The sequence below is a fragment of the Pseudomonas sp. P5_B3 genome (assembly GCF_056400405.1).
Window position 1 is genome coordinate 1 of record NZ_JBFULI010000020.1, and the last position, 57,671, is coordinate 57,671.

Consider the following 57,671-nt stretch of genomic DNA (forward strand, 5'->3'; position numbering starts at 1 on the left):
AGCACCAGAAGTTCTTCTTCGAGCATTTCCTGCATAAAGGCCAGGAAGCGGCGAAGACCTGTGCGGATACGTTGCTGAAGATCCGTTCGCTGCGTCGCACCGAGCCGCGTGCGCTAGCCGTATAATCACCGCAAAACCTGTAGGAGCGAGCCTGCTCGCGATGGCGGACTGTCAGTCGACATTTATKCTGACTGATACACCGCYATCGCGAGCAGGCTCGCTCCTACATGGGTTCTACGCTGAATTCAGGCCAGGTTTTCGTCGGTGGTCGGCACGACCAGGATGCCGGCACGCAAACCGTTCTTCACCTTGGGGTTCGGGAAGATGATCCGGGCGCCCTCCTCCTCGATGATCCAGCGGGTGTTGGCAATGTCTTCCGCCAGCAGATAACCCACTTCCAGCTCCGAAAAATTCTCGATGTCCGCCGGCAGGTTCAGGCGGAAGCTGTCGCTGTGCTTGATGATTTCCCGTGCCACGCTGTACAGCTGCAAACCGTCCAGTGCTTTGTCAGTCAATTCCGGCTCGGTGCCTTCGATGATCTGCTTGAGGCGCGCCTCCAGCAGCGAGACATTGACCCCGGCGTTCTGCCCGAATGGCCGCGCCTTGCCGAGTTCCAGGGTGAAAGCTTCGGCACCGAGCTTGTCGTAGGTGTAGGAGCTGAACACGATGGACGGCTTGTTCTGCAGCAAAACCGCTTCCATGCCGGCGGCGCGCAGGCGCGCCAGTTCCTGACGCGAATGCTGGCGGTCTTCTTTCCATGGGTACAAGGCAAACTGCTCGATTTTCGAGCCACGAATGGCCGTGTGCAGGTCGTAATGCAGGCGCTGACGATCAGGCAGACAGAAGAAACTCGCCGCCAACCGCTCCAGCTCACAAGCACGCAAGGCTTCGCAGCCACTGCTTTGTTCATGACGGCCATTGAACAGCCGATTGACGTCCTGCTCGACGAAACGCTCGCCCTTGCGAATCGCCTCGGGGTTGCCGAACAGGAACAGAATACGTGCGCGCGGCTTCAAGTCGCCGCGGGCAATGTCGTGCAACAGGCGATCGAGCAACTCGATCGGCGCTGTTTCATTGCCGTGGATCCCCGCCGACAGCAGCAGGTCCAGGCCATTGTCACGCGCTTCAGGTGGCCGGACTTCCAGCGCACCTTCGCTCAACCAGCGCATGCGCACGCCTTCGACAGTCAGTTGAGTCTTCTCCGCCGGTTCACGGCCGGCGAGGGTCAGTTCAAGCAGTTTGCCGAGGGCGAGCATAGAGCGGTTTCCTTAGTGGTCGTGGTTGCAATCCGGGCCGTGAACGTGATCCTCGTCGTCGCCGAGTTCAGCCGGTTCCATCTCCAGTTGCAGACTTACCAGATTAGTCGCCAATGGGCGCAACAGCAGGTTGGCGTATTCGGCGTCGCCTTCTTCGACGTCCACGCCGATCAACAGTTGGCCGCGGCCGTCCTGCTGGATCCACAGCTCTTTGCCTTGCCACATGACCGCGACGCGGGTGCAGGTAGTCTCCAGTTGCGTGCCGTCGGTGTCTTCAAGGATCAGCTGCAGGGTATCGCTCATGTCTTTACGCTCTCGTTTGAGATGAAGCAGCGCGCTGCCATACAGGGCGGCGCGCCGTCGATCAATTGATCTGGAATGGATAAACCGCGCCCAGTTTAAGGATTTGCGTCAGTTCATCCAGTGCCGTCCGGCACTCAAGCAGCAATTGCGGGTCCGCCAGATCGTTTTCGGTCATGCGGTCGCGGTAGTGCTTCTCGACCCATTCGGTCAGTGTGCCGTACAACGGCGCCGTCATGATAACCCCTTGATTGACGGCCGCCAGCTCGGTTTCGTTGAGTGCGACGCGCAACCGCAGGCAAGCCGGGCCACCGCCGTTCTGCATGCTCTGCTTGAGATCGAAGACTTTCACTTCGCGGATCAGGCCGCCGGAGCTGGTCAAACCCTGCAAGTATTGCCAGACACGCTCGTTGCCACGGCATTCTTCCGGAACGATCAACAGCATGGAGCCGTCAGGACGCGACAGCAGTTGGCTATTGAACAGGTAGGAACGAACCGCGTCTTCCACGCTGACCGCGGAACGCGGAACACAGACAGACTGAAATTTCCCACCGACTTTGGCGAGTTTGCTCTGCAATTCAGCGAGCATCTTCTCGGTCTCGAGGAACGCGTCCTCGTGATAGAACAGCACTTCGCCGTTGCCGACTGCGATCACGTCGTTGTGGAACACACCCTGATCAATCACCGACGGGTTCTGCTGGGCGTAGACCACGCCGTCATCGCTCAAGCCGTGCAAACGGGCAACGGCCTGGGATGCTTCGAGGGTCTGGCGCGCCGGGTACTTCTGCGGTGCCGGGTAGCGGGTGTCGAACGCGCTGCGGCCGAATACGAAGAACTCGACACCGGCTTCGCCGTATTCACGGCAGAAACGCGTGTGGTTGGCCGCGCCTTCGTCACCGAATTGCGCCACGGCCGGCAAGGCGGCGTGGTGGGCGAAGTGTTTCTGGTCAGCGAACATCGCCCCCAGCACGCGGCTGGTAGTCGGGTGTTCGATGCTGCGGTGGTATTTGCAATTGAGGTTGGCCGCGGTGAAATGCACGCGACCGTCAGCCGTGTCGGCGCTCGGGCTGACGGTGGCGGCGTTGGCCACCCACATGCTCGAGGCCGAGCAACTGGCCACCAGCAGCGGCATCGCCTCTTTGGCAGCGCGCTCGATCACTTGAGCGTCGGTGCCGCCAAAGCCCAGGCGACGCAGTGCGGCCACATCCGGGCGCTCTTGCGGTGCCAGTACGCCTTGCTGGAAACCCATTTCCATCAGCGCTTTCATTTTTGCCAGGCCTTGCAGCGCCGCTTCCTTGGGGTTGGAAGACTGCTGGCTGTTGCTCTGGGACGCGACGTTGCCGTAGGACAGGCCGCCGTAGTTGTGGGTCGGCCCCACTAGACCGTCAAAATTGACTTCATAGGATTTCATCGGCGAGGCTCCACGAGAATCTGTTGTTATAGGCTTCAGTAACTAGATTTGAGACCGAGGCGCGGCCATCGCGAGCAGGCTCGCTCCTACAGGGTTTGTGTCGTACACCAAATGTGTATCCACCACCGAACCTGTGGGAGCCAGCCTGCTGGCGATGGGCATCACGCCATCTTCACGCCAGGCGTCAGGGCGGCAGGCAATACCAGGCTCGGCGTTTCCAGCGAGGCCACCGGATACGCGCAGTAATCCGCCGCGTAGTAGGCACTGGCGCGGTGGTTGCCCGAGGCGCCGACGCCGCCGAACGGCGCGCTGCTCGCGGCACCGGTCAGCTGTTTGTTCCAGTTGACGATACCGGCGCGGCTTTCCAGCCAGAATTGCTGGTAACGCGCTTCGGAATCCGACAGCAGGCCGGCGGCCAGACCGTAGGCAGTGTCGTTGGCTTCAGCGATCGCCGCTGCAAAATCAACGTAGCGGATCACCTGCAGCAACGGGCCGAACAGTTCTTCGTCAGGACGATCGGCGACAGTGGTCACATCCAGGATGCCCGGGGTCAGCAAGGCCGAATGAGCCTGAGGCTGAGTCATTTCCAGCAGCGCCACGGCGCCGTTGGCCAGCAGATGTTCTTGCGCATCCATCAACGCTTTCGCAGCACCAAGGGAAACCACCGAGCCCATGAACGGCGCCGGTTGCTGATCGAAGGCACCGACTTCAATTGTCGAGCTGACCGCCACCAGACGCGCCAGCAGCGAGTCGCCCCAGGCACCTTGTGGCACCAGCAAGCGCCGGGCGCAGGTGCAGCGCTGGCCGGCGGAGATGAACGCCGACTGAATGATCGTGTACACCGCGGCATCGAGGTCCGCAACCTGATCGACCACCAGCGGGTTGTTACCGCCCATCTCCAGCGCCAGGATCTTGTCCGGACGACCGGCGAATTGCTGGTGCAGGTGATTGCCGGTGCGGCTGGAGCCGGTGAAGAACAGGCCGTCGATGCCCGGGTTCGCCGCCAGGGCGATACCGGTTTCGCGAGCGCCTTGCAGCAAATTCAATACGCCGGCCGGCAGACCGGCCTCGATCCAGCACTTGACCGTCAACTCGGCGACTTTCGGTGTCAGTTCGCTTGGCTTGAACAGCACGCTGTTACCGGCCAGCAGTGCCGGCACGATGTGGCCGTTCGGCAGGTGACCCGGGAAGTTGTAAGGACCGAACACTGCCACCACACCGTGGGGTTTATGGCGCAGCACAGCGGTGGCATCGCCCAACGGACCGCTCTTCTCGCCGGTACGTTCGCGGTAGCTCTGCACCGAGATGGCAATCTTGTTGACCATGCTGGTGACTTCAGTCGCCGCTTCCCACAGGGGTTTGCCGGTTTCTTCGCCGATGGTATGAGCCAGTTCGTCCGCGTGGGTCTTCAGGGCAGCAGCAAAGGCTTCCAGCACCGAAATGCGTTCTTCCAGGGTACGCCGCGCCCAGCCCGGGAACGCCTGACGCGCCGCGTGCACAGCCGACTCGACCTGAGCGGCGGTGGCACCGACGCCGGACCACAGCACCTGCTGGGTCACCGGGTTCAGCGACTCGAAGGCTTCGCCCTCACCTGCCAGCCATTCACCTGCGATGTAAAGCGACTTCATTATTTCGACTCCCGAGCTGCGGACAACGCCACGGCGCGCACTTGATCGCCAGCGTTGAGTTGAAGACGTTTGGCGGTCTTCGAATCGACCACCAGAGTGCCGGCGGCCAGACGTGCCGGAGCGGCAGTGATGCGGCAGTCTTCGCGCTTGCGGTTGTGAATGATGAATGGCGTGGCGTCGTCGCCTGGCGTGCCAACGGCCAGCACCAGCGCCTGGCTGTCGCGCACGGCGCGGATCTTGCCGGTTTCGCATTCGATCGCAGGACCTGCGTCGAAAATGTCGACGTAGCCCTGGTAGCTGAAGCCTTCGCTCTTGAGCATGGCCAGCGCCGGCTCGGTGTCCGGGTGCACCTGACCGATGACGTTGCGCGCATCCGGCGACAGGAAGCAGGTGTACAGCGGGAATTTCGGCATCAGTTCGGCGATGAACGCCTTGTTGCCGACGCCGGTCAGGTAGTCAGCCTGGCTGAACTCCATCTTGAAGAAGTGCCGGCCCAGGCTTTCCCAGAACGGCGAACGCCCGGCTTCGTCGGAAACACCGCGCATTTCGGCGATGATCTTGTTGCCGAACAGTTGCGGGAACTCGGCGATGAACAGCATCCGCGCCTTGGACAGCATGCGACCGTTGAGGCCACTGCGGTAATCGGCGTGCAGGAACAGCGAGCACAGCTCGGAGTTGCCGGTCAGGTCGTTGGCCAGGAACAGCGTCGGGATTTCACGATAGATGTTCAGCTCTTGCGAAGCGCTGACTGTCAGACCGACCCGGAAGTTGTACCAGGGCTCACGCAGGCCGACGGCGCCGGCAATGGCGGAAATACCCACCACGCGACCGTCATCATCTTCGAGCACGAACAGATAGTCCGCATCACCCCGCCCGGCTTCGCCGCGAAAGGTCTTCTCGGCCCAGCCGACCCGATGGGCCAGCCGCTCTTCGTTGGCCGGCAAGGTGGTCAGGCCGGTGCCGGTGCTGCGGGCCAGGTCGATCAGAGCGGGTAAATCGCTGCTGCGTACGGGACGAACGATCATGCTATCTCCTCAAACGGGCCGCTTGCGCCACCCGTGAAACTTCGCTGCTTTCTAGGCATCAATTGCGACGTTAAACCGCCACCAGGCGCACGCTGGCACCCTCGCCGACGCCCAGGGCTTCGGCCGCTTCCAGGTCCAGGGTCACCGGTTTACCCGGCGCGTAGTCAAGCTCGAGCATGACCGCGCGGTAGTCCTGCAACTGGGCATTGGCAACCAGATACTGGCGACCGACACCTTTGACCGGCTCACCGATCTTCACCGGCACCACACGGCTCTGGGCGATCGAACGGATCCCCGAGACACGGGCATGCAGGGTCGGGCCGCCGTCGAAGATGTCGATGTAGTGATCGGTCTCGAAGCCTTCGCGCATCAGGATGTCGAAGGTGATCTGCGCCCGCGGGTGCACCTGGCCCATGGCTTCTTGCGCGGAGTCCGGCAGCAGGGGCACGTAGATCGGGTAATGCGGCATCAGTTCGGCGAGGAACGTCCGGCTCTTCAGGCCGCACAGACGCTCGGCTTCAGCGTAGTTGAGGTCGAAAAAGTTGCGACCGATGGCGTCCCAGAATGGCGAGTCGCCATTTTCATCGCTGTAACCGACGATCTCGGTCACCACGGAATCGGCAAAACGCTCCGGGTGGCTGGCGACGAACAGCAGACGGCCACGGGAATTGAGCTCTGACCAAGGCGAGCCCACCAGATCCCGCTGCACGTAGAAACTGGTCAGCAAGCTGTTGCCGGTCAGGTCGTGGCACTGCGAGAGCACGTGGATCTTGTTGTGAATTTTCAGCTCGCGGGAAGCGTGCACGAAGGTTTCGTTGCGGAAGCTGTAGAACGGTTCGGAGTAACCGGCCGACGCCACGATGGCCGAGCAACCGACCAGCTTGCCGGTGGCAGAGTCTTCGAGGACGAAGAAATAGCTTTCCTCGCCGTTGAAGCTCACTTCGGCGGCGAACGAGGCTTCGCTTGCCGCGATCTTGTCGCTCAGGCGTTCAACGTCATCCGGCAAGGAAGTGACACCAATCGGGCTGTCCGCAGCCAGACGCTGTACCTCGCCCAGATCAGCCATTTGCGCGGGGCGCATCACCAGCATGGTGTCACTCCTTTTTCTAAAATTCTTTGAGGAAAATAGCCGGCCCCTTGTAGGAGCGAGCCTGCTCGCGATGGTGTGTCAGGCGACATCATTGTTGCTGATCCACCATCGCGAGCAGGCTCGCTCCTACAGAAAAGCAGGGCCGGAACAAAAATTGGGTTCGACGCCTGAAAGGTCAGGCGTCGAAGGGTCTATCAGGCTTGCGTCAGTTTTGCTGCGGCACGTTCGAAGCGGTCCAGGCCGGCATCGATATCGGCATCTTCCACCACCAGGCTTGGGGCGAAACGCACCACGTCCGGGCCGGCTTGCAGAACCATCAGGCCTTCTTGCTCAGCGGCGTTGAAGATGTCCTTGGCCTTGCCTTTCCAGGCATCGCTCAGCACACAGCCGATCAACAGGCCCATGCCGCGGACCTTGGTGAACAGCCCGTATTTCTCGCCGATCTGCTCAAGGCGGGCCTTGAACTTGTCGTGCTTGGCGTTGACGCCGGCCAGTACTTGCGGGGTGTTGATCACATCGATCACCGCTTCCGCGACAGCACACGCCAGCGGGTTGCCGCCGTAAGTGGTGCCGTGGGTGCCGACGACCAGGTGCTTGGCCAGGTCTTCGGTGGTCAGCATCGCCGCGATCGGGAAACCACCGCCCAGGCTCTTGGCGCTGGTCAGGATGTCCGGGATCACGCCGTAATGCTGGTAGGCGAACAGATGGCCGGTACGGCCCATGCCGGTTTGCACTTCGTCGAAAATCAGCAGCGCGTTGTGCGCGGTGCAGAGTTCGCGGGCACCTTGCAGGTATTCCAGTTCAGCCGGGATCACACCGCTTTCGCCCTGGATCGGCTCCAGCACCACGGCGCAAGTCTTGTCGGAAATGGCGGCTTTCAGCGCGGCCAGATCGTTGTACGGCACGTGGGTGATACCAGTGATTTTTGGACCGAAGCCATCGGAATACTTCGACTGGCCACCAACGTTCACGGTGAACAGAGTACGGCCGTGGAAGCTGTTGAGCGCGGCGATGATCTCGTACTTCTCGCTGCCGAATCGGTCATGACCGACACGACGAGCCAACTTGAAAGCGGCCTCGTTGGCTTCGGCGCCGGAGTTGCAGAAGAAGGCACGGTCGGCAAACGTGGCGTCGATCAGCTTATGGGCCAGGCGCAGGGCCGGCTCATTGGTGAACACGTTGGACACGTGCCACAGCTTGTTCGCCTGCTCGGTCAACGCGCCGACCAGCGCTGGATGCGCGTGGCCCAATACGTTTACGGCAATCCCGCCGGCGAAGTCGATCAGCTCGCGACCGGACTGGTCCCAGACGCGGGAACCGGCGCCACGCACAGGAATGAATGCGGCAGGCGCGTAGTTGGGAACCATTACCTGGTCGAAATCGGCGCGTTGTACCGCAGCGTGCTCAACGGACATCGGAGTCTCCTGAAAAGGAACACTCGCCTGAAACTGGCGAGCGATGAGGGGATTGTAAGGACAGTTTTCAGCCCGGCCTTGCCGCCAAGCGACAACTTCTTATAGCGCAAACCCCGGATTTTCCCGGGTTTACGGCAATGCGACATATAGGGTCGCAAAGGCGCAGTTTAACTGGCGCGGCGGTTTATAGGCAGTTAGCCGGTGCTGATAAAAATCTACCGCTCGCCCACCTTCCCCTGTAGGAGCGAGCTTGCTCGCGATGGTCGTTAACGATAACGCGTGTTTACTGGTTAAACGCGGCGCTCTTGAATCCATCGCGAGCAGGCTCGCTCCTACAGCCAACTAGCTACGTTCGGCCGGCACCGACGACAATTCGAACGGGCTACTGCTACGCCGCTGATTGCGATCTTCCCGCGGCGTGGCGCCGAAGAAATTGCGATAGGCGCTGGAGAAGTGCGGCCCCGAGGAGAAGCCACAGGACAGGCCGATCWGGATGATCGACTTGCTGGTTTGCATCAACATCTGCCGGGCCTTGTTCAGGCGCAGTTCCAGGTAGTACTGGCTCGGCACACGGTTGAGGTATTGCTTGAAGATGCGCTCCAGCTGTCGACGGGACACGCACACGTGCTGGGCGATTTCGTCGGTGGTCAGCGGCTCTTCAATGTTGGCTTCCATGAGCAACACGGCTTGTGTGAGCTTCGGATGGCTGGAACCGAGGCGGTTCTGCAACGGAATGCGCTGGCGTTCACCACCTTCGCGAATGCGCTCGACCACCAGCTCTTCGGACACCGCACCGGCCAGTTCCGCACCATGGTCGCGGGCCAGCACTGCCAGCAACAAGTCGAGCACCGACAGGCCGCCGCACGCCGTCAGGCGATCGCGATCCCAGTCGAACAGGTGACTGGTGGCGATGACTTTCGGAAAGCGCTCGGCGAAATCGTCCTGCCAGCGCCAATGCACGGCCGCGCGATAACCGTCGAGCAAGCCCAATTGCGCCAATGGATAAACACCGGCTGAAAGACCGCCGATCACACAGCCGGCACGCACCAGCTGTTTAAGCGCACTGCTGAGCGCTGGCGCCAGTGCGGTCGGTGGCTCATCAGCGAGCAGGAACAGCTTCTGGAAATTTTCGAGCTTGCCGGTCCACGCTTCACCCGGCAACTGCCATTCGCCTTCGGTCGGCGGTTCGGCCTGCAGGAATGACAGTTCGTAAACCACGTCCGGATGCACACGCTGGGCAACACGCAAGGCCTCCTCAGCCAGCGTAAGCGTCAGTGCTTTAGTGCTGGGCCAAATCAGGAAACCAATTCGATGGGCAGTCATGGTGGGCAATCCGAAGCGCAGAACAGTGATGAAGGCATGGGCCAATGCTAGCCCGTAAATGAACGCAAATCTCAAAACCAGCACAGCTCCCACAGGGGATCGGGGCCAGCCTCCAGGCTGCGAAGCATGCACTATCCCTGTGCACAACGGCAGTCCTGATTATTTCAAGCTGCCGGACAGGAATTGCTGCAAACGCTCCGATTGCGGGTTCACCAGCACTTCGCGCGGGTTGCCGCTTTCTTCGACCACGCCTTTGTGCAGGAACACCAACTGGTTCGACACTTCACGGGCAAAGCCCATTTCGTGGGTCACCACGACCATGGTCCGGCCTTCCTGAGCCAGGGCCTGCATGACTTTCAACACGTCGCCAACCAGCTCCGGGTCGAGGGCCGAGGTCGGTTCGTCGAACAGCATCACCTCGGGTTCCATCGCCAGCGCCCGGGCAATCGCCACGCGCTGTTGCTCGCCGCCGGACATGTGGCCTGGGTAAGCATCCTTGCGATGAGCCACGCCCACCTTGTTCAGGTAGTGCTCGGCTTTCTCGCGTGCTTCGGCCTTGGACATGCCAAGTACATGCACCGGCGCCTCCATGATGTTTTCCAGCGCGGTCATGTGCGACCACAGGTTGAAATGCTGGAACACCATCGACAGGCGCGAACGCATGCGTTGCAGCTGTTTCGGGTCGGCCGCCTTCAGCGCGCCGTCCTTATTCGCCACCAGCTTGAGCTCTTCGTTGTTGAGCAGGATCTTGCCCGCGTGCGGCTGCTCCAGCAGGTTGATGCAGCGCAGGAACGTACTTTTGCCGGAGCCACTGGAACCGATGATGCTGATCACATCGCCGGCTGCCGCTTTCAGGGACACGCCCTTGAGCACTTCGTGACTGCCATAGCGTTTATGCAGGTCTTGGACTTCAAGTTTGTACATGCTGTCGGTTCTCACAAAAACAGTCAGTCAGTGATATTCAATGCTTGCGCGGGGCCAGGTAGCCCAGCCAGCGGCGCTCGGCCATCTTGAACAGCTTCACCAGGATGAAGGTCAGGCACAGGTAGAACACACCGGCGGTGATGTACGCCTCGAACGGCAGGTAGAACTGGGCGTTGACCGTGCGCGCGGCACCGGTGATATCGATCAGGGTCACGATGGACGCCAGACTGGTGGTCTGCAGCATCATGATCACTTCGTTGCTGTACTGCGGCAGCGCGCGGCGCAGGGCCGACGGCAGCAGGATGCGCTTGTACATCTTGACCCGCGACATGCCCATGGCCTTGGCCGCTTCGATCTCGCCGTTCGGCGTGGCGCGCAGGCTGCCGGCGATGATTTCGGCGGTGTAGGCGCTGGTGTTGATCGCGAACGCCAGGCACGCACAAAACGTTGCGCTGGACAGCCACGGCCAGAGGAAGCTTTCACGCACCGCTTCGAACTGCGCCAGACCGTAGTAGATCAAAAACAGCTGCACCAGCATCGGCGTGCCGCGGATCACATAGGTGTAGAGCCAGGCCGACATGTTGACGGTCGCGTTCTTCGAGACGCGCATCAAGCCCAGCGGCAAGGCGCACAGCAGGCCGAAGAACAGCGACAGCGCGAGCAGTTTGAGGGTAGTCACCAGGCCGCCGAGGTACAGCGGCAAGGCCTGCCAAATGACGTTGTAGTCGAAGATCATAGATCAGCCGCCCTTACGCCTACCGAGTAGCGCTTCTCAAGGTGACGCAATGCCAGCAACGACACACTGGTGATCACCAGGTACATCGCCGCCACTGCGAGGAAGAAGGTGAAAGGCTCGCGGGTGGCATCCGCCGCCTGCTTGGCCTTGAACATCATGTCTTGCAGACCCACCACCGAAATCAGCGCGGTAGCCTTGGTCAATACCAGCCAGTTGTTGGTGAAACCCGGAATCGCCAGACGAATCATCTGCGGCACCAACACCCGGAAGAACACCTGGAAACTGCTCATGCCGTAGGCCATGCCGGCTTCGGCCTGACCTTTGGGGATCGCCATGAAGGCACCACGGAAGGTTTCCGACAGGTACGCACCGAAAATGAAGCCCAGGGTGCCGATACCGGCGGCCAACGGGTTCAGGTCGATGTACTCGTCAAAGCCGAGCAGCGGTGCGACGCGGTTGAGCAGATCCTGGCCGCCGTAGAAAATCAGCAGGATCAGCACCAGGTCGGGAATACCACGGATCACCGTGGAATACAGGTCGCCCAGCCAGGCCAGCCAGCGCACCGGCGACAGACGCAGTGCCACGCCGATCAGGCCCAGAACGATGGCCATGGCCATGGACGACAAGGCGAGCTGAAGCGTCAGCCAAGCGCCATCGAGGATGACAGCCCCGTAGCCTTTCAACATGATTCAGGTCCTCGAAAGTTGGGATGAAAAAATGGCGCAAACCTCAGAGATCCTGTTGCTTGCGCCATTTCAGACTTGTCGCCGGGACGTGTTACTTGCCGTAGATATCGAAGGCGAAGTACTTGTCCTGGATTTGCTTGTATTTGCCATTCTCGCGAATGGCCAAGATGGCGGCGTTGAGCTTGTCCAGCTCAGCCTTGTCGCCCTTGCGCACCGCGATGCCTACGCCGTCGCCGAAGTACTTGACGTCGGTGAACGCAGGGCCGACGAACGCGAAACCTTTACCGGCGTCGGTTTTCAGGAAACCGTCATCCAGCAAGGTCGCGTCTGCCACGGTGCCGTCGAGGCGGCCGGCGGCCACGTCGAGGTAAATTTCGTTCTGCGAACCGTAAGGCTTGATCTCGGCACCCAGCGGAGCCAGGACTTCGCGGGCGAAACGCTCGTGGATCGAACCACGCTGCACGCCGATGTTCTTGCCCTTGAGCTCGGTCAGGCCTTCGCTGACCTGAGTACCGGCCTTCATGACCAGGCGAGCCGGGGTGTTGTAGTACTTGTTGGTGAAGTCCACGGACTTCTTGCGATCTTCAGTGATCGACATGGACGACAGGATCGCGTCGATCTTGCGCACTTTCAGTGCCGGGATCAGGCCGTCGAACTCTTGCTCGACCCAGACGCACTTGGCCTTCATCTCTTCGCACAACGCGTTGCCGATGTCGTAGTCGAAACCAACGATGCTGCCGTCCGGCGCTTTCGAGGCGAATGGAGGGTAAGCCGCTTCGATACCGATTTTCAGAGGTTTTTCATCGGCGAAGGTTGGCAAGGACAGCACGGACAGTGCCAGGGCGCCAAGCAGCACGAGTTTCTTCATCTTGGGACTCCATCGGTAAAGGGCAAAAACGGCAGAGTGAGCGACAGCCCAATATGCGAGTGAGTGGAACCGCAAAGCAGTTGCTGCGTCCTGGGAAGCGGGTGTTGAAATTCAACACGAGCAACGACGAGCGAGTGATCGGCATTCTAACGACAGGCCCGAGGCCGATATTTCTTCAATGCGACAACTAATTACAGAAGCACCGAGAAAGCCGTTTTAGCGCGTTGACAGCCCTGCAAAATCATGCAAGAGCAAAAGACATTGAACCGATCTGTATTGCAAATTGCGGGCCTATTATTGGCAAACCCTTCTAATCCGGCAAGCGCAGCGTTGGGTCTTATTTTTCGGGCGGCTTTCCAGAGCTCTAAAACAGTGCTGTGCGTTTCCCATCACCCCGTGTCGGGGCAATACGGTTACACATTCAGTAACCTGAAAGAACGCAGGTAACAGTAGGAAAATGCCGACAGAGTATCCCGATAATTATTGGTAGATGTTGCTGTAGCGCCTGCTAAACCGCTATCGCGAGCAAGCTCGCTCCCACAATGGTTTTGTGTCGAACGCAAATACCGCATTCACCACAGATCCCCTGTAGGAGCGAGCCTGCTCGCGATGAGGCCAGCCCAGCCAACACAAAAACCTCAGGCACAAAAAAGCCCCACCAGGCTCAACACCTGATGGGGCTTTTAGTGACTCAGAACCGCCGCTTACGCGACATTCATGGTCCTGTGCGTATCAATCAAATGCTGCACCACACTCGGATCAGCCAAGGTAGAGATATCCCCCAACCCGTCATATTCGGCCGTGGCAATCTTGCGCAGAATCCGCCGCATGATCTTGCCCGAACGGGTCTTCGGCAGCCCCGGCGCCCACTGGATCACATCCGGCGAAGCAATCGGACCGATCTCCTTGCGCACCCAGTTTTTCAGTTCCAGGCGCAACTGCTCGTTCGGCTCTTCACCGTTTTTAAGGGTGACATACACATAGATGCCCTGCCCCTTGATGTCGTGCGGCACACCGACCACCGCCGCTTCGGCGACTTTCGGGTGCGCGACCATCGCGCTTTCTATCTCGGCGGTACCCATGCGGTGGCCGGACACGTTGAGCACGTCGTCCACGCGACCGGTGATCCAGTAGTAACCATCGGCATCGCGACGGGCGCCGTCACCGGTGAAGTACATGCCGCGGAAAGTCTTGAAGTAGGTATCAACGAAACGGTCATGGTCGCCAAACAACGTACGCGCCTGGCCTGGCCACGAATCGAGAATCACCAGGTTACCCTCGGCCTCGCCCTCGACGATGTTGCCCAGGTTATCCACCAGCGCCGGCACCACGCCGAAGAACGGACGCGCCGCAGAGCCTGGCTTGAGGGCATGAGCACCCGGCAGCGGGCTCATCATGTTGCCGCCGGTTTCGGTCTGCCACCAGGTGTCGACGATCGGGCAACGGGACTTGCCGACATTCTTGTAGTACCAGTCCCAGGCTTCCGGGTTGATCGGCTCGCCCACCGAACCCAACAGGCGCAGGCTGCTGCCATCGGCGCCTTCAACGGCGGCGGTGCCCGAGGCCATCATCGCGCGGATCGCGGTCGGTGCGGTGTAGAGGATGTTGACCTTGTGCTTGTCGACGATCTTCGACACCCGGGTGATGTCCGGGTAGTTCGGCACGCCTTCGAACAACAGCGTGGTCGCGCCGTTGGCCAGCGGGCCGTAGACGATATAACTGTGGCCGGTGACCCAGCCGACGTCGGCGGTGCACCAGTAGACTTCACCCGGGCGGTAGTCGAACACGCGCTCGTGGGTCATGGCCGCGTACAGCAGGTAGCCGCCGGTGGTGTGCTGCACGCCCTTGGGCTTGCCGGTGGAGCCGGAGGTGTAAAGGATGAACAGCGCTTCTTCGGCGCCCATCTCTTTCGGCGCACACACGGTGCCGGCCACTTTCATCAGGTCCTCGAACCAGATGTCGCGATGCTGGTTCCACTTGATGTCGCCACCGGTGCGCTGGCACACGATGACTTTCTGGATGCTGCTGGTTTCCGGGTTGGTCAGCGCGTCGTCGACGTTGGCCTTGAGTGGGATCTTCTTGCCGGCACGAATGCCTTCGTCGGCGGTGATCACCACTTTGGATTTGCAGTCGATGATGCGACCGGCCAGGGCTTCCGGCGAGAATCCGCCGAACACCACCGAGTGAATCGCGCCGATCCGGGTACAGGCCAGCATGGCGACCACGGCTTCGGGGATCATCGGCATATAGATAGTCACCACGTCGCCGCGATGCACGTCCTGGCCACGCAGGGCGTTGGCGAACTTGCAGACTTGCTCGTGCAGTTCGCGGTAAGTGATGTGGCGGCTTTCGGCAGGGTCATCGCCCTCCCAGATGATCGCGACCTGATCGCCGCGCTCGGCCAGATGACGGTCGAGGCAATTGTAGGAAACGTTCAGGGTGCCGTCGGCGAACCACTTGATGTCGACATGGTGATCGTCGAAAGAAGTCTGCTTCACCGTGGTGAAAGGCTTGATCCAGTCGAGGCGCTTGGCTTGCTCGCGCCAGAAGCCGTCGGGGTTGACGACCGACTGCTGGTACATCGCCTTGTAGGTCGCCTCGTCGGTCAGCGTGTTAGCCAGAACCTCGGGACGAACGGGATACAGGGAAGCCGCACTCATCTTTCTTACCTCGGTGGAATAGTTGTTTTTGTATGACCACGTTTTAGCCGGGCCGGGCCTATAGAACCATTCGACGATGGTAGTAACAAGCCCCTACAAAATGTCGTGAAAATTCCTATAAAGCCATTGCCACCGCGGTTCCTGTAGGAGCGAGCCTGCTCGCGATGGTCGTCAACGATAACGCGCCCAACCTGACACCCCGCGGTGCTCTCTGGCTCATCGCGAGCAAGCTCGCTCCTACAAAAGAAGAGGCTATTCAGGGATTGTTACAGGATCCGTCAAAAGTGTTTATCAAATCCACGGCTATATGGACGAAGCGCCCACGCCTAAAATCTGCCACGCCAACAAGGCAACCTGATTAACCAAGTTACAGCCCCCACGAAGGCAGTTAATCGAACACCCAGGTACTGAAGCTCCACACGCAATCCCAAAAGGATTGCGTGCCCCCTCTCGACCTCTAAAAGGTAAATATTAAATGAAAGCTTTATTGGTTCTGGCCCTCGGCAGCGTGTGCGTAACCGCCATGGCCGGCGAGGTCCCGACTGATGTCGCGCAGCAACAACCGCCCGTTGAGGAATACACTTACTCGATGAATCTGGACATCGCCAAAGTGATCTCCATGAGCGAAGCACCGAATATTTGTGAAGTTGTGCCAATGAAAATGGAATACGAAGACTCCAACGGTCAACGGCATATCCTGCGTTACAGCGCGATGGGCAACGGTTGCTCTAACGGCTGATCCCCCGCTTCACCCCTCCCCCAATAAGGTTCGACCCACCCGCCTCGATCAGGCAGATGAAGCGCCGAACCTTTATGATCGATTAATTCGATTGTTTTAAGCATTTATTTGCGCTTTTTAATCGAAATAGTCGGCGTAGTATCAACTGCAACCCAAGACAAACAACGCCCACGAATCTGGAGCAATGACCATGAAAACCCAACTGATCCTCGCCCTGACCCTCTCCGTCCTGGCTGCCAACACCTTCGCCGCCGATGGTTACGACCGCACCGGCTCGGCTGCTTACACCACTGAAGCCGCTGTCGCTTCCGACGGTTACGACCACACCGGTTCCGCGTCCTTCGCAGCCGATGGCGCAGACCACATTGGCGCCGGCAAACTCGCATCCGACGGCGCTGACCGCACTGGCGCCGCCCGCCTCGCCGCCGATGGTGCCGACCACATTGGTGCCGCTCGCCTGAGCTGATCCGCCAGCGTGACTTCACAGCCCGACTTCGGTCGGGCTTAGTTGTGTCTGGAGCCTGAGAAAACCCCACCGAAACACAAGATGTAGTGAAAAAAGCCTTTTTTGGTCATTTCTTGAGCAAAAATAATCCAGGGCAAAAATTCAGGAAAAAAAATCTTCCCCCGCCAACATCCTTCAAAGCCCTGTAAACCCTCGCTCCGACCGAAATACGGCCCCCGTCGACCGATCCGTGAGCCATTTCCCCGCCCCACAGCACGCAAAACTTCCCTATAATGCGGCCTTAAACGGGACTGCAATATTCCCTTACAGGGACGAAAAGCCAGTCTGAAGCCCCGCACAAGCGATCAACGCTTGCTGCGCCCATCAGTGGCTCTCGGAACCCGTACAAAATTCTGTTTGATGCCTGCGTATAGCTGCTGCAAAAAACGATTCCTTTAGATCCAACGCGGCCAGTAAGGCCGTGTGAAAAACCAACTATCCATTTTCACACGGGCACACTGGCCCTCACGCAGGAGACGACACGTCATGCTGAGCTGGGACGAATTCGACAAAGAAGACACGGAAGTAGCAGTCAAGAGCGCCAACGCCGGCCACGCCACCGAAGCCAACATGGACCGTCTCGACAGCGCCGGCGGTGCCGCCGCTCTGGAAGCCCGTGCCGTGACCGCTTCTGACTCCGCCGCCGTGGCCCGCGCCAAGGCTGCCCTGGATTCCCTCGACGTCGCCGAAGGCCTCGCCGAACTCGAAGGCGCCTCCGCCCGTGTCGCCGTTGACGAAAAGCGCATGATCAACTGCCGCGCCGACCTCAACCAGCTCGTGCCATTCAAATATGACTGGGCCTGGCAGAAGTACCTGGACGGCTGCGCAAACCACTGGATGCCGCAAGAAGTCAACATGACCGCCGACATCGCCCTCTGGAAAAACCCGGAAGGCCTGACCGACGACGAGCGCCGCATCGTGATGCGCAACCTCGGCTTCTTCTCCACCGCCGACTCCCTGGTTGCCAACAACCTGGTCCTGGCCGTATACCGCCTGATCACCAACCCGGAATGCCGCCAGTACATCCTGCGCCAGGCCTTCGAAGAGGCGATCCACACCCACGCCTACCAGTACTGCATCGAATCCCTGGCCATGGATGAAGGCGAAATCTTCAACATGTACCACGAGATCCCATCGGTCGCGAAAAAAGCCACCTGGGGCCTGAAATACACCCGTTCGATCTCCGATCCGAAGTTCGAAACCGGCACCGTCGAAACCGACAAAGAACTGCTGCGCAACCTGATCGCCTACTACTGCGTTCTGGAAGGCATCTTCTTCTACTGCGGCTTCACCCAGATCCTCTCCATGGGCCGCCGCAACAAAATGACCGGCGTCGCCGAGCAGTTCCAATACATCCTGCGCGACGAATCCATGCACCTGAACTTCGGCATCGACGTGATCAACCAGATCAAAATCGAAAACCCGCATTTGTGGGATGCCGAGATGAAGGAAGAAGCTTCGCAGATGATTCTGCAAGGTACTCAGCTGGAGATTGAATACGCACGTGACACCATGCCTCGTGGGGTATTGGGCATGAATGCGGCGATGATGGAGGACTACCTGAAGTTCATCGCTAACCGTCGTCTGTCGCAGATTGGGTTGAAGGAAGAGTATCCGGGGACGACTAACCCGTTCCCTTGGATGAGCGAGATCATGGACTTGAAGAAAGAGAAGAATTTCTTTGAGACGCGGGTTATTGAGTATCAGACTGGTGGGGCTTTGAGCTGGGATTGACTCCAGAACGAGCCATGGTCTGCCGGTCGTGATCTGAATCGGCAGATTGGAAAAATCGAAAAGCCCTGAACGTGTTCAGGGCTTTTTTGTGACCATTGTCTCGTCCTGAATAAGGCTTACACCTTCTGGCTTCTTATCAGGAAGGCGCAATGGATACAGGCGCAAAACGCAGTCAGCGCGATTACGAGCTGACTTTTAAATTGTCGGTCGTCGATCAGGTCGAAAAAGGCAAGGACAGAGACCTCTATGACCAAACAGCAAACGGGCGAAACGCCTATATCCAGACTTGCACCTTTTGAGAAGTCCATCTGGTTCACTCGTAAAAAACTTTGTCAGATAGCGAATCCTTGAATCAGATCAGACAGGAATCCAGCTTGCGGTGCCTGTGGTGTCCCCACGATCATCGCGCGGTCTAGCCCACTGTTGATAGTCTCGCATGCAGTCTCCGGAAGCAGCACACAGGCGTGGCAGGCAGCCTTATTCACGCGCCTCGAACCATTGCCTCCCAGATCTTCTGAACACACAGGATCCGCGGAACACCAGGACGCACGCGAGACGGCCCGGCGTACCATCGGCTCGAACATCTCCGGACGACCGAGGCGGACCAGCCCGCCAAGGCTACCCTCCGAATCGCCTGCAGCCGTATAAATGAGAAAGGCAGCCATGGGCGCCCCCTCATCATTTGAGACAAAAATGCGCTCTTTCAATGAAGCGGAGGAATAACCGCACTCGAAAACCAGCTGATTGATGAGAATGTGGGCAAGAGTGTGAACCAAAAGGTAACGAGCAGCCCATTGCCACATGCAGCGGCTCTGGTGAGGGGGCAGGAGCCACGTCTCATTGGCCATGCGGTCCACAAACTCTTGGTCGAGCCTGTCCTGCAGCCATGCGGAGTTCTTGTCGAGCCAGCCGCCAATCTCTTCCTCGCGCAGTTCGACAAACAACCCTTCGCCGTAATTCTTGATGGCGGGCAGCCACTGGTACTCGGGCTCTGGCGTATGCAGGAAAAGCTGGCGCATAGCTGAAGGAATGTCACCGAGCGGATTTTTCGATCGCACCAGACGCTCGAACCCATAAAACACCCTTGTTTCACGTAATCGTTCCACTAGGTTGACCGCACTCAGCCACGACGTGAACGCTGGGGGAATCCGGCTGGGCATGACACGCAGCTCACTACTCTTGCCCGGACCGACCTCCTGCCGGATGACATTGTACTCGGCCCGCCTGAACGCAAGACTCTTCGAATCCTCCATCATTGGCTGGGAAGTAGTCGAAGACGCTTTGTCCCCACGGCCGAGTGCTTCGAAGGCCTTCATGATGGAGTCGTCATCGGGCAGCGTGGTGTAATGAGGTTGCAGAATGGCCCGAAGCTTCTGCAAGGCATCGCTGCGCAGGCCTATCTTGAGGAAGACTTTTACGCCTGACAGGTCCAGATCCTGCTGCCCCAGTATCTCCTGCATGTCGACAATTTCCCRCTCACTGGCAAGATCAGGCAGATAGATTGAGGAAATGGTCTTACCAAAGTAGATATTTGACTGGTTGATCAGCACAGCCACCGGGTGTTCGTCACAAGCTTCCGTCGCCCTCCCAAGCCACGGGCGCTCGCCACCACAATCAATGCCTGCTCTCGCAAGACCCGAAGCAGTAATCTTGTCAGTTGCAGTATCGCGTTCCATGAACATAGCGCCACCCAGCGTTTGTGATTTCTTGCAGGTCTGACAGGTGACTTTCAGAGACCGGAGATCAGGGCCGCCGGAGTCATTCAGGACCAAGCCTTCGTCGCTTGGGCAGACACAACCACACCAATGCTTCCAAGGAAAGTCCGCGATGTGGCCATGAGCGCAGACGCTGATGAATCGAACCGGCCTCCACCTGCCTTTGCCCTTTTCCAGCAGTGCCAGCTTCTCTGTGTTCAGGTTGAACCTGCGCAACTTTTTGGTGACGCTATTGACATACCAAGTCGGAAATCGGTGCGTCTGCACCTCCAGATGCGAAAGGTCAGGGTTTTGCTCGTCGACGCAATACTGCGGCGGCTGACGGAAATGCGGGACATCCAGAAGAGCGGAAAGCCTTGGTTCGTCGATGACATGTTTGCGCAAGGCCTCTTCCCCCACCTGCCACTGAACCCGGTCACTCGACTTCTTGTACCAGAAATCCAGTCCGCAGATGATGTTCGGAACGCCGTTCTTGTCGGTATATATGCTCCCAGGACCAAAAGGTGCGATCAGCTGTCCCAGACGAATCTCACTGGCCATGGTCGGTCTGCTCCTCTCCGAAATAGTGACTGCTGATCGCCGTGCGGGCATTGCCGTCAACGTTGCGCATGCTGCTTAGGACTCGTTCCCCGTTTTGCTTCTGCTCTTTCGTGGCGTATTCGCCCGACTGCAGCATCAGATACTCGCCTTCCGTCTTCTGTGGGTATTCCCACCACTGCTGCGGATTGCCACGCCACTTCTTACGCAGCCTGTCAAAAACCGTCTTCATAGCCGTACATACACGGTCCGCTTCATCAGGCTGTTTTTCCATAATGACCTTACAGCGTTTAAGGAGCAGGCCAAGCGCCACCTGGAGATGGGAGTCATAGCTGCCGAATGCTTCCCCGGGCGATTCGGCGTCATGACACTGCCGGGCCCAGACGAGCAGAACCCCGGCGAGGGCACGCTCCACCGCCTCGACCGAATAAGGGGTTGCCGATGTCGGCTCGACACGCTCGTACAATCGCCGGTGGTAACTATGAAACTGCTCGAAATGCGAGCGGTCGCGGCTCTTGGCCGGGTTGTACATGCTCAGGATCAACCCCGGCCGATCCTCCCGCCGCCCGACACGGCCCGTAACCTGAATGTACTGCGCGGTCGACTTCGGCTGGCCGACGACGGCCATCAGAGCCAGCCTGTCGATGTCGACCCCTACCTCGATAATGTTGGAAGCCAGGCAGGCGTCGATGGAGCCCTTTTCGTTCCAGTCCAGTGCCAGCCTGTCCATCAACTGCACCAGTTCCGCCTGACCACGACGGCTAGTCAGCTCCTCGACCGTATTGAGATAGCGTTGCTCGCTTCCCTTGAAGCCATAGCGGAGCGAGTAGTCCTTCAGGCGCGACGCAATGTCCGAGTCGAACAGTGTCCGGGCACCACCGAGTTCACGAAGGCTGTTATAGAACGCCAGCAAKGTCCACCACGCATCCTTGTCGATGTCATCGAACATCCAGGCCCTGAACAGCGCCGCCGAGAACGTCCGGACCTGAGTGGTCAGGAAAGACCGGTAACCGCTGGCATGAATACCGAGGTACAGGCGCCCTTCGGCAAGCCGGTCGCCCTCCTTCGCGTAACAGCCGAAAAACGAATCGCCCATATGCAGTCCGGGGCTGGGAAACAGCTGCAGCCCTTCGCGGGCATAAACGGCCCGCACCTGCTCCGTCGCGCCACGGATGGTGGCCGTTGACGCAATGATCTTGGGCCGGATTAGACCTGTACGGTCCTCCGCGCTGCAAAACCTTTCGATCACGCCTTCATACAGTCCGTAGATCGTGCCCAGCGGACCCGAGATCAGGTGGAATTCATCCTGGATGATCAGGCCAGGCGGTTGGCTGATACGCGTGACTGCACCGGCGGTCCCATGATGGAAACCGAACAGCGCGCCGGCTTTCGGTTTCCATGCAATCATTGCGAACTTATCCGCCGTGCCGATGAACATGGAGGGCGGAGTCTCGTAGAAGGACTGGTCGATCACTTCGACGGGAAGACTGTCGTGCTCGCCACCATACGAGCAGCGGGTGTCGGAGCACTTGAGATAAGGGCGCTTATTGGACTCGGCCAGTCCGGCAAGGTTGTTCTCGTTGCGACTTGCATAGCGGGCGGGCCGATCAGACTTCAAGCGCCCGATCGTGCTGCGGCACCAAGGGCATTCTGTGAGCACCAACGGATTCCCCTCCACCTCACCCCGGCTGTACTCCCTGATCTTGGCACGGGCGCCATCCCAGGTGTTCGGCGAGCCATCGCCTCCAATCCACAACCCCAGCGAGAAGCGCCTTTCCCCGAGCTTGAGCCGCGCGCTTTCAGCACGCAGGCGCACACGGATCTGCTCCATGGCGCAAATCAGACTGGCCGCCCGCTGGAACTGCTGCGTGGTCAGCATGCGCAGGGTATAGCGCATGAAAACATTGGTGCCATCGCGGCGCAGTGTATCCTCGGGGCGTGCAATCAGGCGCTGGTGGAACATGTAGAAGGCGGCAACCGCGAGATAGGCCTCTGTCTTGCCACCTCCGGTGGGAAACCAGATCAGGTCGACGATTTCTCGGTCGTCAGAATACCCGTCGACAAGCCCGGCGATGCTCATCAGCAGGAAGGCCGCCTGGAATGCGCGCCAGCGTCCGACATTGGGCCTTTCCGTACCTGCGGCCCAAACATCCCAAGCGGTGCGCGGCTTGCCTGGCGGCAGTTCCTCGGCCGCGACGTAACCTTCAAGACGGCTGAGGGGGCGACGCTCGATCTGCTTGGACGCGATCTGCTGCAGCAGCATGCCCTGATTCGCCAACCGGAACGCTTCCAGCGCAGTTTCATCCTTCTGCAGGATGGCAATCCCACGCCGGATACGCGTCAGACACTTCCGGCAGTCATCAAGATGGCGCTCGGCTACATCCTGATAATGTGCATTCAGCCCTGCGCGCTCCTGTTCCCTTGCCGCAATCCACGCCGCGTACTCGTCTACGAGATGGGTGAGTGTCTGCCAGCCCGCCCCGCCCTCAGCGAAGGAAGGCAACCCGGCGAGTTCGCGCATCGACAGGGTGATCAACTGGCCATCGAGGCCCCTGATGTCGGGCGTCATGCTAGGGAGTTCCACGGCCGGCATCACATCCGCGAAAATCACTTCCGGCGTGTCGCCATCCACCCCCTCCCAGCCAGCCGCACAGCCATGTCCGATCGCCCAGGTGGCCGCATCGCGGTAGAGTAGCGCGAGGGTCTGCTCATCCTCATCGAACTGCTCGAACGGCCTGACGCCTTCGGGGTAGCGGCTGAATCTCGCACCGCCCTGGACGCGCACTTCGAAATACGCTTGGAAGAGCACACTGCGGATGCGCTCATGCTGCGTATTCAGGAGGTTTGCATCCTGCAGGTTCCGCAGTACACAGGTAATGACCCACTTGCCATGCATGCGCCGGGGAAACAGCTGGATCTGCAGGGTCAGTCCACGCGGCAGGTCCAGCTTTCTGAATACAGGAACGCCATGCTGCAACTCGGCGAGCACAAACCGCTCGCTCGTTTCCATGGTGGTCGCCGGAACACGCCGCCAAGCATCGTAACGCTGCTCACAGCCTCCTTCCGGGCGAACGATCTTGGTGCATTGCTCGTAACAGCCATTGATCTGGAACGGTGTCGCATCCGGCAGCTGCCAGAAGAATCTTTTCTGAGGAGGCAGCGCCACCACAATGTCGCCCGGCGCTTCCTCAAGACAAAAACTGATGCCCATGACCGAGGGTTGAAACATGTCAGCGCTGGCGACTTCGAAATCGTCATCCTCCCCCACTGGCGTAGTATCGAAGCTTTTGGCTCCTGCTTCCGGCAACACCCGCCCCTCTGATTCGGAAACAACCGCCTGTGCGGTTTCAACCGCTGCATCGCTGGTAGATTCTTCCGCACCTTGCGAAGCATTCGCGGGTTCGTCGATTACCGTCCCGCGCACATAGTTGCGCGGGTGCAACAGTCCCGCGCCATAACGCTGCAGCGGCGTTTCGCCGCGGTAGTGCACGATTTCCTGCTGGATTCCAATGCCCTCAGGGGGCCAGTACAGCGTCCCGCCGAAATCCGCCGGTGCCTGAAAACAGCCTTGTGCATCGAGGACCACTGTGGCGCCAGGGCGAACAGTATCCAAAGGTCGCGCAGGTCCCACCAGTTCACCGCGCAGAAATTCGATCTCGGCAGAACGTTCCCTATTCATTATCCTTCCCCGCAAAGGCCACCCATTCGACCAACTGTGACTTACCTGAAGCGTGACAGAGGATGTAAAGCCGCTCTATCGCACGGGTAATGCCTGTGTAAAAACGATGGCGGTTGAATCCGCTGTCGGACGGCATCACGTCGGCAATAATGATGACCTTGTTCTCAAGGCCCTTGTAAGCAGAAACAGTGGACCACCGGATCCCCTTGGCTTCGAACTGCGCCGCGGAAACAAAGCGTCGTTGAGACTGTTCCCACAGCAGAGGCAGCACCGATTTTTGTTCTGCACCGAAACTCAGCACCGTTATCTCCTCATCGCGGAAACCACTGTCCAGGGCCAAGTCAATGCACTCGCTAATTTTACGGACCTGATCCTTCGCGTCTTCGTACATGGTCAGATCCCACGTCTGCAGGCCACCTCCCTGACGCATATAGCCTGAATACGTGCTCCGGTCAGCCATCGACAGGGTCATTGCAACTTGCCCGATGGACTTGTAGTTCCGACAGTTTTCCGTGAGCAGCCAACGGGCGGCTTGATGCCGCACTTCGACAAGATTCGCCTCGAGTTCGTCAGCTCCTGTTAGCACCTGATTTCGAAAGTCACCCAGCATCAGATAACTGCCACCGATCAGATCTCCGTCGATCAGCAGGCGGACACAGTCCAGAAGGTCGGGCCGCGCGAGAATATCCTGCGCCTCATCAATCACCAGATAGTCAAATCGCGCATCATGAGCGCAAGCTGGATCAGTCAGACGGTCCTGAATCAGCAGCGGAAGCTGCGCCCAGAAATCGGCATCTGGATCATTCGGGGGGGCAATCCCGGTCAACGACATCAATACGCTGAATGCGGAGCCGCCGATCAGATCGGGGTGGTGATCGGCCGCTAACTCACGAGCGGCCCAGTTGCCGATCAACCGGTTGAAACATAGATAACCGACGCGAAGCCCTTGGGCGGCCTTGCGCCGGGCGACCTCAATGCCTATCAGGGATTTTCCTGTCCCTGCTCCCCCTTCCACCAGAACTCGAGGGTTGTTGTCCGTCAACCTGAGAACCGGCCGCTGCTGCTCGCGCAGTAGCTTCTCGAGCTCCGCCTCGCGATGGAGTATTTCGGCAGCTTTTTCGGGTCGGCGCTTGCGGATCGGAAAACAGAAATTGATAAACTCGTCACGATGAAATGCCGACAACAGCACCTTCAGCGGGGAGATCTGTGGATCGGCGCCGATGGCCAGCTGTGCCATACGCTTGAGTGCGTCGCAGAATGCCTCGCCGGTACCGCATCCGGCAAACCGGCGGCGATCCATCACTTCGAACGACTGAATGGAAACATTCACCGGAACGGCGAAGTCCGCTCGCGGGAAAATGCAGCAATGAATGACCGGCACATGCGCAAACGCGAATAGCCGGCCCACTAAACGACGACGAAGCGCGAATCGCGCATCCTGTGCCTGGCGAAATGGCGACTTAGTGACGCTGTCTGGATACCAGCGGCTGCCGTCGAACCCGATTTCACGATGCGATTTTACCTCAACGCAGAGAATACCGACGTCGGGAATCAGAATGACAAAGTCGATCTCGGTGCGACGATAATTGTTGTATGGAGCAAGATCGAGTGAGTGAATCACGATCCAGTCGTGTCCCGAGCTTTCCAGCTTGCGGAACACGTCTATTTCACCTAACGGAGCAGACTCATCGATGAAAACGGGGATCATGTGCATTACAGCGCATCTCCTGATTCACATCGATACTGTTCCGCGACCAGCAGCTTCATCGGCTTACCAAACTCCTCCGGTGGTGCGGCAAAGCCTAGTGCAATGCTGATGACCGGATCAAACCTCACACTACCAGCCAGCCCGCTCTCCGGAGTCAACAAGTGGTGGTAACCCACATCGGGCGAAATCATTTCCCGCAGATGGCCGAGCTCTTTGCGCAACTCCACAATGAGCTGTTCATTGACGATGGCGGACTCCATGACACCGTGCTCGACTGCTGTCGACCGTGAGGCCGCCACTTCGGCCCAAGCCAGACGCCAGCCTGGAACCGTTTGTCCATTGTGGCTCCGTGGAGGGATGAGTTCCGGATCAATCACACAGGTAAGCAGCGCCTGAAAATGATCACGGCGTTGAGGCGCGTGAATCACGCTGCCATTCAGCGACATCCAGCTCTCTGCCGCGCGGTGAAGATGGCGCAGTGAAATGCCAGCATCCCTCATTTTCTGGACACATAAGCCCGACTGTCGTTTGTACAGGTCGGCCAGCGCCTTTTTCCAGACGGCCGCCAGTGGCGCTTTGGCGGCGTCAACACTGATCTCCCCAAAATCCGCATCAGCGTCGTGGATCAGTAGGTAATCGCCCTCTTCCACGTCAATGATATGGCGGTAGGCGATTGCGTCGCAGTCATTACGAAGAGGGGAAAAAATCAGCTGGCTTGTTCCGGGCCGTAGCAGAACCCCGCAATCACTGGGCAATTCCACCAGCACACAGCGATGCATGCCTCGATCGGTGCCCTTGGTCCCGGCAAAGAAAACAATGTCGTCGACTGGCTCCTCCACCGGCAGGGATGCACCTACCCTAGCGCTGTCGGTGACGCTGTGCCTCACGGACCGCATGGTTGTCAGCCAGTTGTGTTCCGGGACCAAAGGATCGGCCGCGAACCCTTCCTCATCTGTCAGCCCTTTCCAGACAAACCTGACCAACCTGCGGTAAACCGGTGAAGTGATCAGTGCCTCCGGTGTTTTTGCCATTCCGTGGGTGCGCAGCGGCCCGAACCTGATCAGCGCATCGACTGGCGGACAGCTGCGATATTCGGCAAGCGAGCAAATGAACGCATGATCTTCAAGCTCGGTCAGCCCCTCGAACAACGCGCGGAAAAGATCACGCTCATTACGGTGGCACCAAATTTTGAGCCGGTCCTGACCAAACGTCTCTGTAAGGTTGCAAAATACCTGCACGAACTCCTTATTCAGCACCGAGTCTTCTTCGTGGTAGCACCTGATTAGATCTTTCAGCGCCATAACTTCGCGCACAGCGGCCTCGCCCCACCTGTGGCGAGTGTGAAGTTCATTGGTCAAACCAAAATCCAAGAGAAGATCGGTGTTCGGTATCAATGGCGATGTCAGCCATTTCATCATCTCCATTCGCAGCGCCAGTGCGGGTTCATTTTGTCGCACATCGCCTTCTGGCGAATATATGGCGTCAAACAGCGCCCGCAAATGACTACGAATCGCAGAAAACAGCTGCGACTCGCACACATGGAGCTCCTGAACTGGAGGGTTGTCTGCCAAGAAACTCATGCGTTCGGTCGTCGAGACGTACGTCATTTAGGTTGCCTTCCGTTGCAGCACGCGCAGCAACATGCCTTCTGGCAGTACGCTAGGCAGACAGTTTTCGGTGTATATATCGATGTAGTAGCGGATGATTCCGTTCAGCCAGTCTCTAAGCTGATCGGTAGCTTCGATAGCGACATCGCGGTTGCAGACACCGATAATGTCGCTGGCGGGAAATAGTCTCTCCGCAGCGAGCAGCGCAGGAACGCCATCGGCAACAACAAGCCAAGCCTCGTGTCCGGAATTATCTGGAGCATGCTCATTTAGAAAGCCAAGACGCTGTATGTACTTCCTTTCCTTGGAATGCAGGGTCAATAGCTCGCCCAGTGGCAGCCGAGAATTATCGGACGCGAAACCCACGGCATAATACTTTTGCATATAGGTTGTGTCGCGGCCGGCGCCCTGCCCGACCAGCACCAGACCGTCATAGGAGCGGCACAGGTTGTCTTCAAGGATCGGCCCGTTGCAACCAGGCAGAGCACTATAAATCGACAGTTCCAGAGCTGATCCGCCGGGACTTATCTGTGGCAACGGAAGATTGTGTAGCTGCCAGCCGAGAGCACTTTCTCGCCTGATGTAACGGCGGCATGGTCCGTTCGGATTGGGAGTGAGTTTTCTACCACGCTTGATAAGCCGCTGGTGCGTGCTGTCCTCGATCACAATTTCATCGGGGCTCTCATTGTCAGAAGCAAACCGCCAGCAGCTATTCTCGACGACATTGCGCACATCCCACGAGGGCAGCCCGGTGGAGTCGCCGCGCCTCAGTGCGGCCATGCGCTCATGGCACCTTCGCAGAAGAAGGTCAAAGTGTGTATCGACATGGTTTGCTGTAGCACGCTCAAGATCGCTCCGCAGTGCGCCCAACGCGACGAGACCAGCTACCTCCGACCCGCACGGCATCGACAACAGCCCGATCCGACGAGTGTCATTGCAGCTCTGGCGCCACCTATAACCCAGACTGAGCACTGCTTCTACCCACGTCGGGGCAGCTTCATGTAACACATCCCCTTCGAAATACCGCATCTGCCGCCCCTGACTTTCTCAAGCATCCTTTAAGGAGCGAGGCGCTCAAATAGTGCCTCCTGCTACTAGCCAACACTCAGCTGCTCATTTACAGGCCGTTCTCAACTGAGACTAAATGAGCCATTCGACACCATTGAATCAATTCGAGGATCCGATGAAGCACGGCTGGCTGCGTGAGGCCAAGGAGAGTGTAGTAAAGAACTGCTGCCAAGCTGGGCTAGTGAGAAATAACCGCAGGGCAATAGAACAACGGAAAAACAGGTCTTCGCTCATTTTTTTGCGCCGACCAACGTCATCCAAGTCGGCAGCGGTGGTAGGCAGGAGTTGAGGCAACCCCCTGGACCAATGAGCTAGTCAGGGGCACAGCGGAAGGATCAATGAAGGGCGCTTCAATCTCACCTCATTATCGAAAAACTGTCTGAAAGTGATGACGTTTTCGTAGCTATCGTAAGCTGATTCTTTAGCTTTCTTTAAAGACTCCGGCACAACCAACGAAATCGAATTCCTATCCATTTCATCAATCGCCTCACCCGACACCCGGTCATCAACCGTAGCGAGAAAAATTGCTCCAAGCGGCTTCTCTAAGGCCAACTGCTTCCATCGTTCGCGCAGGGTTGTCTTCAAGGAAACAATAACCGCATCTCCCTTCATATTGAGCTCCTTGACGTCCGGTAAAACGAAATCCGGGCGCCGGCCACCGAAGACAGCCTGCGCTTCGTGACGAATTCGACCATCCTTGAATAGCCTTGCTACATGATGCTCAAACGAAAGCCCAGCTCTGCTCTTTCTGGTTTGCGCCGCGCTGAGGAATATCGAATCGAGCTCAGAGAATGCCCGAACAAGATTGCCAACAGGATCGCCTCCCCCCTGGAGGAGAATTCGGGCGACTTGAGCTGCACGAAAGCGAAGTTCTGCCTGCTTGTAGATGGAATATTCAATGTCCCTGCTGATACGCATGACCGCGTCACCAGGCTGGGAGAGGGAGAATGGATTCATGTCGCAGAAACCCTTCTCATTAAGCCATTTGCTCTGCGCTTTTCCTGCCAGCATCTCCGGAGATGGAAGAGTCTGCTGCTTAATGAATTGCTCCAAGGTTCCATCCTTGAGCGCCTGCGACAGCTCTGCAATGAGCTGATCCGTTTCGGAAGCAGGCTCAGCAAGCGAAGCAGGATCGAACAGGCCGTAGTGGAAATCGGCATCCAGCTCGAATGCGGTCTCGATAATTTCCGCTTCTTCGCTTACCGAATCGACGACGATGAACCAATATCTGGAACCAAACCTATCTTGTTTGAGTTTTCCGATAACGAGCAGCGAGGCTGGAGAAAGCAACTGGAATTGCTCCTTGGGTATACCCGTGTGCTGCCACTCGTACCTTGGCTTTGCTTTCTCTTTATTGGTTGGATTGCGCATCGAAAAATATTTGATCATCGATGTCTTTATCTCGCCAGAGGCTGGCCAGAACGTTGGATATTCGACATCGTAAATGTGCGGTTTGTCCGGGTTGGAGTTCTTCAGTTTTGGAAAGAAATCAGACTCTGCAACAGGACGAGGGATAAAAAAGCCATTCTGATGCCCATTCTTTGGACTATCTGCCCAAGATGTGTCATTGCGTGACAGTTTTTTGATGAAGAGACTCTCACTTTGATTGATCAAAGTGGAAATATCATTCCATTCCGGATGGAAGCCCATTGTTATTCCTTATTTCTGATATTGGGGACGAGCCTTCACACGAGGAGTCTGTGTAGCCCCTTTCCAGACCAATCGCTCCGAAATCCTAGATCACAAGAAACGTCATCTTGGCAGGTTGCTCATCGGTTTCGATCAGTTCGCTGGCTAGAAAGTCTCTGCCCCATTCGTCAGAGAAAATCGATCAAGCGAATCTCTGCTTCGCGCATCCAATGGGTTCTGGAGAGTTTCACGGACACGGATTTCAACACTGGTGCGCTCTTCGTCTGCGAAGTTGTCGTCGGAAATGCTTGCCCCCGAAATTTCGTTCGGATTTAGCGGACGGAACTGCCAATGAGCCACAATCAACTCTCCCTAGTGTGAAGACCTGCATCCTAGTTCCAACGCATCTTCATCGATCTGGAAATATTCCGATCCATTTATCAGCCAGCTCGCTATCAGGTCAACAAGCAATGGGGACTTTTCTTTTTTCATCGACCGTACAGCACATTCCCACACGATAAGTACCCTCCAGCCCATTGCTTTAAGGGCACCTTCCTGAAGGCTGTCCCGAGCCTTATTTTTTCCGATTTTCTCTAACCAGAACTCAGGACGAGTTTGGGGAACCTTAAAGTACCTGCATGCATGCCCATGCCAAAAACAGCCATGGATGAAGACAAGTGCATGGTATTTCGGTAACACCAGATCAGGCTTACCGGGAAGGTCTTTGACATGTAAACGGAAGCGAAAGCCCCGTGCATGCAGGGCTTTGCGGATTAGAAGTTCAGGCTTGGTGTTTTTACCCTGAATCCCAGCCATCATTCTTGAGCGTGTAGCTAAATCCACTACATCAGTCAAATAACCTCCATAACGGAGCGCTGGGCGCTCCTGAATAAAGGCCGACGCGGCTACCTCATCAGGCTGGAAGGGCGAACTCCAGCTGGGGCTGCCCAGTGTCGGCCATTTTCTCTTTCGCTTTCAGGATACGGTCCTTCATCAATCGAGCTACCGCCTCGAAAACGGGTACGGCAACAGAGTTGCCAAACTGACGATAAGCCTGTGTATCAGAAACCGGAATAATGAAGGAGCTCTCACCAGGCTTATCAAATCCCATCAAGCGTGAACACTCGTGAGGCGTCAATCGACGAGGTCGATTAATCTGGTTCAATTCGCTATTGAAGTCCAGAGTTTCGACAAAGCCTCGGTCAACAAGGATTTCAGAGCCGTCCTTGTGATACCTAGCTGACAGTGTACGCGCCACATCATCAGACCGAGTCAACCCAAAACCGAAGCCATTACCTTTCTCACGATGCTTCGCAGCATAGCGGTACAGGTAATCCCAGAGCTTTGGCGTCAGGATGTATTTACTATCTACTTCTTTATCTAGCAAATCGCCAAACGTCGGTTTTTGCTTCGGAATGAGTTTGCTGATTTCACTCAGGGTGAAGCCTTGGTGAACATTCAAATCGCGGCGGAAGCCCACCAGCACAATCCGCTCACGGTGCTGGGGAAGGAAATGTTTGGCATCGATAACTTTCGGATCTGTCCCCTTCGGGGCATTTACGTCTGCAACCTCATACCCAAGCTCATCAAGCGCTTGGCAGATGATTCTGAATGTGTTGCCTTTGTCATGACTCTTGAGATTTTTCACGTTCTCCAGCAGGAAAGCAGCTGGACGTTTAGCGGCAATGATCCGTGCCACGTCAAAAAAGAGGGTGCCCTGGGTTTCGCACTCAAAGCCGTGTTTACGGCCTAGCGAGTTTTTCTTGGAGACACCAGCTAACGAAAACGGCTGGCAAGGGAAGCCGGCAAGCAATACGTCATGATCCGGGATTTTGCGATCAATGTTCAAATAGGCTTCGTCTTCACTTACCTCTGGTTTGTCGGACAGAGTTACCGAGCGGATATCCAGATTGAAGCTGTGCCGATCAGGATCACAGTAGTGATTCGCCTTGTAGGTTTTAACGGCGTATTTGTTCCACTCGGAAGTGAATAGGCACTCACCACCAATTGCTTCAAATCCCTTTCGAATGCCTCCGATCCCTGCGAACAGATCAATGAATGTAAAAGAAGGTTTATGGTTCAACCGCTTAGGAAGTAGAGACTCCAGATGAGTGTACTCAGCGTGGGTCAGCTTCGGAGACGCTTTACCCTTCACCCAGCGGTTGACCGTTTCGCGACAGTGAGGCGAACCAATCTCACTGAGCTTTTCGGCCAGTTGGCCTTGGTCGTAGATCTCAAGCAGTTTGTACAGAAGTGCCAGGTCTTGAGCCGGATGAGGATCTGGCTGAAATGAATGCGGGCTCGTCTCGTCGGCTTGTGTAAATGCGGTTTCAAAAAGGTTCATGAGCCCTGCTTTCCTCTGGGTCAAATCTGTGACGAATGATCACTATTCTATCCCTTGCGCAGCCAATGTAAATTTATCATTTCGCTAAATCACGAAATGACAGCCACATGGTGGGAACGAAATAAATGTGACCTAGTACACAGGATTAGCTGTATATAAACACAGTATATGCCGACTCGAAATTTTGTCGAGGCAACCGCATCATTAGATTGGTGATGGGGCTAATAGCTCGGTATGGCCTACCCCACTCAGCCCATGACTTGACCCTCCCCCGCATTCCTCCTAACCTCCCGTCTCAGAGCCTAAGAAACTCTACAAACCAGAGCGGTCCTCCGCACCCGACAGTCATGCGGCTTTTTTTCGCCTGCGGTTTCTCTACGTCTGCGAAAAGTCCCGTTATGTCGGGAGTGGGCGAATACAAGACCCGAAAGGGGAATATGTCCGGCCCGTCTCTGGTGGGTTTCTTAGCTCCCGACACCCTTAACGAATGCCCTAAGAAAGCAGCCAGAGGTAAAGGAAATGCCTGACTATCCGACCTTCACGATGAAGGTGCATCGCCGTACCCACAGATCCGACCACGCGCTTCCGTTTCAGGAGGCCCGCCATGCCTGAATCACTCTCCCCTACCGTTTTCACTCGTCACAACGTCCAGCTGCATGCCCTTCTTTTGGAGAACCAGGCTTGGTTCTGCGCACATGATCTCGGACGGCTGATGGGTAAACACCTTGATGAGCGCATGACGCGCAAGCTCGATGCAGACCAGAGGCAAATGATGCTCGTTGACCTCTATGGCTCCGCTAAAGAGAGTTTGATGGTGAGCGAGTCAGGTGTGTATGCGTTGTTGATTTATCACTACTGCCCTGAGAATCGATTTCTGCGAGAGTGGCTGACTCATCAGGTGGTGCCTGCCCTGCGTGATGCGCGGCCGTCGCGAATGGTGGAGCGGCCAACGCTGAGTGTGCTGGACTGGCCTCAAATGTCGCTCGGCATGCTGCACTGGCAGAATGAACCCTGGATTCGGTTGCGAGATATGCCGTGCGTGTTGGCGGATGATCCTTTCAATCGGCGTGAATCGTGGTGGCGGAAGGCTTCACGAGTGATGCGTGGGTACTGATTGTTCACCCTTACAAAAATCCGCTGCCTGAATTACAGGCAGCGGATTTTTTGTTCTGAGTGCAAATCGTCAATCCGCACAATTCGGATTGCCTGATGCTTCCAAGTTGCAGCATTTAGGGCCGCTTCGCAGCCCAACGGGGGCAAGCCCCCTCGCCACAAGGTTGGTGGCTGGCTTGGTTGCTGCGTTGATCTTACGAATCGCGAGCAAGCTCGCTCCCACAGGGGATCTGCGTCGGTTTGGGAAACATCAATTCAGCAAGCGCCTCAAAGACGGTCCTCAAATCCATCGATTAGATCATCGAGGGCCTTGTTGAAATCCGCTTACCCCAGTTCGACTGCGCAGCAATCGTCAATTCGCAGAATTCGGTTTGTCTGATGCACCTGAGTTGCAGTATTTACGGCCGCTTCGCAGCCCAACGGGGGCAAGCCCCCTCGCCACAAGGTTGGTGGCTGGCTTGGTTGCTGCGTTGATCTTGCGAATCGCGAGCAAGCTCGCTCCCACAGGGGCTCAGCAGCTGGCTCGGGAACGTCGGTGTTATCAGGGCCGTAGAATTTTCCTGCGGCCCTTTTCGTTGCCTGCAACAAAGCTAAAACCTCACCTCCCCAACCCACTAATCCGCCAAGGACACACCGCCGCCCTAACCCCACTCGGCCCAACAATCTCCGGCGTCTGCCCCAACGACCTGGCGCTCAACACACTCCCCACCCGCTCAATCAACTGATCAAACCCCAACGTCGCATCCTCCTGATGCAATTTGCGCAGTTGCTCAACCAGGGCGTAGGTGAAGGCGCCGTAGTGGTTGGAGCCCGCCACATATTCGCTGGCTTTTTCGTTTTCCCGCGCGGCGTAGAGCATCAGGGGCATGTAGGGGCCGTGGTGGCCGTAGAGTTTGCCTTGGCGTAGCAGTTGGGCTTTTTTCTCGGGGCGAAGGCCCGTGGCGGCGCCTTGGGTGGTGCGGGTGCGGGTGAGGTCGCGGGTTTTGTTGTCTTGTTCGCTGAAGTCGCGGCGGTCGGTGTCGACGGCGTAGACGCGGCGGTCCCAGTCGCCGGCGTAGGGGTCCCAGCGCAGCATGCGGTGGCGGATGTCGCTGGGTGGGGTGATGCCGCGCACGCGGCCGTTGCCGCGGGTCATGCCGCCGGCGTAGCAGCAGTCGAACATGACGGTGAGTTTGGCGCCGTGGCCGTCCGGGTCGAAGGGCAGGTGGCTGTAGAACTGGCGGAACAGTTTGTCGGTGAAGTGGGTGCTTTCGTCGTCCCAGTCGAAGTCGTGGAGCACCAGGGTTTCGTCCATGCAGTCGGCTTCGCCGCTGCTGCTGTAGACCGGCAGTTGGGTGCCGTGGCCGGAGTAGAACAGCACGCGCTCGTCGCCGGCGCGGGCGCCTTCCACCAGCCATTCGAGGCGTTCGACGAAGTTGGCCCGGGTCGCTCGGGCGTCGTGCAGCAAACGGATGTCGCCTGCGTCATAACCGCTTTCCTGGAGCATGCGGCTGATCAGGTAGGTGTCGTTGATGCAGCCGTCGAGGCGTGCGCTCGGGTCGGGGTAATCGTTGATGCCGACCACCAAGGCGCGGCGTTTGCGTTGGCCGCTGCGGGACAGGAACGCTGGCACCTCCAGCGTCTGCGCTGCCACCACGTCGCGGGCCAGTTGCGGCCACAGGCCGGTCTGGCTGGTGGCTGACGACAGGTAGGCCTGGGCGGCGTGGTTTAGGTCGAGCAGGTCATCGCGCAATGGCACGCTGAATTCGGTTTGCAGGTCGACCCGCGCGGAATCCGGCGAGGTGATTGGCCGGGTCAACAAGCCATCGTCAGGGTTGTGCAGGTGGAACCAGCGGCGGATGCCTCGGCCGTTTTCACTCAGGCGCAGGACCCGCCCGCCCCACACTTCGCGCATCACCAGCGGCAGTGCGATCGGTGAGCCGAAGCTGACGAACACTCGGCCATCGATGCGCTTGAGTGCCGAACCTTTTTTCGCCACCGACCGGCGCAGGGCGTCGTAGCCGATCAGGCTGCCCAGGCCTTGGGCGAAGATGATCTGCGGATTGAATGCCTCGATCTTCGCCAGCAGATGTTGAGTCAACTCTGTGCGCAACTCGGCGTCTTCGATCCATTGCACGAGGGCGCCCACCGTGGTGCGCAGCATCTGGTTGACCGGCAGTCCCCAACTGCCGAAGTTCTCATCGGCCTTGCCCCTGGCGTCGGCCCTCAGCATCGCCAGGCCTCGGGTGATCTGGGCGAAGTCCGGTCCTTCCTTGAGTTGCTCATCGAAAGTCAGAAAGTCGATGTCCTGGTCATCGACGAGGCGACCGTTCTGCGCCAGTTGAGTGCGGATCAAGGTGCGCCATTGTTCCTGCCAGTTCCCATCGATGCCGCCCTGCCCTTGGCTGGCCGGCGTGAACCCCACACCGGGCAGACACAGGACGCGCAGCCGTGTTGGCGCGATCTCCGCTCCCGGCTCGACCAAGGCTTTGCTGGCCGGCGCCGCAGCCGGAGGAGCCGTTTGCCCTTGAGCGGTGACCATCAAATCCTGCAGGCGCCGCAGTTTTGCCTCCAGGCTGTCCGCACTGGGCGCGGCCGGTGTGAGCGCGGCCTGACCGGGATCGGCCAAGGCGCGGCTGCGGTTGCCGAGAAAACCGCTGACCCATTGGGCGCTGCTCTTCCAGATCTGCTCTGGATCGAGGCCGTCGAGGTAACCGGTGGCGCTGTCCACCACCTGTCGACTCTGGGTCGCCAGTTCGGACTCGATCAAGGGCAACCCGGCGCGACTTGGCACCACGGTGGCCGTCAACTTTGGCGCAGCCGATACGCCCGGTGCAGTGCGCCAGATGGGCGCATTGCCGAAGTGCTGCGCGGCGACCACCCGTGGGCCGAGGGCACTGCGCGGCAACTTGAAGTGATCGCAAAGAAAGGCCAGCAGGCTGGTGTGATCGTAGTGCTGCGCCTGGACATTGCCTGTCCAGGGGATCAACCCCGGCTTGAGCCACGGCGAAGCCAGGATCGCCGGTACACGAACACCGAGACGGGTGAAGGGATTCTTCCAGGGCACATCGACCGTTGAACCGGTCGCCACGCAAGTCGGCGGCACTACGTGGTCATGGAAGCCGCCATGTTCGTCGTACAGCAGCACGAACAGGGTTTTGTTCCAGACAGCGGTATTGGCCGACAAGGCGTTGAACACCTCACCGACAAACTGATCACCGAAGCGCAGGTCTTCAGGTGGATGGTGCGACACGTTAGGCCCGAGCTTGCCGTTGAGCAGGCCATAGCTCGGCTCGATCCAGGACAGCTCAGGGAGCTTGTTACCGGCGACGTCTGATTTGAAATCGTCGATGCTCAGGTGCTGCAAACCACCCTTGACCAGCGCCGCCAGCGGAACGGCGCCATCGGAATAAATGCGTGCGTCATGGCCGTTGTTGCGCAGCAGCGAAAAAATACTCTCGCCGCCGAACTGCGCGATCAGGCTTTTGATGCCGGCCAGTACCGTGCCGGTGGAGGGCATCAGCAGGTGGCCATTGCAACTGCCGAGCATGGCAAAAAAACGGTTCGGCCAGGTGGGGCCTGGCACCGAGGAAAACCAGCGATCACACACGGTGAAATTGCGTGCCAGTCCGTGAATTGCCGGTAACGTATCGTCGGCCGGGGTGGCGCCGAACGGGATGTAGTTCATCGCCCGTTGGGCCATGGATTGCGACCAGGTTTTGTAGACCTTCAGGTCGGCGCGGGCCTTGTCGTAGGCGTCCTGGGCAAAACCGGCGAGTGTAGGGTTGGCCGGGCTGGTCTTGAAGGAGACGCCCAGTTGTTTCTCTACGTTGACGAACTCGTGGCCAAGGTCGAAACCCTCACTGTTACTCGGCGGCAGCGCCGGAGGTAGAGGGGGCGGCGGCGCCCACAGGCTGTAGTTCTCCGGGAACTCCGATGCTTGGGTGATCACCGTCGAACTGCCATTGGCCAGCTTCAGCGCATTGGTGCTGGGTGCGTGACGGTCGATACCGTCACACGCCGGGTTGATGCGGGTGTAATCCCCCAGCAGATGATCGAATGACCGGTTTTCCATCATCAGCACGACAACGTGCTCAATCCCGGCGGGCCAGTTGTTCGGCATGGTTCGCTCCTTGATATGAAGTCTCTGTTTCGATCTTGCGGGTTTCACGGCAATCCTTTCCCTTCATCTTCACGCTCCCTGTAATCCACCCGATAATTTGCCACGTAACTATCCACAGCCGCCCCAATCGTAGGAAAAAACGCCGTCTCCCCCAGCCGCGCAAACAACCCGAACCGCTTGAGCTTGTCCTTGACCGGGTCCTTCATCTCGGCAATGCACAACTCGATACCCGCCGCGTGCAGGGTGTCGTCCAGTTCGGCCAGCATGTCGGCGGAGGTCACGTCCACGCTGGTGACCGGCCCTGCGGCGACCACCAGCCAGCGCACCGGCGTGGGCGATGCCGCCACGGCGTCCAGCACTCGGTCATGGAACAGCTCGGCGTTGGCGAAAAACAAGGGCGCATCCCAGCGAAACAGGACCAGGCCGGGGATCAGGCGCGCGTCGGGGTAGCGTTTGATGTCGTGGTAGCCCTTGACCCCGTCGGCGCGGCCCAATACCGCGGAGTACGGGCGCCAGCCGTCCCAGAGGAATTCTATGACGGCAATCACGATAGCCAGGCCGATGCCCTCGATCGCGCCGAACACCGCTACGCCGACCGTACAGACGATCGACAGCCAGCATTCCCAGCGCTGGATGCGATAGATCCGGCGCAGGTCGGTGATCTCGATCAAGCCAATGGCCGAGGCGATCACGACCGCCGCCAGGGCGCTGGACGGTAAATGTTGCAGCAGGTCCGGCGCCACCACCAGCAGCAAGGCAACCGCCAGTGCGCCGACGACGCCGGTCATTTGGGTTTTGGCTCCGGCGGCTTCGGCCACGGGCGTACGTGACGAGCTGCTGCTGATCGGGAAGCCTTGGAAAAAACCGGCAGCCAGGTTGGCGATGCCGAGGCCCACCATTTCCTGGTTCGGGTTGACGTAGGTTCGGGTCCGCGCCGCATAGACACGGGACAGCACGCTGGTGTCGGCGAACGAGACAAGGGCGACGGCGCAACCGCCGATCAACACCGGGACGATATCGGCGCTGGTGATCCAGGGGATGGCGAAACCGGGCAAACCTTGCGGGAGCGAACCGAGGACCGACACACCGGCGCGTGTCGCAAGGTCGAGCACACCCACGGCGACTGTCGCTCCTGCCACGGCGATCAGGATGCCCGGCAACCGCGGCCACCTTTTGAGGAGCAGGATCACCGCCAGGGTGAGCCCGCCCACCATGAAGGTGGTCCAGTTGACTTTACCCTCCATCACCGCTGAGGCGATGGACCATAAGTCTCTCAATGGACCGTTGGACTCAATCGAAAAACCGAACAGCTTGGGCAGTTGGCTGATCAATACGGTCAGTGCGATCCCATTCATGTAACCGTAGCGGATCGGTTTGGACAGAAGCTCGGTCACAAAACCCAGGCGCGCGATACCGGCCAGGATACACACCGCTCCCGAGACGATCGCCATCATCCCCGCCAGGGCGACGGCACGCTGCGGGTCGCCGCCGGAGAGTGGAAGGATGACGGCAAGAATGACGGCCACCAGGGAGGAATCCGGCCCCATCACCAGAATTCGACTGGGGCCGAACAAGGCATAGAACAGCAGCGGAACGATGGTCGCGTAGAGGCCATAAATGCCCGGCACGCCCGAGGCCACCGCATAGGCGATACCGACGGGCACCAGCATCGTGGTCAGCACCAGGCCGGCCACGATGTCGTAACGCAACCATGCCGGTTGATACTCGCGCAGCATGCCCAGCCCCGGTAGCCAGCGGCGCCAACCGGTCTGTTCATCCCGGCGGGCTATCCGGCCCGGCTCCGGGAGCGGAGGCGAAGCATCTGAATGGCTCATAAAACCGCCCTCTTTGATGGACGATGCAGACTAGGCGATATCGAAGTGATCTCAGTGTAGCTATTGCTTCGAATACGCCATCACTGGAAGCTGGTCACCTAAAGGACCTGGAAGCCGACATGAAATTCGACCTCGCCTACTGCCTCAGCCTCAACGACAAGTTGTCGATCTACGACGTTCGGGATCTGAATTTCGACGAGACGATGGATTTCGATTCCGCCAGGGAACACTTCCAGTGCCCCAACGATGCCTGTCGCCTGGCGTTCGATGCGGCCAATGAGCTGGGCACGTTCAACGCGAAGAATGTGAATTACGTACGCACGCCGCACTTCAAGAACTTGCCAAGTACGCGGCATGTCGAGGGTTGCCCTTATGTCAGCTTGAAGACGCCTACGTCGGGTGTGGACGAGACGGAAACGGATGACAGCCGCGAGGAAAATTTCCCGTCGGAATTGTTACTGACTCGCCGTGAGTATGTGCGTAAGCCATCCAGCCCGAAGGTCGCGGCGGACGGGCTGCGGGATGAGTCGCCAACGCCTTCGGTGACCAGCAACGTCGAGCAGCCGAGCAAGGAATCGGCCCCGGACAAGACCAGCGTCTTCGCCCATCCGGTGGAGTGTTTCGTGTCGAACTTCGACGACAAGGATTTGCTCAAGCGCGTGCCGCTGAAGATTGGCGAGCACACCGCGCCTTACGGGTCGTTTTTCAAGAAGATCGAATACCTGCAAGACAACAAGGGGCTGATTTACTGGGGCAAGGTCAAGGAGATCAAGGACTACACCCAGAGCTTTCGCATCGACTTCGAGAAGAAGGTCTGGCTCGAGAAAAAGCCGTACTCGGTCAATGTCTACCTGAGCAAGAAACTCATCGACAGCTACCGCAAGCGCAAGGCGTTCCTGGAAGAGATCAAACACGCCATCGAGAGCGGGCGGGAGTTGTACTGCTTCTTTTATGGCGTGACGCCCGAGCTGAAGCAGGTGCCGAGCAAGAAAAACCCCGAGCAGACGTTCGGGGTGTTCAGCGCCAACATTGAAAACCTGGATCACTTTATCGTGCGGGAAGCGCCGGGGTTGGAGGGCAAGTAATACGAAGCGCAGCGTTGGTTCATTGCGAATTGAGCTCCCTTTGCAGCGCCCATATCTCCCGCTTCACTTCCATACGTCGATCCAGTGCAGTCTGGATGCCTGATGCGTCGAGGCCGCAGTATCGACGTAACCAGTGAGCCATCATTTCCGAATCCGGGTAGAAATAGTCTTTATGGCCTTTGCTGTTTCTTGGGTAGTCATTCATTTCGCCGTCGAAGCGCTCTGCAGAAATCTCGTCCGGCGGTAAAGAGCCCCGCTCAGCGGCAACACCCTGAAAAACCCAGGCGATTTCATCGATGTGTTTTTGCGCACTGCGATGGCTGCGCCGGTACAGGATGAACTGGCTGCAATTTTCTTGAAAGCGTTCCATCATCGGCTCGTCATCGACCCACTGAAGGATGTCGAACTGCCCTGCATGGCGTATCAGCCCGCTAATCCAGCGATCAGTAAAACGCTGAACAAACCCCTCGACGTCGGCCTTTTTGGCATCGGCGAAGATCATGCAGTAACGAGTCGGGATGTGAATGGCGAACAGCACATGTTTGCGTTGAACAGTGACGGCATGGACCAGCCACTGTTCGGCGGACTCATCAGGCTCATCGTCTTCTATGACGGGCGATGGTGGACTTTCCACCCTGGTGACTTTCTTGCCCTTGTGCACACGACTGAAGAATTTGCTGGCCGCTTCGGTGCAGTTGAAAATCAGCATCCCTGGTTCTCGGGTATTGGTTGGTCAGTCCTGCGGGACGATCTCGTCGACCCATTCAAGTTCGTAGGGCTGGCGAACAACCTCGGCAATGTATCTCAGCGCATCTTCGCTGAGAGTTGATAGCTCTGCCTCGGTCAGCAAGTCATGCATGACCATCAGCCACAAGCCCCGGAGCGCACTTGAACGGGATTGGCTGTTGTAGTCAAACGCCTGGGCCATATCCTTGTTTCGATCATGGATCATGCCGTAAAGCATGCCGTAGCGGGCATGAGCCGACAATGCGCCATGTTCTGCAATAGCCTTGGCATCGGCAAGAACACCTTGGCAGAAACGGTCGAGCGCAATCTTGCGCAGTTCCTTGAACTTCTTCCAGTCGCTTTCGAGGATCGGCATGAGATTCTCCTGCATGAAAACCTGAACAGTGCGAAGCGCTATTCTTGCGAAAAAAACCGCCTTTACCAACCCTCAATTCGCGTCGTGATTCCCTGGCGACTTCGACAGTTTCCCCACGCATCGGGACAGTCACCGCTCGTCCGGCCGAAAAGAAACTTCAAAAATTGCATTTGATCTCGGCTCAAAACAACTGTACAAAAACACAGTATATTTTGACCAATACTCTCGAGCCCGGAGAACACCATGGCCTCTCAAGCGATGAAAATCACCCTGGAACGTATCGCCCTCTTCCAATTCACCCCGGCCCACTGCGCCCAGGCCCGAGCGATGCTGGGCTGGAGTATGCAAGAGCTGTCGCGGGAATCCCGGGTTTCGGTGGAGGCCATTCAACGCTTCGAGGCGCGCCAGGAGGTGCTGGATGTCACACGTCTGGCACTGGCCTATCGGTTCGAATCGGAGGGGTTGGCGTTCTTCCCGGGGTTTGCGCCGGGTCGAGGGATGAATGTGAAGGGGTCGACGCCGAATCCGGTTGGGCGGGCGGATTTTGCGATGGTGGAGTGAGCCAATTCATCGATTGACGATTATTCCCATTTAGGTATATTTTCACATGAGTACAAGGAAGCCACTCCTGTGGGTTAGCAGCAGCAAAAAAGATCTCAAGCAGATGCCCGCAGATGTACAGGACGTTTTTGGCCACGCTCTTGATCTGGCCCAAAGCAGCAAGAAGCACCCGGATGCAAAACCACTGAAAGGTTTTGGTGGTGCTGGAGTCCTTGAGTTGATCGAGGACTTCGATACGAACACCTATCGCGCCGTTTATACCGTTCGTTTTGGCAATGCTGTTTATGTTCTGCACTGTTTTCAGAAAAAGTCGACCACGGGAATCAAAACCGCGCAGTGCGACGTCGATTTGATCAGGAAGAGACTTCAAGCGGCGCAGGAACACGCAAAAGGATCAGAACATGATTGAAATCGAAGAAAGCAGTGGCAACGTCTACGAAGACCTCGGGACACCCAACGCCAATGAAATGCGAGTCAAATCCCAATTGGCCGCAAAAATAGGCGAAATCATCAAGGCTCGTCATTTGACTCAGGTTCAGGCATCCGAAATTTTAGGTCTGTCACAGCCCAAGCTATCTGAAATGTTGCGCGGAAAATTTCGTGGGATCAGTGAGGCCAAGATGATGGAATGCCTGTTACTTCTCGGGCGTGATGTGCAAATCGTGGTCAAGTCGGCCCCGCGCTCACGCAAAGAAGGCCGAATTGACGTGGTTTTTAGCTGAGGTCTACACCTCAGCTAACTGCACTACGCGTTATGAGCGACCACCCGATCACTCTCCCCTTCCACCGCCAGCCACCACGCCCCACCGCGCTGCGGATGCATCAGGTTGAACGCCTCGCCCATCTGCGGTGTGGTGATCGATACGTTGCGTTCCCAGGCCAGGGCCAGGATGCGGTCGAAGGGTTCGTACCAGGCGTGCATCGACAGGTCGAAGGTGCCGTTGTGGATGGGCAGTAGCCAGCGGCCCTTGAGGTCGAGGTGGGCTTGCAGGGTTTGTTCGGGTTGCATGTGCACGTGCGGCCAGTCGACGTTGTAGGCACCGGTTTCCATCAGAGTCAGGTCGAATGGGCCGTACTGTTCGCCGATGCGTTTGAAGCCGTCGAAGTAGCCGCTGTCGCCGCTGAAGAAGATGCGTGAGTCGCCGTCGATCATCACCCACGAGGCCCAGAGGGTGCTGTTGCTGTCGAACAGGCCACGACCGGAAAAGTGCTGCGACGGGGTGGCGATGAACTGGATGCCATCGACTTCCGTGCCTTGCCACCAATCCAGCTGGCGGATTTTGCTGGCGTCGATGCCCCATTTGATCAGGGTGTCGCCTACGCCCAGCGGGGTAAGGAAATATTTGGTCTTGTTCGCGAGCTTGAGCACGGCCGCATGATCCAGGTGGTCATAGTGATCGTGGGACAGGATCACCGCTTCGATCGGTGGCAATTCTTCCAGGCTGATCGGTGGCTGGTGGAAACGCTTGGGGCCGGCCCACTGCACGGGCGAGGCGCGCTCGGCGAAGACCGGGTCGGTGATCCAGAACTTGTCGCGCAGCTTGAGCAACACCGTGGAGTGGCCCAGGCGATAGACGCTGTTGTTGGGCGCTGCGATCAACGCGGCTTGAGTCAGGGCTTGTACCGGGACGGGCGCGCTCGGGCGGGTGTTTTGCGGTTTGTGGAACAGCGCGTTCCACAGGATGCCCATGGTTTTGCCAAAGCTTAAACGTTGCACCGGCGTGAAGTTTTGGTACTGCCCTTGAGCCTGTCGGGACGCTTCAGGTGTGGAGGCGTTGTCCGCCGGGGAGTTTGAATTGGCCATGACTGAATGACTCCAGAAAAACCGCGCATGACGCGATTTTCCGCTTTGGGACGATAAATGGCCAAGGCACGCACGCATCAGCCGGACTTTCTATTTTTACTGGGCAGGATTAACAAAACATTACACTGCACAGTGTAGTTTCTAGGTTGCATCAAAGTCGATGACAAGTAAACTGCTGAGTGTAATTCTCCTCTTCCTCCTGCCGAAGCGTACTTATGACAGCTCCACAGCGCCTCACCGACCGAAAACGCCAAGCGATCATTCAAGCGGCGATCAACGAATTCCGTGACAACGGTTTCGAGATCACCAGCATGGACAAGATTGCTGCCACTGCCGGTGTGTCGAAGCGCACGGTGTACAACCACTTCCCCAGCAAGGAAGAGTTGTTCGCAGAAATCCTCAATCAGCTATGGATCCGGGTGACGGCGGAACAGGAAACGTCCTACCGTTCCGACCAGCCGCTACGCGAGCAGTTGCGTTCGCTGCTGATGGCCAAGCTGCAAATGATGGGCGATGACAATTTTCTCGACCTGGCGCGGGTGGCGATAGCGGCGACGATTCATTCCCCGGAGCGGGCGCAGGATATGGTGGCGCGAATGGGCGAACGCGAAGAAGGGCTGACAGTGTGGATTCGGGCCGCTCAAGCGGATGGCCGATTGAAGGCCGTGGCTCCCGAATTCGCCGCTCAACAGATCCATGGCCTGCTCAAGTCTTTTGCATTCTGGCCGCAGATTTCCATGGGGCAACCCGGCTTGTCAGCCGAAGAACAACACCGGGTGGCCGAGTCCGCGCTAGACATGTTTCTGGCCTGCTATCAGGTGCAATAAATGACAAGGTCAACGGCGGTGTCGAAGGATTGATGGCGCTGACTTGAATGGCGCAATGTGTTTCAGAATGAAACTGGCACTGAGGCTATAGTGAGCCTCAGTCCCAGCGCCAAACAGAGAGCATCATGACCAGCACCAGCCACGAAACCGCCGCCCACGTCGATCACCTGCGTTTCCATCGCCCTCATGCCCACCTCGCGCCGACCTTTGGCAATGACAAGTTTGCCCTGCGCGCCGAAGCCTTTGCGCGGTTCTTTGGCACACCGACTTTTCTCGGTGCACAAACGCTGATCGTGGTGGTCTGGGTGTGCCTCAACCTTTCCGGTTTCACCCACTTCGATTTGTACCCGTTCATCCTGCTCAACCTGGCTTTCAGCTTGCAATCGGCCTACGCCGCACCATTGATTCTGTTAGCCCAGACGCGTCAGGCCGCCCGGGACAAAGCCCAATCCGATGCCGATGCGCAGCACCGCGAAGCGCTGGCGACCGCCAACAGTGAGCGACAGGCGCAGGCCGCGAAAAACACTGCGCAACTGCTGGAGTTGCTTGAGCAGAACACCCGTCTCACGGAGATGACCAAGGCCCTCACCGAGCGCATCGAAAACCTGACTACGGAAATGCATCAGCACTTCGTGCGCAAGAATGAGCCTAAGGCCTGAATGGCTTCACGGCTGTTTCAGCGCCCGTCCCAACTCATCGAACAAGGTGACCACCGAGCGCAAGGCGCGGCAGTCGGGACGGGTCAGCAGCCATAGCGTGGTGTCGTATCCGTGCAACGGCTCGCCCAGCGGCTGTAATCCGTCGCCGATCAAAAAGTCCGGCAGCGCCGCTATACCCAGCCCCGCCCTGACCAGCTCGGTCACCGACAGCATGCTGTTGCAGCGATAGCCCGGCGTTACCCCCGGCAAAGCCTGGCGACGCCAGGTAACGGTCGGGTGATCGGGCAGGAAGTCATCCGGGGCGATCCAGGTCAATGCGGCCAGATCGGTGGTGTTGACCGATCGCAGGTATCGCTCGCTGGCACACACGCGGTAGGAAACATCCGCCAGCCGCCGTCCCACCAGATGCTCCGGAGGCGTGCGGGTCAGGCGCAGGGCGATATCGGCATCCCGGCGGCTGAGGTTGGCAAAATCATTGGACGTGCTGAGTTCGAGGGTCAGCGCCGGATAGTTCGGCATGAACTGCGCCAGCGCCGGCAACAGCAAACCTTGCAGGACCGAATCGGTACAGGTCAGGCGCACGATGCCACTGATCACTTCACCGCCCTGCTCGACACCAATGCGCGCCGCCTCCAGTGCCTGCTCGGCGCGCTCGGCCTGTTCCGCCAGGGACTGCGCCAGGGTGGTGGGCAGGTAACCGGCGCGGCTTTTTTCGAACAGTTGCCGACCCAGCGCAGCCTCCAGCCGGCGCACCGCTCGAAACACCGTCGAGACATCCACCCTCAGCAGTTGCGCGGCCCGGGCCAGAGAGCCGCCGCGCACCAGAGCGAGGATCAGGGCCAGGTCCGGGTAGTCCAGTCGATAGTGCGTCGCTGCATTGATCACTTGGGAAAACGCCAATATTGAATGCGTGAACGCCAATCTATAGTGGGCACCAGCAATCAACAAGTGTAGAGGCCTCGCATGGAAACCCGCCCGATTCGCATCGCCCTGATCGGCGACTACGACCCACAAGTCACCGCCCACCAGGCCATTCCCGTCGCCCTCGAAAGGGTCGCCGAACACACGGGCCTGAACCTGCACTGGCACTGGCTCGCCACCGATGAAATCCACGCCGAGACAGCGCTGCACACATTCGACGGTTTCTGGTGTGTGCCAGCCAGCCCGTACCGCAACACGGACGGTGCATTGCGGGCGATTCGTTTTGCCCGCGAACAGCGGCGACCTTTCCTCGGCACCTGCGGCGGTTTTCAACACGCGGTGCTGGAATATGCGCGCAATGTGCTGGGCTGGTCGGATGCCGAACACGGCGAGACTTCGCCCGATGCAGCACGGGCGCTGCTGACACCGCTGACGTGCGCGCTGGTGGAAGCGGTCGATACCATTCATTTACGTGAAGGCTCGTTGATCGCCCAGGCGTACGAAAGCTCCGAGATTCGTGAAGGCTATCGCTGTCGTTATGGCGTGAATCCGCAGTTCGAAGGGGAGTTGCTCAAGCGCGAACTTCACGCCGTCGGCCACGATTCGGAACACGGACTGCGGGCGGTGGAACTCAGCGGTCATCCGTTCTTTGTCGCGACTTTGTTCCAACCCGAGCGGGCGGCGCTCAAGGGCATCTTGCCGCCGTTGGTGAACGCCTTTGTCGAGGCCTGTGCGGGGCGCTCGGCATGATCGCCGATACGCCAGCGACGCCTTACTACGCGGTGATCTTCACCTCACTGCGCACCGAGGGCGATTTGGGTTACGCCGAAGCGGCCGCACGGATGCTGGAACTGGTCCGTGAACAGCCAGGGTTTCTCGGGGTGGAGTCGGCGCGGGGCGAGGATGGGCTTGGCATTACGGTGTCGTACTGGGCCAGTGAGGAGGCGATTCTGGCGTGGAAACATCATCCGGAGCATACGGCCATTCGCGAGCGTGGGCGCTCGACCTGGTATGCGCGGTGTCATACACGGGTGTGCCGGGTTGAGCGGGCTTATGGGTTCAGCCTGTAATTGATGCGGTGTTATTCARGCCGCCATCGCGAGCAAGCTCGCTCCCACAATTYGATCCCGGTCGGTCACAATATTTGTGCACGACAAAGAYCCACTGTGGGAGTGCGATTCGCGAGCGTGGGCGCTCGACCTGGTATGCGCGGTGTCATACGCGGGTGTGCCGGGTTGATCGGGCTTATGGGTTCAGCCTGTAATTGATGCGGTGTTATTCARGCCGCCATCGCGAGCAAGCTCGCTCCCACAATTTGATCCCGGTCGGTCACAATATTTGTGCACGACAAAGAYYCACTGTGGGAGTGCGATTCGCGAGCGTGGGCGCTCGACCTGGTATGCGCGGTGTCATACRCGGGTGTGCCGGGTTGAGCGGGCTTATGGGTTCAGCCTGTAATTGATGCGGTGTTATTCAGGCCGCCATCGCGAGCAAGCTCGCTCCCACAATTCGATCCCGGTCGGTCACAATATTTGTGCACGACAAAGATCCACTGTGGGAGCGAGCTTGCTCGCGATGGGGCCAGTCAATTCACCGCAAAAAAACTCAACCCCGAACCAGACTGCGAACCGCCGAAATCTCCGGCACTTCCCGCCGGTTCATGTACACCCGCAACGGCTCGGTGATGTTGATCCGGTCATCGATATTCTGGTCCAGCAGCAACTGAATCAATTCGCGCTTTAGCGTCATGGTCTGCCCGGGACCAGTGACCCAGACAAATTCGCTGGTCGGGATGATGCCGTCGTCTGCCACGTCCATGCCGAACGAGTCTTCGCTGAAACGCACGATGTAGTGGCCGGTCTTGCGGTTGAGGCCGACGAAGCCTTTGAGTTGGTCGGCAGCCTGGCAGATGAGCTGGGAAGTGATGCGCATGGTAAACCCCGCAATGGTGATCGTTGGTTTGCACGCAGGGCCTGCGTTTCCCTCTGCCGGGGAATTGCAGGACCCCAGCGTACTGCAACCGGGCGCACAAAAACGCTGACGAACATCAGCTTTGGACAGGTTCGTGTCGGTCTCGCGATAGCGCCTGCAATGATCAGTTGTTAAAAGGGACGCCCCCTCATTGCGAAAGGATCTCGACCATGCCCGTAACCTTTACTAAAAGCGCCCTGTTACTGAGCCTGTTGCTCGGCCTGTGCGTCGGCCACGCACAGGCCGCCAGCGAACCCGGTCCCGCGGCACTGGCGACCCGCCTGGGCATTCCGCATCCAGCGGTGATCGCTCACCGTGGCGCGTCTTTCGATGCGCCGGAATCCACCGCCGCCGCCTACAAGACGGCCCGCGACCTGGGCGCCGACTACCTGGAAATGGACCTGCAGCGCAGTAAGGATGGCGTACTGTTTGCCCTGCACGACAATAATCTGCAACGCACCACCGACGTTGCCAGCAAATTCCCCGAGCGCAAGGACAGCCCGGCCAATGCGTTCACCATGGTCGAGCTGAAAACCCTGGATGCGGGCAGCTGGTTCAATGCCGCGTACCCGGATCGCGCACGTCCCGCCTTCGCGGGCCTGAAGATTCTGACCCTTGATGAAATCATCGACATCGCCGAGGGCAACTCCCTGCACAAGCCCGGCCTGTACATCGAGACCAAGGAGCCGAAGCAGTTTCCCGGCATCGAACACGACCTCAAGGAAAAACTTCAGGACCGCGGCTGGCTGAGCCCGACCGGTTCGAAACTGGCAAAAAGCGAGTTGGCGGTCGGCCAGGGCAAAGGCAAGGTGGTCCTGCAGACCTTCGAGAAGAGCAGCCTCGAACTGCTGCAAAAGGAAATGCCGAAGGTGCCGAAGATCCTGCTGTTGTGGGTCGGTGAAGGCAGTATCGAGCCCAAGTCCAAGGTGAAATTTGCCGAGTCCGGCGCCAGGGACAAGGCCGCGTACTACGCCGCACAGGAACCGAAGGACAAAGCCGAATTCCAGCGTTGGGTCGACTACGCGAAGGCCCAGGGCGCCATAGGCACCGGCCCGTCCGCCGCACTGACCCAGGGTGGCGACCAGAGTTATTCGGATCTGGTGCAACCGTGGATGAACCAGTACACCCACGATCAGGGCCTGCTGGTGCACGTCTACACCATCGACGAAGCGGTGGACTACCAGAAAGTCATGGACGCCGGAGTCGACGGCATCTTCACCAACCGCGCCAGCGAGTTGTTGAAGTTCTATAAACGCCCGGCGGCGAGTGTCGATCAAGTATTGAAGAACAACGGCTATTGAGCCCTGCCTGGCACGACACCGAGGTGCCTGCATCGCGAGCAGGCTCACTCCCACAGAGGGATTGATGCAGGACATGCAGAGGGTTTTAAGGGTGGATTAAGTTACACAGGCTAGCCTGATCTCACTTGAACGGATCACCCAAGGAAAGAAGCCCATGAAGACCCTGACTGCTTTGTTGACCGCTGCAACCCTGACCTTTGCCGCGGGCCTGGCCCAGGCCGATGTGCGGGTCGATGAGATCCCGCAACTGGTCAAGGACGGCAAGATCAAGGCGCTGGAAGATCTGAACAAGATCGCGCTGGATCTGCACCCGGGTGCAACGATCAACAAAACCGAACTGGACAACTACTTCAACGGTTACGAGTACGAAGTCGAACTGCGTGACGCCAAGAACGTCGAGTGGGATGTGGACATCGATGCTTCCAACGGCAAGGTCCTGAAGAACAAACAGGACACGTAATCGCGAAACGCACAAAAGCCGCACGATCGAGAAGTCGTGCGGCTTTTGTGCATTCTGGGTTCAAGCGCTCAGGCGCGCCGTCACCTCGTTCAACTGCCCCGACAAACCGTGCAGGTTGCTGCTGGCCGCTTCAGTGCGCTGCACGTTGTCCAGGTTGGTGCTGGCGATGCTGGTGATCTCGGTGAGGTTGCGCGAGATGTCTTCGGCCACCGAGGTCTGTTCTTCGGCGGCAGTGGCGATCTGGCGGTTCATGTCACGGATGGCCTCCACGGCCAGGGTGATGCGTTCGAGCATGGCGCCGGCCTCGGTCACTTGCTGCACGCTTTGTTCGCTGCGCGACTGACCGCTTTCAATCGCCTGGGCCGCTTCGATTGCACCGGTCTGCACGGTCTGGATGATCTGGTTGATCTCGATGATCGACGCCGCCGTGCGCTGGGCCAGGCTGCGCACTTCATCGGCCACCACCGCGAATCCGCGTCCGGCCTCACCGGCGCGGGCCGCTTCGATGGCGGCGTTGAGCGCCAGCAGGTTGGTCTGTTCGGCGATGCCGCGGATCACTTCCAGGACCTTGCCGATGCGCCCGCTGTCGGTTTCCAGTTGGCGAATGACCGTGGCGGTGTTGGCGATTTCACCGCGCATTTGGGTGATGGTGTGGATGGTGCCCTGCATGACTTTTTCGCCCTGTTGGGCGGACTGGTCGGCATCGTCGGCGGCCCGCGCCGCTTCAGCGGCATGACGGGCCACTTCCTGTGCGGTAGCGGACATTTCGTTCATCGCCGTGGCCACCTGATCGGTGCGATTGAACTGCTCGTTGGTACCGCCGGCCATCACGGTGGCGATCGAGTTCAACTCACCGCTGGCGCTGTCCAGGTCAGACGCGCTGCGCTGCAAACGGCTGAAGGTTTCGGCGAGGAAATCGCGCAGGGTGTTGGCGGCCATCGCCAGTTTGCCCAACTCGTCCTGACGGGTGCTGGCGACGCGCTCGGCAATACGCCCCTGGCTGAGCTGTGCCACGTATTCGATCAATTTGCGGATCGGCTCGACCAGGTTGCGGTTGACCAGCCACAGGCTCAGCAGGCCGATCAGCAGCCCCGAAACCAGCATCACGATAATTCCCAGCAACACCGTGCGATCGGCAGCGGCGCTGATTAGAGTCGATTGTTCGGCGCCCTGCTTGCGCAATTCGCTGACCAGTTCGCTCATCTGATCGCTGGCCGCGCGGTCCATGCCCTTGACCGCGGTGTCGCCCGCCGTCGGGTCACCACCGGCGGCCACGAACGCGTCCCGGCCCTTCTGATAGGCCGCGCCCAATTGGCGATGCTCGTCACGCAAGCGCTCGATGCGGCTCTTGAGCTGCGGCTCGATGCCCTTCTGCCCGGCCAGTTCGCCAAGGCTGTTTTGCACATCGCGCTGACGGTCTTCGAATTGCCCCCAGTACTTGCTCAGGTCCGCCGGTTGCTTGCCACGTAACAGGACGTTTTTCCACTCCTGCACCTGCACCTTGAATTGCAGGTTGGCTTCATCGATCAGTTGCGAGGTATGCAGCGGGCCCTCGATCAGATTGGCGTAGCTCTGCACGCCGCTGGACAGGAAGTGAAAGCACGCCAGGGCGATCAACAGCATCGCCAGCAGGCTGCCGCTCAGCAGCGCGAGAATTTGTGCTCTCAGGGACTTTTGCAAAAACATCGGAGGGTACTCATGACAGGAATGAGGCACGCCCGTAAAGGCGTGAAAAGTGTCCGGACATCCCTGTCTGCGGTCCCGGCCGATGGCCGGCGGCGCGCAACTCAACCCAAGCGTGATCGGCTAGCCAGAGCGGTTCTTGAGAAAATCCCGACCGCCGGTAGCGCAATCGTTTGCGTTATTTCCCCGTCACAAAAACGTCATCCCGCCTTGCGATGATGCCGCTCAAGTGAACCTGCGAAACCTGCGACAGGCGTCTCTCCTTGCGAGCCCTCATGAACCACAGCATCGATCACAGTCATCGCGACACGGATCTGTTCGGCCTGCTCTACGGTTTCAGCTTTCACCCCGGAGAGGCTGGCCGGGAAATCAATTCGGCCGAGGCCTTGCAGTACCTGCAACAACCGGAGAGCGACGAGCAATTTCTGTGGCTGCACCTGAACCTCGCCCATGCCGCGTGCGAGCGCTGGATGAAGAGTCATCTGGAATTGCCCGAGGAATTTTTCGAAGCGCTGCACGAAGGCTCACGCTCGACGCGCATCGAACATGTCGATTCGGCGTTGCTGGCGGTGGTCAACGACGTGGTGTTCAACCTCAGCAACATGGTCTCGTCGGACGTCTCGACGCTTTGGGTGTGCGCCCGCAGCCGGCTGATCATCAGCGCCCGCCTGCAACCGCTGCACTCGGTGGACAAACTGCGCTCGTCGGTGAAGGCCCGGGAATGCTTTCGCTCCCCGCTGGAGTTGCTGGTGCATTTGCTGCGCGACCAGGGTGAAGTGCTGACCCAGATCGTGCGCAAGACCAGCCAGAGCGTGGATCAGATCGAAGATGAATTGCTCTCTTCGCGGCTGTCGACCAACCGCGCCGAGCTGGGCGCCAATCGCCGGGTGCTGGTGCGTTTGCAACGGCTGCTGGCGCTGGAGCCAGGCTCCTTGCTGCGCCTGCTCAACCGGCCACCGCAATGGCTGCAAAAGGAAGACGTGAAGGAGCTGCGCAAATCCACCGAGGAGTTCGCGCTGATCATCAACGACCTCACGGCGCTGGGTGAGCGGATCAAGTTGTTGCAGGAAGAGATCGCCGCCAACATCAACGAACAGACCAACCGCACGCTGTTCACCCTGACGGTGGTGACGGTGCTGGCGCTGCCGATCAACATCATCGCCGGCTTCTTCGGCATGAACGTCGGCGGCATTCCGCTGGCCGGCGATCCGCAGGGTTTCTGGATCCTCGTGGCGCTGGTCGCGACCTTTACCGTGATCGCCGGGCGCTGGGCGTTTCGCAAGCAGCAGGATTATTGAACGCACCCGGCCCCCTGTGGGAGCGAGCTTGCTCCGGGCGGCGTTCCGACGATGACGTCGGCAAATCCAACATTGTTGTCGGCTGACACACCGCTATCGCGAGCAAGCTCGCTCCCACAGTTTTAAGCGCTCGACTTCAGATCAGCAGCCTGCGAAAAACCCAAACACTGACCCAAAGCAGTCTCCCTGTAACAATTGGCAACGATTATCACTGATACACCTCCCTCCTCAGGAATGTCCGTGATGGCTACGCCCTCCTTCACCGCCGCCCCGGCGCCCGCCAGTAGTGCCAAACCGCAATTCGACAAAAAGCCCGGCCTGATCACCATCGTGGTGTTTTTTGCCGTGCTGGCCATCGGCTTGTTGTTTACCGCCTACAGCCTGATGCACGACATGAACGAACTCGGCACGGTGGTGACCACCTGGACGCCGTTCCTGCTGCTCGGCGTGGCGTTGTTGATCGCCCTGGGCTTTGAGTTCGTCAACGGATTCCACGACACCGCCAACGCGGTGGCCACGGTGATCTACACCCACTCGCTGCCGCCGAACGTGGCGGTGGTCTGGTCCGGATTTTTCAACTTCCTCGGGGTGCTGCTGTCCAGCGGCGCGGTGGCGTTCGGCATCATCGCCCTGCTGCCGGTGGAGCTGATCCTGCAAGTCGGCTCGTCCGCCGGTTTCGCAATGATCTTCGCCCTGCTGATCGCTGCCATCCTGTGGAACCTCGGCACCTGGTGGCTGGGCCTGCCGGCGTCGTCATCGCACACCCTGATCGGTTCGATCATCGGGGTCGGCGTGGCCAACGCCCTGATGCACGGCCGCGACGGCACCAGTGGCGTGGACTGGGCGCAAGCCACCAAGATCGGTTACGCGCTACTGCTCTCGCCACTGGTCGGCTTCGGCTGCGCCGCGCTGCTGTTGCTGGCGCTGCGCGCGTTCGTCAAGAATCGTGCGCTGTACAAGGAGCCAAAGGGCGAGACCCCGCCGCCATGGTGGATTCGCGGCCTGTTGATCGTGACCTGCACCGGTGTGTCGTTTGCCCACGGTTCGAACGATGGCCAGAAAGGCATGGGCCTGATCATGCTGATTCTGGTGGGCACGCTGCCAATGGCTTACGCCTTGAACCGCACCATGCCGGCCGATCAAGCGTTGCAGTTCGCGGCGGTCGCCGAAGTCACCCAGCAAGCGTTGGTCAAAGCTGCTCCGCTGCCAGCGCCAGCCGACCCGCGCCCGGTGCTGTCCGAATATGTGCGCAGCAAGGAAGCGACCCCGCAACTGGTGCCGGCGCTGGCTGCGCTGACCGGCAGCATCGGTGCCCAGGTCAAGGGTTATGGCTCGCTGTCGAAAGTCCCGGCCGAGGCCGTGGGCAACGTGCGTAATGACATGTACCTGAGCAGCGAAACCATTCGCTTGATGGACAAGAACAAGGTCGGCAATTTCGACGCCGACACCAATGGCAAGCTGCAACTGTTCAAGCAACAGATCGACAACTCCACGCGGTTCATTCCGTTGTGGGTGAAGATCGCCGTGGCCATCGCCCTGGGCCTGGGCACCATGGTCGGCTGGAAGCGCATCGTGGTGACGGTCGGTGAGAAAATCGGCAAGACCCACCTGACCTACGCCCAGGGCGCCTCGGCAGAAACCGTGGCGATGCTGACCATCGGCGCCGCCGACATGTTCGGCCTGCCGGTGTCGACCACTCACGTGCTGTCCTCGGGCGTGGCCGGGACCATGGTTGCCAACGGTGGCGGCTTGCATATGAAGACCATCCGCAACCTGCTGATGGCCTGGGTGCTGACGTTGCCGGCGGCGATCCTGCTGTCGGGCAGCCTGTACTGGTTGTTCACCCAATTGTTCTGAATGTGGGGGCGGGTTTGCTCCCACAGGTAAAAAGTCCAGGGTCGCAGCCAAACATCCCGGCGGGTTTTCCCGTCGGGATTTTTTTCGTCCAGCGGCACGGCATTTGCTCGCATGCTCAAAGGCTTGCGCTTTATTGACGCACCACAGGTCCGACAGCCCTTCAGTTTGTCCGCGTGGTGCCGACTCATAAGAGACTCGATGTATTCAGGAGAGGAACCGTGAATCTGTACATCAATCAGCTGCAGCAGAAAGCTGACTTCAAAGAAGCCATTTATGCGGGCGATATTTTCCTGAACACGCAGTTACGCGCAGCCAAAGAACTTTGTGCTTTCGCGCAGCAAAGCATTACCGCCGCCTTCGACGGCGAAACCAACCACCAGGCGCTGCACACGCTGATGCCGGTGGAAGAGTTCGTGGTGCTGGTGACTCGCCTCAAGGGTCAGTTCACCAACAGCCTGCGGGCCAAGGAGCTGATCCGCAGCTTCACCGACGAAATCGGTGCCGCTCCCGAGGAATTCATTTTCGACGTACCGCGCATCCGTGTGGTGCCCAACTACGACTACCTGCATGCTGGCGTCAGCTACGCCTACAAGCCCCATCGCGATACCTGGTACGGCGGTGTCGACTGCCAGATCAATACCTGGATGCCGGTCTACACGATCCAGCCTGAGCAGACCATGATGATCAACCCGGCCTACTTCGACGTCCCGGTGAAAAACACCTCGGCGCAGTGGAGCCTGACTGACTGGATCGACGTGCAACGCCAGCGCGCCAGGGACAACGTCAAGGAAGAGGCGCGCCAACACCCGGTTCCTACCGAAGCGATCAACACCACCTCTGAACTGCGCATCGCCGGCAACACCGCCGAGATGCTGGTGTTCTCGGGTTCGCACCTGCACGGCACCGTGCCCAATTACACGCAACAAACCCGCTTCAGCGTGGACTTCCGCCTGATGCACCTCGATGATCTCAAGCACCACCGTGGCGCAATCAACGTCGACAGTGCCTGCCCTGACGTCGGTGCCGGTTTCAAAGATTATTTCCACGCCCACGACTTTTCGAATTTCCGAGGAATCCCGCAATGACCAAGCGTCGCATCACGCCCGCCGAGGCCCAGTACAACGAAACCCGTTCCAGCGTCCTGAAACGGGTCGATGCCGAGTACGTGGCCGACGCCCCGTTCGTCTTCGCCAACCGTATCGGCGTGACAGCTGCATTGTCGCGCATGGAACTGTTCAAGAAAGTCGCCGAAGTACCGGGCGCGATCATCGAGTGCGGCGTGTACAAGGGCAACTCGTTGATGCTCTACATGCACTTGTCGATGATTCTCGAGCCGTATGCGATCAACCGCTCGATCGTGGGCTTCGACACCTTCGAAGGCTTCCAGAGCATCGACAAGAAAGAAGACCCGGCCGACGTCAACGAGACCATGTTCGCCGACACCGACCAGTCGCTGATCCAGGACATGATCGACGCCAACGACCTGTTGCGCCCGGTCAACCGCATTCCGCGTTGCGAGCTGGTCAAGGGCGACATCGTCCAGACCGTGCCGGAGTGGGTCAAGACCCGTCCGGACCTGGTCGTGGCCATGCTGATCCTCGACACCGACCTGTACGAATCGACCAAAGTCGCGCTGGAGACCTTCCTGCCGTACATGCCCAAAGGCGCGATCGTGGTACTCGACGAAGTCGCCTACCGCAACTTCCCGGGCGAAACCAAAGCCCTGCGTGAAGTGCTCGACCTGAACAAGATCGAACTCAAGCGCCTGCCGTTCGATTCGTGCGTGGGTTACTTCCACGTCTGATCCAAAGACCTGGAAACTGGTACAAAAACCTGTGGGAGCGAGCCTGCTCGCGATAGCGGTCTGACATTCAGCATTGATGTTGTCTGACACGCCGGCATCGCGAGCAGGCTCGCTCCTACAAAAACCGGTTCAAACACGACTCAGCAAGCCCCGCGAGTCATCACCATCCGCTCCCGAACCACGTCATACACCCAGTGATAGATATAGGTGTACGGCAGGAAAAACAGCAGCACACCGAAATCCAGCAGGAACGCCTGCCACAGGCTGACATTCAGCCACCAGGCGATCAACGGCACGCCGAGGGCGACCAGACCGCCTTCGAACAACAGCGCATGCACCACGCGGACCCAGGCGTTGTGCACGATGGCCAGGCGCTTGAGCACCCGATCGAACATACCGTTGAACACCACGTTCCAGGCCAGGGCCAGTGCAGCCATGGCGATGGTCACAGCACCCATGTCCAGTATCGGTTTGTTCATGATCCAGGCCAGCAACGGGGTACAGATCAGGATGGCCAGCAGTTCGAAACCGATGGCTTGAAAAATACGTTCAGTAATGGACTTGTTGGCGCTCATGGCCGAACTCCCTTGAGTGACTGTGGTTGCCATGATCTGTCATCACACCGATACTTCATAACCAATAACCATCGATCAGGGCGATAGTTCATGGCTTCTCACGAAGTGTTGCTGGCGTTTGTCGAA

General features: G+C 58.6%; 50 protein-coding genes and 2 pseudogenes (1 of these 52 running past the window's edge). 22 read left to right on the forward strand and 30 right to left on the reverse strand.

Features of this window, described 5'->3' with window-relative positions; genetic code table 11:
- Nucleotides 1-125, forward strand: a pseudogene (locus AC1DRN_RS13840) (6,7-dimethyl-8-ribityllumazine synthase); the annotation flags it as partial.
- A 120-nt stretch (nucleotides 126-245) separates the two neighbouring features.
- Here AC1DRN_RS13840 and astE read toward each other — a convergent pair.
- The 13 genes from astE to acs all read right to left on the reverse strand — a co-directional run bounded on the left by astE (nucleotide 246) and on the right by acs (nucleotide 15,322).
- A complete protein-coding gene (astE, locus tag AC1DRN_RS13845; RefSeq protein WP_457266310.1) occupies nucleotides 246-1,256 on the reverse strand; it encodes a succinylglutamate desuccinylase in 1,011 nt (336 codons plus the stop codon).
- 12 nt (nucleotides 1,257-1,268) lie between these two features.
- Nucleotides 1,269-1,559, reverse strand: a complete 291-nt coding sequence (locus tag AC1DRN_RS13850) for a topoisomerase II (protein WP_457266311.1) — start codon at nucleotides 1,557-1,559, stop codon at nucleotides 1,269-1,271.
- Nucleotides 1,560-1,620: 61 nt separating this feature from the next.
- The gene (gene astB / locus AC1DRN_RS13855; protein ID WP_223459297.1) at nucleotides 1,621-2,967 is read right to left on the reverse strand and encodes an N-succinylarginine dihydrolase; all 1,347 of its coding nucleotides are present in this window, start codon (nucleotides 2,965-2,967) and stop codon (nucleotides 1,621-1,623) included.
- Nucleotides 2,968-3,128: 161 nt separating this feature from the next.
- Entirely contained in the window at nucleotides 3,129-4,598 is a 1,470-nt protein-coding gene (gene astD, locus AC1DRN_RS13860; RefSeq protein ID WP_457266325.1) for a succinylglutamate-semialdehyde dehydrogenase, read from the reverse strand.
- On the reverse strand, nucleotides 4,595-5,620 hold the full coding sequence (gene astA / locus AC1DRN_RS13865; RefSeq protein ID WP_108215210.1) for an arginine N-succinyltransferase: 1,026 nt from the start codon (nucleotides 5,618-5,620) through the stop codon (nucleotides 4,595-4,597). The genes astD and astA overlap by 4 nt, the downstream gene beginning before the upstream one ends.
- A 70-nt stretch (nucleotides 5,621-5,690) precedes the next feature.
- Complete coding sequence (gene aruF / locus AC1DRN_RS13870) at nucleotides 5,691-6,710, reverse strand: arginine/ornithine succinyltransferase subunit alpha (RefSeq protein WP_007971023.1); 1,020 nt, start codon at nucleotides 6,708-6,710, stop codon at nucleotides 5,691-5,693.
- 194 nt (nucleotides 6,711-6,904) lie between these two features.
- Nucleotides 6,905-8,125 carry an aspartate aminotransferase family protein gene (locus tag AC1DRN_RS13875; RefSeq protein WP_223459299.1) on the reverse strand — a complete coding sequence of 407 codons (1,221 nt, stop codon included), beginning with the start codon at nucleotides 8,123-8,125 and terminating at the stop codon, nucleotides 6,905-6,907.
- Nucleotides 8,126-8,467: 342 nt separating this feature from the next.
- A complete protein-coding gene (argR, locus tag AC1DRN_RS13880) occupies nucleotides 8,468-9,448 on the reverse strand; it encodes a transcriptional regulator ArgR (RefSeq protein WP_477786730.1) in 981 nt (326 codons plus the stop codon).
- Between the two features lie 159 nt (nucleotides 9,449-9,607).
- The gene (locus AC1DRN_RS13885) at nucleotides 9,608-10,372 is read right to left on the reverse strand and encodes an ABC transporter ATP-binding protein (RefSeq protein ID WP_046042317.1); all 765 of its coding nucleotides are present in this window, start codon (nucleotides 10,370-10,372) and stop codon (nucleotides 9,608-9,610) included.
- Nucleotides 10,373-10,409: 37 nt separating this feature from the next.
- A complete protein-coding gene (locus tag AC1DRN_RS13890; RefSeq protein ID WP_223459303.1) occupies nucleotides 10,410-11,108 on the reverse strand; it encodes an ABC transporter permease in 699 nt (232 codons plus the stop codon).
- A complete protein-coding gene (locus AC1DRN_RS13895; RefSeq protein ID WP_015096506.1) occupies nucleotides 11,105-11,794 on the reverse strand; it encodes an ABC transporter permease in 690 nt (229 codons plus the stop codon). Before AC1DRN_RS13895 ends, AC1DRN_RS13890 begins: the two co-directional genes overlap by 4 nt.
- A 91-nt stretch (nucleotides 11,795-11,885) precedes the next feature.
- On the reverse strand, nucleotides 11,886-12,662 hold the full coding sequence (locus tag AC1DRN_RS13900; RefSeq protein WP_457266312.1) for an ABC transporter substrate-binding protein: 777 nt from the start codon (nucleotides 12,660-12,662) through the stop codon (nucleotides 11,886-11,888).
- 704 nt (nucleotides 12,663-13,366) lie between these two features.
- The gene (gene acs / locus AC1DRN_RS13905) at nucleotides 13,367-15,322 is read right to left on the reverse strand and encodes an acetate--CoA ligase (protein ID WP_457266313.1); all 1,956 of its coding nucleotides are present in this window, start codon (nucleotides 15,320-15,322) and stop codon (nucleotides 13,367-13,369) included.
- Between the two features lie 475 nt (nucleotides 15,323-15,797).
- Here acs and AC1DRN_RS13910 point away from each other — a divergent pair, with 475 nt between their 5' ends.
- From AC1DRN_RS13910 to AC1DRN_RS13925, 4 genes are all read left to right on the forward strand, one after another.
- Nucleotides 15,798-16,061, forward strand: a complete 264-nt coding sequence (locus tag AC1DRN_RS13910) for a DUF2790 domain-containing protein (protein ID WP_457266314.1) — start codon at nucleotides 15,798-15,800, stop codon at nucleotides 16,059-16,061.
- A 190-nt stretch (nucleotides 16,062-16,251) separates the two neighbouring features.
- On the forward strand, nucleotides 16,252-16,527 hold the full coding sequence (locus AC1DRN_RS13915) for a hypothetical protein (RefSeq protein ID WP_457266315.1): 276 nt from the start codon (nucleotides 16,252-16,254) through the stop codon (nucleotides 16,525-16,527).
- A 525-nt stretch (nucleotides 16,528-17,052) separates the two neighbouring features.
- Nucleotides 17,053-18,300 carry a ribonucleotide-diphosphate reductase subunit beta gene (locus tag AC1DRN_RS13920; protein WP_007992761.1) on the forward strand — a complete coding sequence of 416 codons (1,248 nt, stop codon included), beginning with the start codon at nucleotides 17,053-17,055 and terminating at the stop codon, nucleotides 18,298-18,300.
- 149 nt (nucleotides 18,301-18,449) lie between these two features.
- Nucleotides 18,450-18,599, forward strand: a complete 150-nt coding sequence (locus AC1DRN_RS13925; RefSeq protein WP_457266326.1) for a hypothetical protein — start codon at nucleotides 18,450-18,452, stop codon at nucleotides 18,597-18,599.
- Between the two features lie 33 nt (nucleotides 18,600-18,632).
- Here the strand turns inward: AC1DRN_RS13925 and drmB are convergent, their stop codons facing one another.
- From drmB to dcm, 8 genes are all read right to left on the reverse strand, one after another.
- Nucleotides 18,633-20,555, reverse strand: coding sequence for a DrmB family protein (gene drmB, locus AC1DRN_RS13930; protein ID WP_477786731.1), 1,923 nt, complete (start codon nucleotides 20,553-20,555; stop codon nucleotides 18,633-18,635).
- A complete protein-coding gene (locus AC1DRN_RS13935; RefSeq protein ID WP_457266317.1) occupies nucleotides 20,545-24,231 on the reverse strand; it encodes a helicase-related protein in 3,687 nt (1,228 codons plus the stop codon). Before AC1DRN_RS13935 ends, drmB begins: the two co-directional genes overlap by 11 nt.
- Nucleotides 24,224-25,945, reverse strand: coding sequence for a nuclease-related domain-containing DEAD/DEAH box helicase (locus AC1DRN_RS13940; protein WP_457266318.1), 1,722 nt, complete (start codon nucleotides 25,943-25,945; stop codon nucleotides 24,224-24,226). Before AC1DRN_RS13940 ends, AC1DRN_RS13935 begins: the two co-directional genes overlap by 8 nt.
- On the reverse strand, nucleotides 25,945-27,546 hold the full coding sequence (locus AC1DRN_RS13945) for a hypothetical protein (RefSeq protein ID WP_457266319.1): 1,602 nt from the start codon (nucleotides 27,544-27,546) through the stop codon (nucleotides 25,945-25,947). The genes AC1DRN_RS13940 and AC1DRN_RS13945 overlap by 1 nt, the downstream gene beginning before the upstream one ends.
- The gene (locus tag AC1DRN_RS13950; protein WP_457266320.1) at nucleotides 27,547-28,326 is read right to left on the reverse strand and encodes a hypothetical protein; all 780 of its coding nucleotides are present in this window, start codon (nucleotides 28,324-28,326) and stop codon (nucleotides 27,547-27,549) included. It lies immediately after the preceding gene.
- 603 nt (nucleotides 28,327-28,929) lie between these two features.
- Nucleotides 28,930-30,264, reverse strand: a complete 1,335-nt coding sequence (locus AC1DRN_RS13955; protein WP_457266321.1) for a type II restriction endonuclease — start codon at nucleotides 30,262-30,264, stop codon at nucleotides 28,930-28,932.
- A 351-nt stretch (nucleotides 30,265-30,615) separates the two neighbouring features.
- Nucleotides 30,616-31,098 (reverse strand): very short patch repair endonuclease, encoded by a 483-nt coding sequence (locus tag AC1DRN_RS13960; protein ID WP_409078356.1) that lies wholly within the window; start codon nucleotides 31,096-31,098, stop codon nucleotides 30,616-30,618.
- A gap of 58 nt (nucleotides 31,099-31,156) precedes the next feature.
- Complete coding sequence (dcm, locus tag AC1DRN_RS13965) at nucleotides 31,157-32,587, reverse strand: DNA (cytosine-5-)-methyltransferase (protein ID WP_457266322.1); 1,431 nt, start codon at nucleotides 32,585-32,587, stop codon at nucleotides 31,157-31,159.
- 604 nt (nucleotides 32,588-33,191) lie between these two features.
- Here dcm and AC1DRN_RS13970 point away from each other — a divergent pair.
- Nucleotides 33,192-33,701 carry a BRO-N domain-containing protein gene (locus AC1DRN_RS13970; protein ID WP_457266323.1) on the forward strand — a complete coding sequence of 170 codons (510 nt, stop codon included), beginning with the start codon at nucleotides 33,192-33,194 and terminating at the stop codon, nucleotides 33,699-33,701.
- A 597-nt stretch (nucleotides 33,702-34,298) separates the two neighbouring features.
- Here the strand turns inward: AC1DRN_RS13970 and AC1DRN_RS13975 are convergent.
- Both AC1DRN_RS13975 and AC1DRN_RS13980 read right to left on the reverse strand, forming a co-directional pair.
- Complete coding sequence (locus AC1DRN_RS13975) at nucleotides 34,299-37,802, reverse strand: alkaline phosphatase family protein (RefSeq protein ID WP_457266324.1); 3,504 nt, start codon at nucleotides 37,800-37,802, stop codon at nucleotides 34,299-34,301.
- Between the two features lie 44 nt (nucleotides 37,803-37,846).
- Nucleotides 37,847-39,637, reverse strand: coding sequence for a SulP family inorganic anion transporter (locus tag AC1DRN_RS13980; RefSeq protein WP_223459329.1), 1,791 nt, complete (start codon nucleotides 39,635-39,637; stop codon nucleotides 37,847-37,849).
- Between the two features lie 119 nt (nucleotides 39,638-39,756).
- Here AC1DRN_RS13980 and AC1DRN_RS13985 point away from each other — a divergent pair, with 119 nt between their 5' ends.
- A complete protein-coding gene (locus AC1DRN_RS13985) occupies nucleotides 39,757-40,722 on the forward strand; it encodes a hypothetical protein (RefSeq protein WP_223459331.1) in 966 nt (321 codons plus the stop codon).
- A 19-nt stretch (nucleotides 40,723-40,741) separates the two neighbouring features.
- Here AC1DRN_RS13985 and AC1DRN_RS13990 read toward each other — a convergent pair whose 3' ends face one another.
- Nucleotides 40,742-41,431 (reverse strand): DUF6933 domain-containing protein, encoded by a 690-nt coding sequence (locus AC1DRN_RS13990; RefSeq protein ID WP_223459333.1) that lies wholly within the window; start codon nucleotides 41,429-41,431, stop codon nucleotides 40,742-40,744.
- Between the two features lie 24 nt (nucleotides 41,432-41,455).
- Nucleotides 41,456-41,824, reverse strand: coding sequence for a hypothetical protein (locus AC1DRN_RS13995; RefSeq protein WP_223459335.1), 369 nt, complete (start codon nucleotides 41,822-41,824; stop codon nucleotides 41,456-41,458).
- A 243-nt stretch (nucleotides 41,825-42,067) separates the two neighbouring features.
- On the opposite strand from AC1DRN_RS13995, the gene AC1DRN_RS14000 reads away from it, so the two are divergent.
- From AC1DRN_RS14000 to AC1DRN_RS14010, 3 genes are read left to right on the forward strand one after another with little or no spacing between them, the layout of a single operon-like run.
- On the forward strand, nucleotides 42,068-42,385 hold the full coding sequence (locus AC1DRN_RS14000) for a helix-turn-helix domain-containing protein (RefSeq protein WP_223459337.1): 318 nt from the start codon (nucleotides 42,068-42,070) through the stop codon (nucleotides 42,383-42,385).
- Nucleotides 42,386-42,431: 46 nt separating this feature from the next.
- Nucleotides 42,432-42,794: a type II toxin-antitoxin system RelE/ParE family toxin gene (locus AC1DRN_RS14005; RefSeq protein ID WP_263289677.1), complete on the forward strand. Its 363-nt coding sequence runs from the start codon at nucleotides 42,432-42,434 to the stop codon at nucleotides 42,792-42,794.
- Nucleotides 42,787-43,107: a helix-turn-helix domain-containing protein gene (locus AC1DRN_RS14010; protein WP_223459339.1), complete on the forward strand. Its 321-nt coding sequence runs from the start codon at nucleotides 42,787-42,789 to the stop codon at nucleotides 43,105-43,107. The genes AC1DRN_RS14005 and AC1DRN_RS14010 overlap by 8 nt, the downstream gene beginning before the upstream one ends.
- 23 nt (nucleotides 43,108-43,130) lie before the next feature.
- Here the strand turns inward: AC1DRN_RS14010 and AC1DRN_RS14015 are convergent, their stop codons facing one another.
- A complete protein-coding gene (locus AC1DRN_RS14015; protein ID WP_223459341.1) occupies nucleotides 43,131-44,189 on the reverse strand; it encodes an MBL fold metallo-hydrolase in 1,059 nt (352 codons plus the stop codon).
- A gap of 215 nt (nucleotides 44,190-44,404) precedes the next feature.
- Here AC1DRN_RS14015 and AC1DRN_RS14020 point away from each other — a divergent pair, with 215 nt between their 5' ends.
- Both AC1DRN_RS14020 and AC1DRN_RS14025 read left to right on the forward strand, forming a co-directional pair.
- Nucleotides 44,405-45,016, forward strand: a complete 612-nt coding sequence (locus AC1DRN_RS14020; RefSeq protein WP_223459343.1) for a TetR/AcrR family transcriptional regulator — start codon at nucleotides 44,405-44,407, stop codon at nucleotides 45,014-45,016.
- A gap of 125 nt (nucleotides 45,017-45,141) precedes the next feature.
- A complete protein-coding gene (locus tag AC1DRN_RS14025; protein WP_223459345.1) occupies nucleotides 45,142-45,675 on the forward strand; it encodes a DUF1003 domain-containing protein in 534 nt (177 codons plus the stop codon).
- 6 nt (nucleotides 45,676-45,681) lie between these two features.
- Here AC1DRN_RS14025 and AC1DRN_RS14030 read toward each other — a convergent pair whose 3' ends face one another.
- Nucleotides 45,682-46,623: a LysR family transcriptional regulator gene (locus AC1DRN_RS14030; protein ID WP_223459347.1), complete on the reverse strand. Its 942-nt coding sequence runs from the start codon at nucleotides 46,621-46,623 to the stop codon at nucleotides 45,682-45,684.
- Between the two features lie 15 nt (nucleotides 46,624-46,638).
- Here AC1DRN_RS14030 and AC1DRN_RS14035 point away from each other — a divergent pair, with 15 nt between their 5' ends.
- The 3 genes and pseudogenes from AC1DRN_RS14035 to AC1DRN_RS14045 form a co-directional block, all read left to right on the forward strand.
- Nucleotides 46,639-47,346 carry a CTP synthase C-terminal region-related (seleno)protein gene (locus AC1DRN_RS14035; RefSeq protein WP_223459349.1) on the forward strand — a complete coding sequence of 236 codons (708 nt, stop codon included), beginning with the start codon at nucleotides 46,639-46,641 and terminating at the stop codon, nucleotides 47,344-47,346.
- Nucleotides 47,343-47,666, forward strand: coding sequence for an antibiotic biosynthesis monooxygenase family protein (locus tag AC1DRN_RS14040; RefSeq protein ID WP_223459352.1), 324 nt, complete (start codon nucleotides 47,343-47,345; stop codon nucleotides 47,664-47,666). Before AC1DRN_RS14035 ends, AC1DRN_RS14040 begins: the two co-directional genes overlap by 4 nt.
- Nucleotides 47,667-47,767: 101 nt before the next feature.
- Nucleotides 47,768-47,860 (forward strand): annotated as a pseudogene (locus AC1DRN_RS14045) (antibiotic biosynthesis monooxygenase); the annotation flags it as partial.
- Nucleotides 47,861-48,201: 341 nt separating this feature from the next.
- Here the strand turns inward: AC1DRN_RS14045 and AC1DRN_RS14050 are convergent.
- Nucleotides 48,202-48,528: a DUF2025 family protein gene (locus AC1DRN_RS14050; protein ID WP_223459357.1), complete on the reverse strand. Its 327-nt coding sequence runs from the start codon at nucleotides 48,526-48,528 to the stop codon at nucleotides 48,202-48,204.
- Between the two features lie 209 nt (nucleotides 48,529-48,737).
- Between AC1DRN_RS14050 and AC1DRN_RS14055 the strand changes: the two genes are divergently transcribed.
- Both AC1DRN_RS14055 and AC1DRN_RS14060 read left to right on the forward strand, forming a co-directional pair.
- Nucleotides 48,738-49,868, forward strand: a complete 1,131-nt coding sequence (locus AC1DRN_RS14055; RefSeq protein WP_223459359.1) for a glycerophosphodiester phosphodiesterase — start codon at nucleotides 48,738-48,740, stop codon at nucleotides 49,866-49,868.
- A gap of 154 nt (nucleotides 49,869-50,022) precedes the next feature.
- Nucleotides 50,023-50,328, forward strand: coding sequence for a PepSY domain-containing protein (locus AC1DRN_RS14060; RefSeq protein WP_223459361.1), 306 nt, complete (start codon nucleotides 50,023-50,025; stop codon nucleotides 50,326-50,328).
- A gap of 60 nt (nucleotides 50,329-50,388) precedes the next feature.
- On the opposite strand, the gene AC1DRN_RS14065 is transcribed toward AC1DRN_RS14060, so the two are convergent.
- Nucleotides 50,389-52,014 (reverse strand): methyl-accepting chemotaxis protein, encoded by a 1,626-nt coding sequence (locus AC1DRN_RS14065; RefSeq protein WP_223459363.1) that lies wholly within the window; start codon nucleotides 52,012-52,014, stop codon nucleotides 50,389-50,391.
- A gap of 272 nt (nucleotides 52,015-52,286) precedes the next feature.
- Between AC1DRN_RS14065 and AC1DRN_RS14070 the strand changes: the two genes are divergently transcribed.
- From AC1DRN_RS14070 to AC1DRN_RS14085, 4 genes are all read left to right on the forward strand, one after another.
- Nucleotides 52,287-53,309, forward strand: a complete 1,023-nt coding sequence (locus AC1DRN_RS14070; protein ID WP_223459365.1) for a transporter — start codon at nucleotides 52,287-52,289, stop codon at nucleotides 53,307-53,309.
- A gap of 243 nt (nucleotides 53,310-53,552) precedes the next feature.
- Nucleotides 53,553-55,166: an inorganic phosphate transporter gene (locus AC1DRN_RS14075; RefSeq protein ID WP_223459367.1), complete on the forward strand. Its 1,614-nt coding sequence runs from the start codon at nucleotides 53,553-53,555 to the stop codon at nucleotides 55,164-55,166.
- 218 nt (nucleotides 55,167-55,384) lie between these two features.
- On the forward strand, nucleotides 55,385-56,251 hold the full coding sequence (locus AC1DRN_RS14080) for a hypothetical protein (protein ID WP_223459369.1): 867 nt from the start codon (nucleotides 55,385-55,387) through the stop codon (nucleotides 56,249-56,251).
- Nucleotides 56,248-56,970 (forward strand): TylF/MycF/NovP-related O-methyltransferase, encoded by a 723-nt coding sequence (locus AC1DRN_RS14085; protein ID WP_223459371.1) that lies wholly within the window; start codon nucleotides 56,248-56,250, stop codon nucleotides 56,968-56,970. The genes AC1DRN_RS14080 and AC1DRN_RS14085 overlap by 4 nt, the downstream gene beginning before the upstream one ends.
- 140 nt (nucleotides 56,971-57,110) lie before the next feature.
- Here AC1DRN_RS14085 and AC1DRN_RS14090 read toward each other — a convergent pair whose 3' ends face one another.
- A complete protein-coding gene (locus AC1DRN_RS14090) occupies nucleotides 57,111-57,545 on the reverse strand; it encodes a multidrug/biocide efflux PACE transporter (protein ID WP_223459373.1) in 435 nt (144 codons plus the stop codon).
- Between the two features lie 90 nt (nucleotides 57,546-57,635).
- Between AC1DRN_RS14090 and AC1DRN_RS14095 the strand changes: the two genes are divergently transcribed.
- On the forward strand, nucleotides 57,636-57,671 hold the 5' portion of the coding sequence (locus AC1DRN_RS14095) for a LysR family transcriptional regulator (protein WP_223459375.1). The gene runs 819 nt beyond the window's last position; the window shows 36 of its 855 coding nt (coding positions 1-36); it begins with the start codon at nucleotides 57,636-57,638; the stop codon falls past the right edge of the window.

Coding starts and splice junctions, on each gene's coding strand:
- AC1DRN_RS13910 (WP_457266314.1), top strand. CDS start 15,798: ATGAAAGCTTTATTGGTTCTGGCCCTCGGCAGCGTGTGCGTAACCGCC.
- AC1DRN_RS13970 (WP_457266323.1), top strand. CDS start 33,192: ATGCCTGAATCACTCTCCCCTACCGTTTTCACTCGTCACAACGTCCAG.
- aruF (WP_007971023.1), bottom strand. CDS start 6,710: ATGCTGGTGATGCGCCCCGCGCAAATGGCTGATCTGGGCGAGGTACAG.
- AC1DRN_RS13915 (WP_457266315.1), top strand. CDS start 16,252: ATGAAAACCCAACTGATCCTCGCCCTGACCCTCTCCGTCCTGGCTGCC.
- AC1DRN_RS14060 (WP_223459361.1), top strand. CDS start 50,023: ATGAAGACCCTGACTGCTTTGTTGACCGCTGCAACCCTGACCTTTGCC.
- astE (WP_457266310.1), bottom strand. CDS start 1,256: ATGCTCGCCCTCGGCAAACTGCTTGAACTGACCCTCGCCGGCCGTGAA.
- astB (WP_223459297.1), bottom strand. CDS start 2,967: ATGAAATCCTATGAAGTCAATTTTGACGGTCTAGTGGGGCCGACCCAC.
- AC1DRN_RS14070 (WP_223459365.1), top strand. CDS start 52,287: ATGAACCACAGCATCGATCACAGTCATCGCGACACGGATCTGTTCGGC.
- AC1DRN_RS14050 (WP_223459357.1), bottom strand. CDS start 48,528: ATGCGCATCACTTCCCAGCTCATCTGCCAGGCTGCCGACCAACTCAAA.
- AC1DRN_RS13980 (WP_223459329.1), bottom strand. CDS start 39,637: ATGAGCCATTCAGATGCTTCGCCTCCGCTCCCGGAGCCGGGCCGGATA.
- AC1DRN_RS14040 (WP_223459352.1), top strand. CDS start 47,343: ATGATCGCCGATACGCCAGCGACGCCTTACTACGCGGTGATCTTCACC.
- AC1DRN_RS13955 (WP_457266321.1), bottom strand. CDS start 30,264: ATGGGCTTCCATCCGGAATGGAATGATATTTCCACTTTGATCAATCAA.
- AC1DRN_RS13940 (WP_457266318.1), bottom strand. CDS start 25,945: ATGCACATGATCCCCGTTTTCATCGATGAGTCTGCTCCGTTAGGTGAA.
- AC1DRN_RS14005 (WP_263289677.1), top strand. CDS start 42,432: ATGAGTACAAGGAAGCCACTCCTGTGGGTTAGCAGCAGCAAAAAAGAT.
- AC1DRN_RS13985 (WP_223459331.1), top strand. CDS start 39,757: ATGAAATTCGACCTCGCCTACTGCCTCAGCCTCAACGACAAGTTGTCG.
- AC1DRN_RS13995 (WP_223459335.1), bottom strand. CDS start 41,824: ATGCCGATCCTCGAAAGCGACTGGAAGAAGTTCAAGGAACTGCGCAAG.
- AC1DRN_RS13975 (WP_457266324.1), bottom strand. CDS start 37,802: ATGCCGAACAACTGGCCCGCCGGGATTGAGCACGTTGTCGTGCTGATG.
- acs (WP_457266313.1), bottom strand. CDS start 15,322: ATGAGTGCGGCTTCCCTGTATCCCGTTCGTCCCGAGGTTCTGGCTAAC.
- AC1DRN_RS13945 (WP_457266319.1), bottom strand. CDS start 27,546: ATGACGTACGTCTCGACGACCGAACGCATGAGTTTCTTGGCAGACAAC.
- AC1DRN_RS13885 (WP_046042317.1), bottom strand. CDS start 10,372: ATGTACAAACTTGAAGTCCAAGACCTGCATAAACGCTATGGCAGTCAC.
- AC1DRN_RS13920 (WP_007992761.1), top strand. CDS start 17,053: ATGCTGAGCTGGGACGAATTCGACAAAGAAGACACGGAAGTAGCAGTC.
- AC1DRN_RS14010 (WP_223459339.1), top strand. CDS start 42,787: ATGATTGAAATCGAAGAAAGCAGTGGCAACGTCTACGAAGACCTCGGG.
- AC1DRN_RS14055 (WP_223459359.1), top strand. CDS start 48,738: ATGCCCGTAACCTTTACTAAAAGCGCCCTGTTACTGAGCCTGTTGCTC.
- AC1DRN_RS14035 (WP_223459349.1), top strand. CDS start 46,639: ATGGAAACCCGCCCGATTCGCATCGCCCTGATCGGCGACTACGACCCA.
- AC1DRN_RS13875 (WP_223459299.1), bottom strand. CDS start 8,125: ATGTCCGTTGAGCACGCTGCGGTACAACGCGCCGATTTCGACCAGGTA.
- AC1DRN_RS13850 (WP_457266311.1), bottom strand. CDS start 1,559: ATGAGCGATACCCTGCAGCTGATCCTTGAAGACACCGACGGCACGCAA.
- AC1DRN_RS13895 (WP_015096506.1), bottom strand. CDS start 11,794: ATGTTGAAAGGCTACGGGGCTGTCATCCTCGATGGCGCTTGGCTGACG.
- astA (WP_108215210.1), bottom strand. CDS start 5,620: ATGATCGTTCGTCCCGTACGCAGCAGCGATTTACCCGCTCTGATCGAC.
- AC1DRN_RS14075 (WP_223459367.1), top strand. CDS start 53,553: ATGGCTACGCCCTCCTTCACCGCCGCCCCGGCGCCCGCCAGTAGTGCC.
- AC1DRN_RS13990 (WP_223459333.1), bottom strand. CDS start 41,431: ATGCTGATTTTCAACTGCACCGAAGCGGCCAGCAAATTCTTCAGTCGT.
- dcm (WP_457266322.1), bottom strand. CDS start 32,587: ATGAACCTTTTTGAAACCGCATTTACACAAGCCGACGAGACGAGCCCG.
- AC1DRN_RS14065 (WP_223459363.1), bottom strand. CDS start 52,014: ATGTTTTTGCAAAAGTCCCTGAGAGCACAAATTCTCGCGCTGCTGAGC.
- AC1DRN_RS14025 (WP_223459345.1), top strand. CDS start 45,142: ATGACCAGCACCAGCCACGAAACCGCCGCCCACGTCGATCACCTGCGT.
- AC1DRN_RS13900 (WP_457266312.1), bottom strand. CDS start 12,662: ATGAAGAAACTCGTGCTGCTTGGCGCCCTGGCACTGTCCGTGCTGTCC.
- AC1DRN_RS13890 (WP_223459303.1), bottom strand. CDS start 11,108: ATGATCTTCGACTACAACGTCATTTGGCAGGCCTTGCCGCTGTACCTC.
- AC1DRN_RS14015 (WP_223459341.1), bottom strand. CDS start 44,189: ATGGCCAATTCAAACTCCCCGGCGGACAACGCCTCCACACCTGAAGCG.
- AC1DRN_RS13950 (WP_457266320.1), bottom strand. CDS start 28,326: ATGGCCGCACTGAGGCGCGGCGACTCCACCGGGCTGCCCTCGTGGGAT.
- AC1DRN_RS13925 (WP_457266326.1), top strand. CDS start 18,450: ATGGATACAGGCGCAAAACGCAGTCAGCGCGATTACGAGCTGACTTTT.
- AC1DRN_RS14020 (WP_223459343.1), top strand. CDS start 44,405: ATGACAGCTCCACAGCGCCTCACCGACCGAAAACGCCAAGCGATCATT.
- AC1DRN_RS14000 (WP_223459337.1), top strand. CDS start 42,068: ATGGCCTCTCAAGCGATGAAAATCACCCTGGAACGTATCGCCCTCTTC.
- AC1DRN_RS14090 (WP_223459373.1), bottom strand. CDS start 57,545: ATGAGCGCCAACAAGTCCATTACTGAACGTATTTTTCAAGCCATCGGT.
- AC1DRN_RS14085 (WP_223459371.1), top strand. CDS start 56,248: ATGACCAAGCGTCGCATCACGCCCGCCGAGGCCCAGTACAACGAAACC.